Annotated in this window: 46 protein-coding genes, 1 pseudogene and 1 other annotated feature (1 of these 48 only partly in view); of the genes and pseudogenes, 41 read left to right on the forward strand and 6 right to left on the reverse strand. The window is 42.5% G+C overall.

The window, feature by feature from the left end:
* The 4 genes from proB to CSV67_RS10925 form a co-directional block, all read left to right on the forward strand.
* Positions 1-946 carry the 3' portion of a glutamate 5-kinase gene (gene proB, locus CSV67_RS10910; RefSeq protein WP_099631614.1) on the forward strand. Its footprint begins 146 nt before the window's first position, so 946 of the gene's 1,092 nt are visible here — the last part of the coding sequence; its start codon lies off the left edge, out of view; the stop codon is at positions 944-946.
* A gap of 19 nt (positions 947-965) precedes the next feature.
* Complete coding sequence (locus tag CSV67_RS10915; protein ID WP_099631615.1) at positions 966-2,210, forward strand: glutamate-5-semialdehyde dehydrogenase; 1,245 nt, start codon at positions 966-968, stop codon at positions 2,208-2,210.
* A gap of 19 nt (positions 2,211-2,229) precedes the next feature.
* Positions 2,230-3,309, forward strand: a complete 1,080-nt coding sequence (locus CSV67_RS10920) for a branched-chain amino acid aminotransferase (protein WP_099631616.1) — start codon at positions 2,230-2,232, stop codon at positions 3,307-3,309.
* 90 nt (positions 3,310-3,399) lie between these two features.
* Positions 3,400-4,200 (forward strand): DUF6612 family protein, encoded by an 801-nt coding sequence (locus CSV67_RS10925; protein WP_099631617.1) that lies wholly within the window; start codon positions 3,400-3,402, stop codon positions 4,198-4,200.
* A 65-nt stretch (positions 4,201-4,265) separates the two neighbouring features.
* Here CSV67_RS10925 and CSV67_RS10930 read toward each other — a convergent pair whose 3' ends face one another.
* The gene (locus CSV67_RS10930; RefSeq protein ID WP_099631618.1) at positions 4,266-5,561 is read right to left on the reverse strand and encodes a replication-associated recombination protein A; all 1,296 of its coding nucleotides are present in this window, start codon (positions 5,559-5,561) and stop codon (positions 4,266-4,268) included.
* A gap of 126 nt (positions 5,562-5,687) precedes the next feature.
* On the opposite strand from CSV67_RS10930, the gene cymR reads away from it, so the two are divergent.
* The 15 genes from cymR to mtnN all read left to right on the forward strand — a co-directional run bounded on the left by cymR (position 5,688) and on the right by mtnN (position 20,500).
* Positions 5,688-6,107, forward strand: coding sequence for a cysteine metabolism transcriptional regulator CymR (gene cymR / locus CSV67_RS10935; protein WP_099631619.1), 420 nt, complete (start codon positions 5,688-5,690; stop codon positions 6,105-6,107).
* A 12-nt stretch (positions 6,108-6,119) separates the two neighbouring features.
* Positions 6,120-7,268, forward strand: a complete 1,149-nt coding sequence (locus CSV67_RS10940) for a cysteine desulfurase family protein (protein WP_099631620.1) — start codon at positions 6,120-6,122, stop codon at positions 7,266-7,268.
* Between the two features lie 21 nt (positions 7,269-7,289).
* Complete coding sequence (gene mnmA / locus CSV67_RS10945) at positions 7,290-8,408, forward strand: tRNA 2-thiouridine(34) synthase MnmA (RefSeq protein WP_099631621.1); 1,119 nt, start codon at positions 7,290-7,292, stop codon at positions 8,406-8,408.
* Positions 8,409-8,420: 12 nt separating this feature from the next.
* Positions 8,421-9,086: a tetratricopeptide repeat protein gene (locus CSV67_RS10950; protein ID WP_099631622.1), complete on the forward strand. Its 666-nt coding sequence runs from the start codon at positions 8,421-8,423 to the stop codon at positions 9,084-9,086.
* Positions 9,087-9,117: 31 nt separating this feature from the next.
* Complete coding sequence (recD2, locus tag CSV67_RS10955; RefSeq protein ID WP_099631623.1) at positions 9,118-11,544, forward strand: SF1B family DNA helicase RecD2; 2,427 nt, start codon at positions 9,118-9,120, stop codon at positions 11,542-11,544.
* A 39-nt stretch (positions 11,545-11,583) separates the two neighbouring features.
* Positions 11,584-11,790, forward strand: a binding site (T-box leader).
* A gap of 42 nt (positions 11,791-11,832) precedes the next feature.
* Entirely contained in the window at positions 11,833-14,466 is a 2,634-nt protein-coding gene (alaS, locus tag CSV67_RS10960) for an alanine--tRNA ligase (RefSeq protein ID WP_099631624.1), read from the forward strand.
* A 199-nt stretch (positions 14,467-14,665) separates the two neighbouring features.
* Complete coding sequence (locus CSV67_RS10965; protein ID WP_099631625.1) at positions 14,666-14,938, forward strand: IreB family regulatory phosphoprotein; 273 nt, start codon at positions 14,666-14,668, stop codon at positions 14,936-14,938.
* A complete protein-coding gene (gene ruvX / locus CSV67_RS10970; RefSeq protein ID WP_099631626.1) occupies positions 14,935-15,354 on the forward strand; it encodes a Holliday junction resolvase RuvX in 420 nt (139 codons plus the stop codon). The genes CSV67_RS10965 and ruvX overlap by 4 nt, the downstream gene beginning before the upstream one ends.
* A 13-nt stretch (positions 15,355-15,367) precedes the next feature.
* Positions 15,368-15,658, forward strand: a complete 291-nt coding sequence (locus tag CSV67_RS10975; RefSeq protein WP_099631627.1) for a DUF1292 domain-containing protein — start codon at positions 15,368-15,370, stop codon at positions 15,656-15,658.
* A gap of 51 nt (positions 15,659-15,709) precedes the next feature.
* Positions 15,710-16,888, forward strand: coding sequence for an endolytic transglycosylase MltG (gene mltG / locus CSV67_RS10980; RefSeq protein ID WP_099631628.1), 1,179 nt, complete (start codon positions 15,710-15,712; stop codon positions 16,886-16,888).
* Positions 16,889-16,911: 23 nt separating this feature from the next.
* Positions 16,912-17,547: an O-methyltransferase gene (locus tag CSV67_RS10985; RefSeq protein ID WP_099631629.1), complete on the forward strand. Its 636-nt coding sequence runs from the start codon at positions 16,912-16,914 to the stop codon at positions 17,545-17,547.
* 30 nt (positions 17,548-17,577) lie between these two features.
* Entirely contained in the window at positions 17,578-18,213 is a 636-nt protein-coding gene (gene udk, locus CSV67_RS10990; RefSeq protein ID WP_099631630.1) for a uridine kinase, read from the forward strand.
* Between the two features lie 218 nt (positions 18,214-18,431).
* The gene (greA, locus tag CSV67_RS10995) at positions 18,432-18,908 is read left to right on the forward strand and encodes a transcription elongation factor GreA (protein WP_099631631.1); all 477 of its coding nucleotides are present in this window, start codon (positions 18,432-18,434) and stop codon (positions 18,906-18,908) included.
* A 98-nt stretch (positions 18,909-19,006) separates the two neighbouring features.
* Positions 19,007-19,735, forward strand: a complete 729-nt coding sequence (locus tag CSV67_RS11000; protein WP_158232926.1) for a DUF1510 family protein — start codon at positions 19,007-19,009, stop codon at positions 19,733-19,735.
* A 72-nt stretch (positions 19,736-19,807) separates the two neighbouring features.
* Positions 19,808-20,500 carry a 5'-methylthioadenosine/S-adenosylhomocysteine nucleosidase gene (gene mtnN, locus CSV67_RS11005; RefSeq protein WP_099631633.1) on the forward strand — a complete coding sequence of 231 codons (693 nt, stop codon included), beginning with the start codon at positions 19,808-19,810 and terminating at the stop codon, positions 20,498-20,500.
* 220 nt (positions 20,501-20,720) lie between these two features.
* Here the strand turns inward: mtnN and sigK are convergent, their stop codons facing one another.
* Positions 20,721-21,419, reverse strand: a complete 699-nt coding sequence (sigK, locus tag CSV67_RS11010) for an RNA polymerase sporulation sigma factor SigK (protein ID WP_085133471.1) — start codon at positions 21,417-21,419, stop codon at positions 20,721-20,723.
* Between the two features lie 155 nt (positions 21,420-21,574).
* Here sigK and CSV67_RS11015 point away from each other — a divergent pair, with 155 nt between their 5' ends.
* From CSV67_RS11015 to CSV67_RS11065, 11 genes are all read left to right on the forward strand, one after another.
* The gene (locus CSV67_RS11015; protein WP_099631634.1) at positions 21,575-22,090 is read left to right on the forward strand and encodes a YqeG family HAD IIIA-type phosphatase; all 516 of its coding nucleotides are present in this window, start codon (positions 21,575-21,577) and stop codon (positions 22,088-22,090) included.
* A 2-nt stretch (positions 22,091-22,092) separates the two neighbouring features.
* Complete coding sequence (gene yqeH / locus CSV67_RS11020) at positions 22,093-23,193, forward strand: ribosome biogenesis GTPase YqeH (protein ID WP_199171301.1); 1,101 nt, start codon at positions 22,093-22,095, stop codon at positions 23,191-23,193.
* 21 nt (positions 23,194-23,214) lie between these two features.
* Positions 23,215-24,036, forward strand: a complete 822-nt coding sequence (aroE, locus tag CSV67_RS11025; protein WP_099631636.1) for a shikimate dehydrogenase — start codon at positions 23,215-23,217, stop codon at positions 24,034-24,036.
* 2 nt (positions 24,037-24,038) lie between these two features.
* A complete protein-coding gene (gene yhbY / locus CSV67_RS11030; RefSeq protein WP_099631637.1) occupies positions 24,039-24,329 on the forward strand; it encodes a ribosome assembly RNA-binding protein YhbY in 291 nt (96 codons plus the stop codon).
* A gap of 10 nt (positions 24,330-24,339) precedes the next feature.
* Positions 24,340-24,924 (forward strand): nicotinate-nucleotide adenylyltransferase, encoded by a 585-nt coding sequence (locus tag CSV67_RS11035; protein WP_099631638.1) that lies wholly within the window; start codon positions 24,340-24,342, stop codon positions 24,922-24,924.
* The gene (gene yqeK, locus CSV67_RS11040; protein WP_099631639.1) at positions 24,899-25,471 is read left to right on the forward strand and encodes a bis(5'-nucleosyl)-tetraphosphatase (symmetrical) YqeK; all 573 of its coding nucleotides are present in this window, start codon (positions 24,899-24,901) and stop codon (positions 25,469-25,471) included. Before CSV67_RS11035 ends, yqeK begins: the two co-directional genes overlap by 26 nt.
* Before the next feature lie 3 nt (positions 25,472-25,474).
* The gene (gene rsfS, locus CSV67_RS11045; RefSeq protein WP_099631640.1) at positions 25,475-25,819 is read left to right on the forward strand and encodes a ribosome silencing factor; all 345 of its coding nucleotides are present in this window, start codon (positions 25,475-25,477) and stop codon (positions 25,817-25,819) included.
* Positions 25,816-26,556, forward strand: coding sequence for a class I SAM-dependent DNA methyltransferase (locus CSV67_RS11050; RefSeq protein ID WP_099631641.1), 741 nt, complete (start codon positions 25,816-25,818; stop codon positions 26,554-26,556). The genes rsfS and CSV67_RS11050 overlap by 4 nt, the downstream gene beginning before the upstream one ends.
* A gap of 68 nt (positions 26,557-26,624) precedes the next feature.
* Entirely contained in the window at positions 26,625-27,284 is a 660-nt protein-coding gene (locus tag CSV67_RS11055) for a helix-hairpin-helix domain-containing protein (protein WP_233192598.1), read from the forward strand.
* A gap of 13 nt (positions 27,285-27,297) precedes the next feature.
* Positions 27,298-27,861, forward strand: a complete 564-nt coding sequence (locus tag CSV67_RS11060) for a ComE operon protein 2 (RefSeq protein WP_099631642.1) — start codon at positions 27,298-27,300, stop codon at positions 27,859-27,861.
* A 308-nt stretch (positions 27,862-28,169) separates the two neighbouring features.
* Positions 28,170-30,203, forward strand: a complete 2,034-nt coding sequence (locus tag CSV67_RS11065; RefSeq protein WP_233192600.1) for a DNA internalization-related competence protein ComEC/Rec2 — start codon at positions 28,170-28,172, stop codon at positions 30,201-30,203.
* Here the strand turns inward: CSV67_RS11065 and CSV67_RS11070 are convergent.
* The 3 genes and pseudogenes from CSV67_RS11070 to CSV67_RS16680 all read right to left on the reverse strand — a co-directional run.
* Positions 30,135-30,281 (reverse strand): annotated as a pseudogene (locus CSV67_RS11070) (transposase); the annotation flags it as partial. The gene CSV67_RS11065 and the pseudogene CSV67_RS11070 sit on opposite strands and share 69 nt — an antisense overlap.
* A 202-nt stretch (positions 30,282-30,483) precedes the next feature.
* Positions 30,484-30,618, reverse strand: coding sequence for a YqzM family protein (locus CSV67_RS11075; RefSeq protein ID WP_029054667.1), 135 nt, complete (start codon positions 30,616-30,618; stop codon positions 30,484-30,486).
* 174 nt (positions 30,619-30,792) lie between these two features.
* Complete coding sequence (locus CSV67_RS16680) at positions 30,793-30,957, reverse strand: hypothetical protein (protein ID WP_158232928.1); 165 nt, start codon at positions 30,955-30,957, stop codon at positions 30,793-30,795.
* A 102-nt stretch (positions 30,958-31,059) separates the two neighbouring features.
* Here CSV67_RS16680 and holA point away from each other — a divergent pair, with 102 nt between their 5' ends.
* Positions 31,060-32,067, forward strand: coding sequence for a DNA polymerase III subunit delta (gene holA / locus CSV67_RS11080; RefSeq protein WP_099631644.1), 1,008 nt, complete (start codon positions 31,060-31,062; stop codon positions 32,065-32,067).
* A 50-nt stretch (positions 32,068-32,117) separates the two neighbouring features.
* Here holA and rpsT read toward each other — a convergent pair whose 3' ends face one another.
* Positions 32,118-32,369, reverse strand: coding sequence for a 30S ribosomal protein S20 (gene rpsT, locus CSV67_RS11085; protein ID WP_099631645.1), 252 nt, complete (start codon positions 32,367-32,369; stop codon positions 32,118-32,120).
* A 194-nt stretch (positions 32,370-32,563) separates the two neighbouring features.
* Between rpsT and gpr the strand changes: the two genes are divergently transcribed.
* The 10 genes from gpr to CSV67_RS11135 all read left to right on the forward strand — a co-directional run bounded on the left by gpr (position 32,564) and on the right by CSV67_RS11135 (position 44,133).
* Entirely contained in the window at positions 32,564-33,601 is a 1,038-nt protein-coding gene (gpr, locus tag CSV67_RS11090; protein ID WP_099631646.1) for a GPR endopeptidase, read from the forward strand.
* 53 nt (positions 33,602-33,654) lie between these two features.
* Positions 33,655-34,455, forward strand: coding sequence for a stage II sporulation protein P (spoIIP, locus tag CSV67_RS11095; RefSeq protein WP_233192599.1), 801 nt, complete (start codon positions 33,655-33,657; stop codon positions 34,453-34,455).
* Between the two features lie 83 nt (positions 34,456-34,538).
* The gene (lepA, locus tag CSV67_RS11100) at positions 34,539-36,362 is read left to right on the forward strand and encodes a translation elongation factor 4 (RefSeq protein WP_099631647.1); all 1,824 of its coding nucleotides are present in this window, start codon (positions 34,539-34,541) and stop codon (positions 36,360-36,362) included.
* A 72-nt stretch (positions 36,363-36,434) separates the two neighbouring features.
* Complete coding sequence (hemW, locus tag CSV67_RS11105; protein ID WP_099631648.1) at positions 36,435-37,574, forward strand: radical SAM family heme chaperone HemW; 1,140 nt, start codon at positions 36,435-36,437, stop codon at positions 37,572-37,574.
* A gap of 90 nt (positions 37,575-37,664) precedes the next feature.
* On the forward strand, positions 37,665-38,720 hold the full coding sequence (gene hrcA, locus CSV67_RS11110) for a heat-inducible transcriptional repressor HrcA (protein WP_099631649.1): 1,056 nt from the start codon (positions 37,665-37,667) through the stop codon (positions 38,718-38,720).
* Positions 38,717-39,298 carry a nucleotide exchange factor GrpE gene (gene grpE, locus CSV67_RS11115; protein WP_099631650.1) on the forward strand — a complete coding sequence of 194 codons (582 nt, stop codon included), beginning with the start codon at positions 38,717-38,719 and terminating at the stop codon, positions 39,296-39,298. The genes hrcA and grpE overlap by 4 nt, the downstream gene beginning before the upstream one ends.
* Before the next feature lie 38 nt (positions 39,299-39,336).
* Entirely contained in the window at positions 39,337-41,172 is a 1,836-nt protein-coding gene (gene dnaK / locus CSV67_RS11120) for a molecular chaperone DnaK (protein WP_099631651.1), read from the forward strand.
* A 136-nt stretch (positions 41,173-41,308) separates the two neighbouring features.
* The gene (gene dnaJ, locus CSV67_RS11125) at positions 41,309-42,430 is read left to right on the forward strand and encodes a molecular chaperone DnaJ (RefSeq protein ID WP_099631652.1); all 1,122 of its coding nucleotides are present in this window, start codon (positions 41,309-41,311) and stop codon (positions 42,428-42,430) included.
* Between the two features lie 15 nt (positions 42,431-42,445).
* Positions 42,446-43,390 (forward strand): 50S ribosomal protein L11 methyltransferase, encoded by a 945-nt coding sequence (prmA, locus tag CSV67_RS11130; RefSeq protein ID WP_099631653.1) that lies wholly within the window; start codon positions 42,446-42,448, stop codon positions 43,388-43,390.
* Positions 43,391-43,392: 2 nt separating this feature from the next.
* Positions 43,393-44,133 (forward strand): 16S rRNA (uracil(1498)-N(3))-methyltransferase, encoded by a 741-nt coding sequence (locus CSV67_RS11135; RefSeq protein ID WP_099631654.1) that lies wholly within the window; start codon positions 43,393-43,395, stop codon positions 44,131-44,133.
* Positions 44,134-44,405 lie beyond the last annotated feature (272 nt).

Raw genomic sequence — 44,405 nt, forward strand, 5'->3', positions numbered from 1 at the left:
AGGAGCGGTGGCGGCAGGCTTTGCTCGTCTCGGTTATCCTACCCGTCCACAGACCATAAAAGGTAAACAAGCCGCAGCAGCAGTAGGGCAGAGCTTATTGATACAGTCCTATATTGAGAGGTTTAGCGCACATAAAGTCATTCCAGCTCAGATCTTATTGACGCGTCATGACTTTGCCGATCGCGATCGATACCGCAACGCATTTGCAGCGATGTCTGAATTACTTGATCGTGGCATTATGCCGATCATTAACGAAAATGATACAGTATCCATTGACGAGTTAACGTTTGGTGATAATGATATGCTATCCGCATTGGTCAGTGGTTTTCTACATGCGGATCAGTTGATTATCTTAACCGATGTCAACGGGATCTACACAAGTAATCCACGAACAGATCCAGACGCTGTACGATTGACTAAATTGGATGAAATCACGGATGAATTACTGGGTGGCGCTGACGATGTCGGCTCGAAAGTTGGGACAGGAGGCATGCGTTCGAAGATACTAGCTGCAAAAACTGCCCACACGTTGGCAGTTCCGGTCTTCATTGGAACAGGACGCGGTCCATCAAAATTGTTGGATATTTTAAAAGGTCATGGAGACGGCACATATATTTCCAGTCCTGTTGCCAATACGATTAATACGAACCGCCAATGGATTGCCCTTCATTCCGAATCAACTGGACGTCTGTACGTGGATAAAGGGGCTGAAGAAGCCATTATGCATAACGGACGCAGTTTATTACCAGCAGGTGTCTTTAAAGTACAGGGGAATTTTGGTATTGGAGAAGTGGTGGAAGTGTTTGGTTTAGATGGTTTGATCGGTAAAGGTGAAGTCACCTATTCGTCTGAGCAATTAAAGCAAACGATATCCGATAAGGATAAACTGGAAGAATCCAAGCCGATGCTAGAAGTCATTCACCGGGACCGCTGGGTACAAGTATAATCAAAGGAGAGAAAATAGTATGAGTGAGATTAGAGATAAAGGCAAGGCGGCAAAAGAAGCAAGTATTGTGCTAAACGTAGCAACGACAGAAGAGAAAAACGATGCATTGCAGTTAATTGCTGATCAATTAATGAAAGAACAGGATCAATTGCTCGCTGAGAATAAAAAAGATATTGAAGAAGGTCGCGAAAAAGGAATTGACGCAGCTGTTCTCGATCGTATTTTATTGACGCCTGAACGCATTGAAGCTATGGCGGAAGGTGTTCGTCTACTGATTAATTTACAAGATCCAATTGGAGAAACGCTAGAGGAAATCAATAAGGAGAACGGATTACATATTGTCAAGAAGCGCGTGCCCATTGGTGTCATCGCCATGATTTATGAAGCGCGTCCGAATGTTACGATAGATGCTGCATCGTTGGCATTGAAAACAGGGAATGCGGTCGTGTTGCGTGGTAGCTCGTCCGCAAAATATTCTAATTTGGCCCTATGGCGTGTTATTCAATGCGGCCTCGAAAAAAGTTCATTACCCGTCGATTCTGTTCAATTAATTGAAGACACAAGTCGAGAAACAGCAAAAGAATTGTTCACACTCAACGACTATTTAGATGTTTTGATTCCACGTGGCGGTGCGAAGTTAATCCAGACTGTTATCCGTGAATCTACGGTACCGGTGATTGAAACAGGGGCGGGGAACTGTCATGTATTTATTGATGAATCCGCAGATGAGAAAATGGCGATTGATATAGTAGTCAACGCCAAAACACAGCGTCCGTCGGTGTGTAACGCGATCGAAACCGTTCTGATCGATTCCAACTGGTTGTCGCAGTACGGAAAAAATTTGATCAACGCATTACAAGACTATGATGTTCAACTGCAAGGTGACGAGAAACTTCAGGCGTTTGATTCGAATATTGCTGCGGTTGAAGAAAATGATTGGTCAAGTGAATACCTGGACTTGACATTACGCGTAAAAAGCGTGGAAAATGTACAGCAAGCACTCGATCATATTGCAACATACAGCACGAAGCATTCGGAAAGTATTATTACACAGACAGATGCACATGCTGAGCAATTTTTGAATAGCGTCGATGCGGCAGCTGTTTATGTTAATGCTTCCACTCGCTTTACGGATGGCTTTGAATTCGGATATGGTGCAGAAATAGGTATCAGTACACAAAAGCTTCACGCAAGAGGTCCAATGGGATTAGAGGCATTGACTTCTTCAAAATTTGTTATTCGAGGAACCGGTCAAATCAGATAATATGTAGGAGGGTTTATGTATGGCAAATGAAAAACATATTTTACATTTTGAAACTTCCGCACCAAAAGACAAGCCGGCAACGGATGATCCACTTGCTTTCGGAACAATTTTCACTGATCACATGTTTGTGATGGACTATACGGATGGAACGGGATGGCATGATCCACGTATTGAGCAGTATAAGCCGTTTCTTTTGGATCCAGCCGCTATCGTGTTGCATTATGGACAAACTGTTTTCGAAGGTTTGAAAGCTTATTTAAATGAAGACAAAGAAGTAGTCTTGTTCCGTCCGGAGGAAAACATGAAACGGCTAAACCGTTCTAGTGATAGATTATGCATGCCGATGTTCGATGAGAAATTCGTATTAAGTGCACTAAAGGAATTGATTTCTCTTGAAAAAGATTGGATTCCCGATAGAGCAGGGACATCACTTTATGTGCGTCCTTTCATTTTCGCTACACAACCTTATTTAGGTGTAGCCCCTTCTAAAACGTACCGCCTAATGATCATTTTATCGCCGGTAGGTCCGTATTATAAAGAAGGAGTGAATCCTGTCAAAATTGCGGTTGAATCCCAGTATGTCCGTGCCGCAGTAGGTGGTACAGGCTCTGCGAAAACAGCCGGTAACTATGCTGGGGCGATGAAAGCTCAAGAAGTTGCGGAAGCAGAAGGGTATTCGCAAGTTCTATGGCTTGATGCAAAAGAACATCGCTATATTGAAGAAGTAGGTGCGATGAATGTATTCTTCAAAATCAATGGAGAGATTATCACGCCAAGCCTCAATGGTAGTATTTTAGAAGGCATCACGCGCAAATCCGTTATTGAGTTATTGATAGCTTGGGATATTCCCGTAACAGAACGTAAAGTGTCCATCGAGGAAATTATGGAAGCCAATCGCGCAGGCACGTTGGAAGAAGCATTTGGGACAGGAACGGCCGCTGTTATTTCCCCGATAGGCGAACTGTTCTTTGAGGGCGAAAAATGCGAGATCAATCAGAATGAAATCGGTGAGCTTTCATTAAAACTTTATGAGACGATTACAGGCATCCAGACAGGAAAAGTAGAAGATCCATTTAACTGGGTTGTGCCGGTAGACTAATTTCCTTCACAAATAAGGTGGAATGTTCCGTGACAACTGCGGTGCTGTGAAGTACACTGTTAATAGTTTTGATTGAAGGGGAGTTTCCTGATGAACAAAAGTTTGATCGTTCTATTCCTGGCAGTGGTGCTATTTACAGTGACGGGATGCGGAAAAACGTCTTCCGCTCCGTCAAGTGCGGAAGATTTATTGAAAAAAGCGGAACAAGCGATGAATGAATTGGAGTCTGTCCATGCCAATATCGCGTACGACGAAAGTAGCGTTACATCCGATCCTGCAAAACGGACAAGTAAAAATGTACAAGTTCAGGCGGATATTGAACAGAATCCATTGAAAATTTCAGAGGATGTCGTCTGGAAAATTCCAAAACAAGGCGCGAAAAACATTCAACTATTTCGCCAAGGTGATCAATTAGCTATGCAAGAGACAGTTGAAACAGAAAAAAGTGAATGGCAAGAGCTAACAGAAAAGCAACGCACGGAATTGCTTGGTGTGTGGGTGCCGTTTGTTTCGCCAGTAATGGACTTTTCGCTGTTAAAACCTTTCTTGCATGATGCAGAAATAGAAAAGATTGATTATGGCTATGCATTGCAGTTTTCACTATCCCCAGCTGATTATCGACAGTTGATGGAAGTGGTATCAGTGAATAGTCCGCAACCAGAAAAGTTTGTCCATACGCACGGCGGATTCCCTGTAGTGGAGAAACTGGATGTAGAGCTAACGGTAAATGAAAAAACGATGTTTGTGACGGGCATGAAAATGTCAGCGAATGTCACAAGTTATTTCGGCCGGGATTATATTCGATATAAGCAGAAACTCGATGCAAAGTATAGTTATTTTAATGATATCGATGCGATTTCCACACCGAAAGATGCGGAGATGTTTAAGTAATAGAAAAAATCCACACTGACCTACTGAGGGTTGTTGTGGATTTTTTGCTATATCTAGCTAAATCTTTAACGTGGATTCTTTTTACCTTTGAATGACTGAAGCCGTTTGTGAATGGCAGCCATTCTAGTTTCTTCACCAGCTTCTACAGGGGTGTAGAACTTGGAGTTTACTAAGTTGTCAGGCATATATTGTTGGTCTGTCCAACCGCCAAATGTCCCTACTGGCGTTGCATGTGGGTAGACGTAGCCTCCATGACCGAGTGCAGCTGATCCGCTGTAGTGCGTGTCACGTAAATGCATAGGAATTTCACCAGTTGGTTTTTCATGTAAGGTTTTTGTAGCCGCATCGATCGCTTTATAAGCGGAGTTTGATTTAGAGGCTAAACACATTTCTATAATTGCCGTGGCAAGTGGAATGCGGGCTTCTGGCATGCCGAGACGCTGTGCGGCGTCTGTAGCCGCAAGAACTCGGCTCCCTACATCCGGCGCTGCCAATCCGATATCTTCATAACTCATGACGAGTATGCGTCTTGTAACGGCAGTTAGATCCCCAATTTCAAGTAATTGGGCCAAATAATAAAGCGCCGCATCGACATCGCTACCGCGTACACTTTTTTGCAAAGCGGATAATAAATTAAAATGATGTGAGCCCTTTTTGTCGCCTAGTAAACTAATCCTAGTTAATAATTGATCAAGTAATGCATCTTCAATAATAATTTTGCCATCCTCTTCATCACTTGCAGCCAGTAATGATTCAAGGAAAGTTAACGCTTTTCGCGCATCACCATTCACACCTTCTGAGATTTTCTCTAGTTGTTCTGTCGTGATGCCAATCGTTTCCTTACCAAGTCCTTTTTTCTCGTCTGTTAACGTGCGCTCAAGTAATTTGAGTAAGTCTGTTGGTTGCAATCGCTTCAATTGAACGATTTCACCACAACGTGAACGAATAGCGGGATTGACATCGTGGAATGGATTTTCCGTTGTCGCGCCGATCAAGACAATCGAACCGCTTTCTACGTGAGGAAGCAATGTATCTTGTTGCAATTTATTGAAACGATGAATTTCATCTAAGAATAGCAATACTTTACCTGTCATTCGTGCTTCTTTCACTACATCTTCTACATCTTTTTTGCCTGCCACTGTCGCATTCAACGCAATGAAAGGTAGTTTCGACGTACCCGCGATCGCGTAGGCTAGAGACGTTTTTCCAATGCCTGGTTCACCATATAATAAAAGAGATGGGACATGCCCGTTCTTGATCATCCGATATAAGGGAGTACGGTTGCCGATGACGTGGTCTTGTCCGATCACTTCATCAATCGTCTCGGGCCGCATACGAAAAGCCAAAGGTTCATTATGCATGTATATCCTCCTAGCGTACGTTTGTTCTTTCATTATACTGTAAAACATTAGTGAAGTCATTTGCAAGAACCAATGATACAATTATGCTATACTGATTTCAGCAATTTTAGTAAAGGACGATGCCCAATGAAAATATCCACTAAAGGCCGATACGGGCTTACAGTAATAGTAGAATTAGGACGAAAATATGGAGAAGGTCCCGTGCCTTTGCGTAAAATCGCAGAAGAGCAAAATCTCTCCGAAGCATATTTGGAACAACTCATCCCGCCTTTACGCAACAGCGGAATAGTGAAGAGTGTCCGCGGGGCATACGGTGGCTATAAACTCGCCAAAGATCCTTCTGAAATTATGGCAGGCGACATCATCCGTTTGCTTGAAGGACCGATCCAATTAGTCGAAGGATTGGATGACGATGATATTCCGCAACGCGAACTATGGAAACGAATCGGAGATGCAATCCGAGGGGTATTAGATCATACGACGATCAAGGATTTAATTGAATTTGAAGATACGTCCACTATCGACGAATACATGTTCTATATTTAAAGGAGTTTAGCTATGAAACCAGCTATATATTTAGATTATGCTGCAACGACACCGATGCATCCAGTCGTATTGGAGCGATTCAAGACTGCGTTGCAAGATACGTATGGTAATCCTTCAAGTACGCATCAATTGGGTCGTCACGCGAAGAAAGTGCTGGAAGATGCTCGCAAAACGTTAGCATCCTCGATCAATGCGTCACCCAATGAAATCATTCTTACTTCTGGAGGAACAGAAGCGGATAACTTAGCGATTTTTGGGTACGTACGGTCGGTGAAAACAGAAGGCAAACATATTATCACAACGGAAATCGAACATCATGCGGTGTTAAACCCGTGTAAACAACTGGAGTCACAAGGCTATAACGTGACTTATCTATCACCTGACCAGAGTGGGGTCATTACGGCAGAGCAAGTTCAGCACGCGTTAACAGAAGAAACCATTTTAGTCTCTATTATGTACGGAAACAATGAAGTGGGAACGATCCAGCCAATTGCGGAGATCGGTCAGCTACTCTCGACACATCAGTCCGTATTCCACACAGATGCGGTGCAAGCTTACGGAACGTGCCAACTCGATGTTGAAGAGTTGCAAGTCGATTTATTGTCAGTTTCAGCACATAAACTGAACGGACCCAAAGGCATAGGCTTTCTTTATCAGCGAAATGGCAAGGTGCTGTCGAGTCAAGTACTCGGAGGTTCACAAGAGAAGAAACGCCGCGCAGGTACTGAAAATGTACCAGCCGCAGTTGCATTTGCAGAGGCGGTATCCATTGCCGAGCAATCAAAACTAGTTAAACAAGAAAACTATTCTACGTTTAAACAAAAAATGGCGGCAGTCTTTGAGAAACACCAAATCGATTTCCGACCGACCATTCCCCAAGCAGTAGCATCTTTACCGCATATTTATCATGTATCGTTTCCAGGCACCGATGTGGAAACATTTTTGATGAGCTTGGATTTAGAAGGCATAGCTGTATCAAGCGGTTCAGCTTGTACTGCAGGGTCATTTGAACCGTCACATGTCGTAACAGCTATGTTTGGTACAGAATCAGATAAAGCTAGGAACTCAATCCGCATTAGTTTCGGCTATGACTTGGATGAGGCCATTATAGAAGAAGCAGCAAATCGAATCGCAAGTGTAGTCAAACGACTAGTGAAATGAATTAAGTAAAGGATGAACAATATGACAACGAAAAAAGCACCTGCCGATACACGTGTAGTCATTGGAATGTCAGGCGGAGTGGACTCTTCGGTTGCGGCATTACTCTTAAAACAACAAGGTTATGAAGTGATTGGAATCTTCATGAAAAACTGGGATGACACGGACGAATCGGGACATTGTACCGCGACAGAAGATTTCGAAGATGTACGCAGTGTCTGTGATCAGATCGGCATTCCGTATTACTCTGTTAATTTTGAAAAACAATATTGGGATAAAGTATTCACGTATTTTCTTGATGAATATAAAAAAGGCCGCACACCAAATCCTGATGTAATGTGTAATAAAGAAATAAAATTCAAAGCATTCCTCGAACACGCAAAAAGTCTAGGTGCCGATTATTTGGCGACTGGACATTATGCACAAGTCGTAGAACGCGAAAACGGTGTAGCGATGCTCCGTGGTGTAGACAATAATAAAGATCAAACCTACTTCTTAAATCAATTAACACAAGAACAACTTCAGCAAGTACTATTTCCTCTAGGTCATATGGAGAAAAGTGAAGTCCGTGAAATCGCAGAACAAGCAGGTCTCGCAACTGCGAAGAAAAAAGATTCAACTGGCATTTGCTTCATTGGTGAACGCAATTTCAAGGAGTTTCTTGGGGAGTACTTACCTGCACGTCCAGGCGAGATGCAGACAATGGCGGGAGTGAAGATGGGCACGCATGACGGACTCATGTATCACACAATTGGACAGCGTCACGGTCTAGGTATTGGTGGAGCTGGAGAACCTTGGTTTGCGGTTGGTAAAGACTTGGAACGCAATGTGTTGCTAGTTGAACAAGGCTTCTATCACGACACATTATTCTCAACTAGTTTACAAGCAACGGATATGAATATTTGTACACCGAAAGAATTACCGGAGACATTCACGTGTACAGCTAAATTCCGTTATCGTCAGCCGGATACGAAAGTTACTGTGCAGTTAGTTGGTGATGAAGCGATCGTCACGTTCGATGAACCAGTTCGCGCAGTCACGCCAGGACAAGCTGTCGTGTTGTATGACGGTGATGAGTGCCTAGGTGGCGGGACAATCAATGAAGTATATAAAGATGGCAAGAAACTGACGTACGTCGGATAAGGAGGCAACAGCATGTCGATACATCAAGATGCGATTAAAGAAATGCAAGAAGGCAATTATGAAAAAGCGATTGAGCTTTTCATGAAAGCAGTAGAAGAAAATCCGGAAGAGCCTACGGGCTATATCAATATTGGAAACATTTTTGCATCGCTTGGAGACGCCGAGCAGGCGGAACCATTTTTCCAAAAAGCGTTGACGCTTGATGAAAATGCAGGAACCGCTTTTTATGGACTGGCGAATCTGTATTACAATCAAGAGCGCTTTGAAGAAGCAGCAAAATTATATGAAAAAGCCATCAATACAGGATTGGATTCTGCCGATGCCTATTTCATGCTAGGTAAAAGTATAGAACAAACAGGTAATGACCGATTAGCATTGCCTTATTTGCAACGTGCCGTTGAATTAAATCCTGACGATCAGGAAGTGGCATTGTCGTATGGGATTTTACTAGCTAAGCTCGAATTATTTAAAGAAGCTAAGCCCGTATTCGAATCCATTTTGGCAGTGGCTCCTGATCATGCGGATAGCCATTATAATTTGGGCGTTTTATATGCCGTTTCTACAGAAGACAAAACAAGTGCACTATCACACTTAGAGCAAGCCTTCACTGCGGAACCTGACCATACCCAGGCGCGTTATTTATTCGATATGATCAAGCTTGGGGAACAGGGCGAGTAATACAGTAGGTGAAAAGGAGGGAGACCTAGCGATGAGTGAAAACGGACAATATTTAATCGGTAGGCCGGTCGTGACAATTTTTCATAATACGACGAATCTATTTTCCATCGTCAAGTTGAAAGTCACATCCACCAATACCGACTACCGCGACAGTGAAATAGTGATCAAAGGGTCATTCCCTCCTTTAGTTGCGGAAGAAGAGTATAAATTTACGGGTCGACTTGTTACCCATCCGGTACATGGACAGCAGTTCGATGTGCAGACGTTCTCGAAAGAGTTACCTGCAACAGAGGCGGGTTTGATTCATTACCTTTCCGGTGATTTATTTCCTGGAATTGGGAAGAAAACAGCTAGTGATATTGTCAAGACACTTGGCAACAACGTCATTCAGAAAGTTCTTGAAGACCGCAGTGTCCTTGATCAAATCCCGCGTTTAAGTGACGAGCGGAAAGATACGCTCGTTTCCGTGTTGCAGGAGAATCTAGGTCTTGAACGGACGATGGTGCAACTGAATGAATGGGGCTTCGGTCCACAAGTGGCCATGCGGATCTATCAAGCGTATCAAGATGATGCCATCACGATTCTGACAGAAAATCCATACCGTTTAATTCAGGAAATCGAAGGAATCGGTTTTCAACGTGCAGACGATCTAGCGAAGCAACTGGGGCTCGTCGGGGATCATCCTGCGCGTATTAAGGCAGCAGTTTATTACAGTGTACATAGTGAAGTACAGTCAGCAGGACATGTCTACGTAGAGTCTGAGGTGATCTTACCACAAGCGAAGCAGTTGCTTGAATCGAGTCAGGCGCATATAATTTCCTACGAATCGATTACCCAAGCAGTGATTGAACTAGTCGAAGAAGGCGCATTGTCTGCTGAAATGCAACGTCTCTACTTACCATCTCTTTATTTTTCAGAAATTGGTATTGCTGCTAAAGTAAATAAAATTCTTGAAAATGAAGTCGCTGAACAATTTCCTGCTTCAGAAATTAGAAAAGCTATAGGTGAAATTGAAGAACGCTTGGAAGTGCAATATGCTGAAACGCAAGTCGAAGCCATCGAGCGCGCCCTTCATTCTTCACTGCTCGTGTTAACGGGGGGACCAGGGACAGGGAAGACAACGGTAATTAGAGGATTGGTTGAGGCGTATGCAGAACTGCATGGCATCTCACTCGACCTCGACGAGTATGCACGAAAAAAAGAACCGTTCCCGATCATTTTGGCAGCACCTACTGGACGCGCTGCCAAACGCATGTCCGAATCGACGGGACTACCTGCTATGACGATTCATCGTCTACTCGGATTTACGGGTCAAGACGACGAAGAAGAGACAGAACGCGAAGTGGATGGCAATCTCATCATCATTGATGAAACATCCATGGTAGATACTTGGCTCATGCATCAGCTGTTAAAAGCTGTCCGCAACGATGCACAGTTATTATTCGTTGGAGACCAGGATCAACTGCCTTCCGTTGGACCTGGACAAGTGTTGCGTGATTTCATGCAGTCAGGAAAAATTCCAGTTGTTGAACTGACGGATATTTTTCGACAAAGTGAAGGCTCGACCATCATTGAAATGGCGCATATGATCAAGCAAAAGGAATGGACGATGGACGTCACAAAGAAGACATCGGACCGTTCATTTATCAAAGCTTCGAGTGATCAAATTTTGCCTGCAGTCAAACAAATTGTCCAAAATGCAACATCAAAAGGACATTCTATTAAAGACATTCAAGTATTGGCACCGATGTATAAAGGTCCAGCAGGCATAGACGGTTTGAATAAAATGATTCAAGAAGTCACGAATCCGCCTGCAGAAGGAAGAAAAGAAATGGTTTTCGGTGAAACGACCTATCGCGTCGGAGATAAAGTACTGCAACTTGTCAACCAACCGGAAAGTAATGTCTTTAACGGAGATATGGGCGAAGTCGTTGCGATCATGTTAGCGAAAGAAACTACTGACAAGAAAGCGATCATGGTGGTCTCCTATGACGGCAATGAAGTGCAGTACGAGCGAAGTGATTTGAATCAGCTGACACTTGCGTATTGTTGTTCTATCCATAAATCTCAAGGAAGTGAATTTCCGATTGTTGTCATGCCGATCGTGAGAAGTCAGCGGAAAATGTTGCGACGTAATTTACTTTACACAGGGATTACGCGCGCAAAGAACTTCTTAATACTGTGCGGTGAAGCGGAAGAATTTAAAGCGGGTATTGCACGTACTGACGAAACGGAACGGCAGACGACGCTAAAAGAACGTATTTCGGGTGAAACACAAGAAAATCAGACAACACCACGCGAGGAAACCATTGTTCTCGATGCAACACCTACGAAAGTGACAGTTGAACCGCAAGATTCATCGCAAGCAAAGCTAACAATGGACAATTTTACTGGCATCGACCCGCTCATTGGCATGAACAATGTGTCGCCATTTGACTTTCTTGAAGTGACTGATTGACAAAGCGAGAGAACTTTCCTATAATTCGTTTAGAAATAATCAAAAACGTTGAAGGAACAAGTACCTGTTTATTCTGTGTCATAGAAAAGAGCTTCTTGGCTGAAAAAGCTCTCTCAGATCTACAGCGAACGCTATTCCGAAGTTGCAGGCTAATCCCTGCCGTCTTGCCGCGTTAAGGCAACTCGAGATACCGCGTCATGCGGTAATTAGGGTGGTACCGCGATCAATGAAACCTTCGCCCCTTTATACAAGGGGTGGAGTTTTTTTAATTTTAGGAGGAGCAAAACGATGAGAAAACTTACGGCATCCGAAATTCGCCAAATGTTTTTAGACTATTTTAAAGAGCATGGGCATACTGTAGAACCATCAGCTGCATTAGTGCCAGTTGATGATGCATCACTATTATGGATCAACAGTGGAGTCGCTACATTGAAGAAATATTTTGATGGACGAGTGATTCCTGAAAACCCGCGGATTGCGAATGCACAAAAATCAATCCGCACAAACGATATTGAAAATGTCGGCTATACAGCGCGTCATCATACGTTCTTTGAAATGCTTGGCAACTTTTCTATTGGTGATTATTTCAAAGAAGAAGCAATTATTCGTGCGTGGGACTTTCTGACAAATGAACAATGGATCGGCTTTGATCCAGAACGCCTGTCCATTACTATTCATCCGGAAGATGAAGAAGCGTACACCATTTGGAAAGATCAGATTGGTATTCCAGTAGAGCGTATCATTCGACTTGAAGGAAACTTCTGGGATATCGGTGAAGGCCCAAGTGGTCCAAACTCCGAAATCTTCTACGATCGCGGACCAAGTTACGGTGACGACTTCTCCGATCCTGAATTGTATCCAGGTGGAGAAAACGAACGTTATTTGGAAATTTGGAACTTAGTATTCTCTGAGTTCAATCATAATCCTGATAACACATACACACCGCTTCCAAAGAAAAACATTGATACAGGAATGGGTCTTGAGCGCATGGCATCTGTGATCCAGGACGTGCCTACAAACTTCGATACGGACTTGTTTTTACCAATCATTGAAGCTGTAGAAAATGTATCAGGCAGAAAATACGGCCAAACTACGCAAGCAGACACGGCGTTTAAGGTGATTTCAGATCATATCCGCACTGTAGCATTCGCTATTGGGGACGGAGCACTTCCTTCCAATGAAGGCCGTGGCTATGTTCTGCGTCGTCTATTAAGAAGAGCCGTTCGTTTTGCAAAACAATTAGGTATTGATAAGCCATTTATGTACATGCTGGTGCCTATTGTTGGGGATATCATGAAAGACTTCTATCCTGAAGTCCACGATAAACAAGCGTTCATTATGAAAGTCGTGAAAAACGAAGAAGACCGTTTCCACGAAACATTGCATGACGGTATGGCGATCCTATCGACGATCATTGAGAAGGCCAAAGCTTCAGGCTTGCCAATCGTCTCAGGCAGTGATGCGTTCAAGCTTTATGACACATATGGTTTCCCGTTTGAATTAACGGAGGAATTTGCCCTTGAGGAAGATGTAGCAGTTGACCGTATCGGATTTGACGAAGAAATGGCTGCACAACGAAACCGTGCACGTGCTGCGCGTGCTACATCAGACTCCATGCATATTCAATCAGGTGTTCTCGGTGAAGTGCATGAAGCAAGTGAATTCATTGGCTATGGTCAACTAGAAACCACTGCGATCGTCAGTGTTCTGGTTCAAGATGGTCAACGCATTACACATGCATCTGAAGGGGAAACGGTACAAATCATTTTGGATCGGACTCCGTTCTATGCAGAAAGTGGCGGTCAAGTAGCTGATAAAGGAACGATCTCAAATGAATCATTCACAGCGGAAGTTCGCGACGTAAAAAAAGCGCCTAATGGACAGAACTTGCACACAGTCTTCATCAGTTCAGGCGAATTGAATGAAGGTGTATCAGTTCATACAAAAGTGGACGAGTTCTCACGCAATCTGACGGTCAAAAATCACACGGCTACACACTTATTGCACCGCGCATTGAAAGATGTTTTAGGTGAACATGTCAATCAAGCAGGTTCATATGTTGGTCCAGATCGTCTTCGCTTTGACTTCTCTCATTTTGGACAAGTCACGAAAGAAGAACTTGAGCGCATTGAATTCCAGGTCAATGAACAAGTTTGGGCAGGTATTCCCGTCAATACCATCATTTCACCAATTGCAGAAGCAAAAGAAATGGGTGCGATGGCATTGTTCGGTGAAAAATACGGCGATATCGTTCGCGTGGTCAAAGTCGGTGATTACTCTGTCGAGCTGTGTGGAGGATGTCACGTTGTCAACACATCTGACATCAACGTATTCAAAATCGTTTCTGAAAGCGGCATTGGAGCGGGAACACGCCGTATTGAAGCCTTCACGGGTGGACAAGCATTCCGTTCATTTAAAGAAGATCAAGCTGTCATCGATCAAGTAGCATCAACGGCAAAAGCTACCCCGAAAACAGTTGTCACAAAAGTCGAATCGATTCTCGCTGACTTTAAAGAACTTCAACGGGAAAATGAATCATTGCAAGCGAAAATGGGCAACAGTCAATTAGCTAGTATTATGGAAACAGCTCAGCAGATCGAAGACGTCACAGTTATTTCTGCAAATGTAGAAGTGAAAGACAATAACGGTTTACGTCAATTGATCGATGAAATGAAACAAAAAACTTCCAAAGGCGTCATTGTACTGGGTACAGTTACGGACGGGAAAGTGATGCTAGCGGCTGGCGTTACGGATGATCTAAAAGGCGGAAACTACCACGCGGGTAAAATCGTCAACCATGTTGCGTCACTTTGTGGCGGAAAAGGTGGCGGGCGTCCGGATATGGCAATGGCAGGGGCGAAAGATGCGTCAAAACTTGATGATGCGCTTCAATCCGTGTATGATTATGTAAAATCTGTTTAACCATTTTGAAGAGCGATTCATCATAAAATATAGATACATGTTACTAGTTACATTTCATTGGGGTGGCTAAAGTGTCTACCCCGATGATTGAACTGGAATGAATACGAACGGTGGTTAATCCACAAATCTATTTACTATATATATTATGACGGTAGATCGTTATACACATAAATGGAAATCGGAAAGCGGGGTGTCGAGTATGAATTCGTCCGATGAAACGATGAAGTTTAACTTTCCTGAAGAATCGATGGAGGAAGAAGTCAAAACAGTCATGCTCCACGTTTACAAATCATTAGAAGAAAAAGGTTATAATCCAATTAACCAGATGGTTGGCTATTTACTATCTGGAGATCCAGCCTATATTCCGCGCCACGAAGACGCTCGTAGTTTGATAAGGAAACTGGAACGAGACGAAATTCTAGAGGAATTGGTTAAGTTCTATATCCGAGAAAACAGAGGTAAAGCAGAATGAGAACTATGGGATTGGACGTTGGCACAAAAACCGTTGGCATTGCGATAAGCGATAGTCTCGGTTGGACAGCCCAAGGAATCGAAACCATCAAAATTGATGAAGCGGTAGGTTCCCTCGGGATGAAACGAGTCAAACAATTGACAGAAGAATACGAAGTGACGGAGTTTGTCGTCGGGTATCCTAAGAATATGAATAATACAATAGGGCCCCGTGGAGAAGCATCTGAACAGTACGCTGAGAAGTTACGCGAGAAGTTCGGTTTGCCTGTCATTTTGTGGGATGAACGATTAACTACCATGGCTGCTGAACGCGTTTTGATTGAAGCGGATGTCAGCCGTAAAAAGCGTAAATCGGTCATTGATAAAATGGCAGCTGTCATGATTTTACAAGGTTATTTGGATTCACAAAAAAACTAGAGGTGATTAAACAATGGAACACGGACAAGAAACAATGACAATAGTAGATGAGAACGGCGAAGAGCACGTATGTGAAGTGATTTTAACATTTGATTCAAAAGAATATGAAAGATCGTATGTACTTTACCACATTTTGGATGGCGAAGAGACAGATGATGACGAGGAAGTGGAAATTCATGCATCCGCATTTATCCCGACTGAAGAGGGAGAAGATGGCGGAGCACTACTTGAAATCGAATCCGATGAAGAATGGGATATGATCGAAGAAGTATTGAACACATTCCTTGATGAAGAAGAAGAGTAAGCGATAATCTCATGTGACGGGCGGAATGGTGCTGACCGTTCCGTCTTTTTAATGGAATTATCTATTGCGAAAGAAGAGGTGAGGCTTGTGGGAAAAGAGCCCCAAAGAAAAAAAGAAGTCATGTTTGAACGTATGTTAGAACAGAAGGAAGAAGTGAGAACCGTCAGAAAAATAGTGCTTTGGATTGTGGCAGTCGTATTGGTTGTAGGGATAGTTGGAGGATTTTCAGTCTATACATACATAAAAAGTGCCTTGGAGCCTGTTGATCCGGATTCGGAAAAGATCGTAGAAGTAGAAATTCCGATCGGTTCAGGTTTGGATGTAATTTCAGAAAAACTGGAAGAGTCGGGTATCATTAAAAATGCGCGGGTATTCAAATACTATGCAAAAGTAAACAATGAAGCAGATTTCCAGGCTGGCACGTATGGATTAACACAGTCCATGACGCCAGATGAATTGATTAAGAGTCTGAAAACAGGTGTAGTCTATCGCACACCAGTATTTACATTAACGATTCCAGAGGGATTAACGATTGATCAAATTGCAGATAGAACAAGCAAAAAAACAACGATTACCAAAGAGCAGTTTATGGAGTATGTGACGAATGAACAAGTCATTCAAGAATATATGGCCAAGTATCCAGATGTTATAACAAAGGAAGTTCTCAATGAGAATATACGCTATGCACTGGAAGGTTATTTATTCCCAGCTACGTATCCGTTCTACGAGGAAAAGCCTACTGTCAAAGAAGTGGTTGATACGATGGTGGATGCCACTGTGCAAAACGTCATACCGTATAAAGCGTATTGGGCGGAGGAAGGCAAAAATCGTTCTGTTCATAAAATGCTAACATTTGCCTCTTTGCTAGAAAAAGAAGCAACGGGACAAGCAGATCGTGAAACCATTGCGAGTGTCTTCAATAATCGTATTGAACAGGGTATGCCGCTGCAAACAGATCCGACGGTTTTATATGCATTAGGAGAACATAAAGCCCGCGTCATGAATGAAGATTTGAAAGTAGATAATGTCTATAATACGTACAAAAATAAAGGGTTACCGCCAGGGCCTATTTCGAATGCCGGAACTGCTTCTCTCCAAGCAACTGTAGAACCTTCCAAGACAGGCTACTTGTTCTTCTTGGCAGATAAAGATGGCGTGAATCATTTTGCTAAAACATATGAAGCCCATTTGAAAAATAAAGCAAAGTATATCGACAGCCAACATAAATAACACGTCGTAAAGGGGAAGTAGATATGACGGATTACAACACGTACATTAGCCGCTTTGTAGAAGTAAAAGAGCCGCTCATCCTAGAGATGGAGCGCTACGCTGCTGAGCACCGTGTGCCCATCATGGATGATACAGGCTTGTATACGTTAATCGGACTGCTACAAATACAGCAGCCGAAACGTATTCTAGAAATTGGAAGCGCAATCGGCTATTCGGCTATTCGATTGGCGAAAGCTTTTCCTGACGCTGTCATTTATACAGTCGAGCGCGATACAGAGCGATATGAGAAGGCGGTCGAGTATATTGAGCGCAGTGGACTACAGGAGCGTATTATCATTATTCATGATGATGCGCTCGAGTTAGATAAAACCAAGTTACCACAAGAATCATTTGATGCACTGTTCATCGACGCAGCAAAAGGGCAATATCGAAAGTTTTTCGACAAATATAGCCCGCTCGTCGGTCTTGCAGGTGTAATCTATTGTGATAATATGTTCATGCATGGTATGGTGCTGTTGGAAGATGCAGACATACCAAAACGCAACCGCACCATGATACGTAATTTGCAACAATTCACGAGCTGGGCGATGCAGAACGATCACTATGACACGTCTCTAGTTCCAATAGGAGATGGCATTTTAATCGCTGTGAAAAAGTAGTAAACAGTAGGCCACAAAAGGGGAATCACTGTGAAGAAAAAACCTGTCGTGATTGGTATTACCGGTGGCTCTGGCTCCGGTAAGACAAGTGTCACAAAGAAGATACATGAAGTATTCCAAGGTCATTCAGTCGTCGTCATTGAACAAGACGATTATTATAAAGACCAATCACATCTAGTATTTGAAGAAAGATTAACAACGAATTATGATCATCCATTAGCATTCGATACCGACCTTCTGATCCAACATATTCATCAGCTGATTAACAGACAGGCAATCGAAAAGCCCACGTATGATTACACATTGCATACACGTTCTACTGAAAAAGTGACTGTGGATTCACAAGACGTCATCATTCTTGAAGGAATCTTAGTGTTGGAAGATGAACGATTGCGAGATCTCATGGATATCAAGCTGTTTGTTGATACGGATTCTGATATTCGCATTATTCGTCGTATTTTACGTGATATTCACGACCGTGGACGTACGGTAGATTCAGTCGTCGAGCAATACGTAAACGTTGTGCGTCCGATGCATAATCAGTTTATTGAACCGACAAAAAAGTATGCTGATATAATCATTCCGGAAGGCGGCGAAAACGCGGTCGCAATCGATTTGATGGTAACGAAGATAAAAACAATTCTTGCTTCTGTTGACGAAGTATAATATGATGATGACATAATTTTAAATTAATTCAGCATCCGCAAGAGTTTTTATAGAAAAACTAGGATGCATGCAAGGCTAGCAAGAGTTTGTTTCATCTAGATCAGAATACGAAACAGAAAAAAAGTATAGTCAAAACTAAAATAGTTCCGCTATGTCACATAATTGAAGTTAGTGTGACATAGTATTTTTATGAACAGACATTTAAGGAGTGTTATTACATGGTTTCAGAAAAGAAATTTCCAATGACGGCCGCAGGTAAAGCGAAGTTAGAAGAAGAACTAGAGCATTTGAAAACGGTTAAACGTGTGGAAGTAGTAGAACGCATCAAAATTGCCCGTAGCTACGGTGATTTATCGGAAAACTCCGAGTACGACTCAGCGAAAGAAGATCAAGCATTTGTCGAAGGGAAAATTTCTTCTATTGAAGGAATGATTCGTAATGCGGTCATTATTACTGAAGATGAATTGAATACCGATGAAGTCCAATTAGGTAAGACAGTTACATTTAAAGAAATTCCTGATGGTGAAAAAGAGACCTATACGATTGTTGGTTCAGCTGAAGCTAATCCACTAGAAGGTTTGATCTCAAACGACTCGCCAATTGCGAAAGCGTTAATTGGTCGAAAAAAAGATGACAAAGTAAAGATCCAGACTCCCGGCGGTGAAATGTCAGTAGAAATACTTGAGATAAAATGATACACGTACCGTCTTCTGGCTAACAGAAGACGGTATTGCTAATTTTTATTCCCATCGCGGTATACGTTTTTCATTTCATAGTGAAGGAGATGTCTGAAATGGCAGATCAAGATCCAAAATATTCGAGAATGTCAAGAAAACAAGGCAATAAAGCGAGCAAAGTGAATAAAGCATTGAATATTTCAATTGGTGTAGTAGTTTTCCTCATTGCGGTCGTTGCCATAATTTTCATCAACGGTAATGACGATCAACAAGAAATGGCGATTGATGAGCCCAAGCAATCCACACAGTCCGAAACAGCTCCAATTGAACCTATCGTTTTAGACGATGAGGACGAGTTGGACAAGCCTGAAGCAAAAGAGCCGAATGAGGCAGAGGAACCAGAAGCTCAGACCCAAGAAGAAAACGAAGTGATAAATGAAGTGGTTGAAGAACCGGAAGCGCCAGTAGTTGAAGCGCCTAAAGTAGAAGAACCGAAAAAGGTAGAACCTAAAAAGGAAAAACCGAAGAGAGAAACTTCATCGGATTCGGTCAAGAAAGTTGTTGTGAATCCTGACTGGAAACCTATTGGAACAAAACAAACAGGCGAGCATGTCTCGAAATACGATGGTCAGTCCGATGACTGGTTTGAGAAAAAGAAAGCCATAGCCTATGCAACCGGCATGTCTGAAGATCAAATGTATTTTGAGCGTATTCAAAATGGTGGTAGTCCTCAAAAATCAGAAGGTATTGTAAGAAGCAAGGACAATTCCAAAAAATACAAAGTATATCTTGAATGGGTTGATGGGCAAGGTTGGAAACCTGTGAGAATGGAAATATTGAAGTAAGTTTATCGAACTATCAATGTGCTGCCTTCTGTGCAGCACATTCTAGTAAGTAGAAAAGAGGAGAGGACATAAATGAAAATAGCAATCGTTGGTGCGATGGAGGAAGAAGTCGAAATCCTACGCAGAGAAATTGGACTTGGAAAAATCACGACTATTGGAAACTGTGAGTTTATCGAAGGGAAAGTAGGCAAGCATCAAGTGATTGTGACGAAGAGTGGTATCGGAAAAGTAAACGCTGCCATGGCAACCGCAATCCTTTTGCAAAACTTTAAACCTGACATAGTGTTGAATACAGGTTCTGCGGGTGGAACTAATCCTGAACTTGAAGTAGGAACGATTGTAATATCTGATTATGTCCTACATCATGATGTTGATGTAACTGCATTCGGCTATGAGCTTGGCCAAGTACCTCAACTTCCGGCAAGCTTTCCTTCAGATCCTAAACTAATCGAATTTGCTAGAGAAGCTGTTATTGGGTTAGATACATATGAACATGCTGTGGGAACCATCGCTTCAGCTGATACTTTTATGGCCGACGCTGAAAAAGTTCTACAAATTAAAAATAGATTTCCACGCGTAATTGCTGTAGAGATGGAAGCAGCTGCTGTTGCGCAAGTATGTTATCAGTTTAACACGCCATGTGTTGTCATCCGCGCACTTTCTGATATTGCCGGAAAAGAATCAACAGTTAGTTTCGATGAATTTTTACCGCTAGCTGCCAAACACTCGTCACAGATTGTTTTGCGTGTCATCTCGAAACTTTGATCTTTCTATGATAAAATGTCTAAGTAAACAGACTAGCAGTTCATTTGGTTGATAGGAGGGATATTCAATGGGATTCTTAATGGGTGGAGTGTTTATTGTCACAGTATTATTAGCAGCAGTTATTTTACGCGAGGTTAAAGCTGACTGAGAAAAGAAACAAAGCGTTTCCGTTGTGCGGGGGCTGTGGGCCTCTGTTGCACAATCGGAAACGCTTTTTGTATTATTGATACTCATGTTTGAATGATTGATATAATTTGACGATTGCCCGTTTCTCGATACGTGAAACATAGCTCCTGGAAATATTCAGTTGCTCGGCAATTTCTTTTTGTGTCATCGGCTGATCATCCAGCAAGCCATAGCGTCTTTGAATGATTTCCAACTCGCGTGAGTCTAGTTTATCCAAATGACGGTAGAGTCGCTCTTTTTGTTCGTTTTGTTCTACGGTTGTTTGTGGAGGTATGTCGTTTGTTTGAAGGAGGTCCGCAATTTCCAGGGATTGGCCATCTTTATCCATGCCGATTGGTTCGTAGAGGGAAACATCTTTTTGCACCTTTTTCTGTGTTCGTAAATACATAAGAATTTCATTTTCTATACAGCGAGCAGCGTACGTTGCGAGCTTGGTTTTTCGATCTGGTGTAAAGCTGTTGACAGCTTTCATCAGACCGATCGCTCCTATGGAAATATAATCATCAAGAAGTTCATGCTTCGGCTGGAACTTCTTGACGATATGGGCGACCAAACGCATATTGTGTTCAATAAGTTCATTACGTGCACTTTCATCACCTTCAGCTAATCGTCTCAGGCACTCTGCTTCTTCTTTCTTGGACAATGGACGAAGGAAAGCTTGCCCTCTGATATAACCGATTAGCGCGGGGATCTCTAACCATAATTGCATGACGGCCAGGAAAAACCCGCTCATGTGACCACCTCCGATTATTAGTAGTTTACTCTATGCAAACGACGGAAGGTCTATCACTGACAAGAAATGCGATAAAATCAGACATAGTTGTGCGTGCATGCCGCACAACTATGTTATAATCAGACAAGAATTTGTTGTAGGGCGGAGAGGATAATGTGTTAAATCATTTTTTACCGAGTGCTTATGTAAAATCCGTTTTGTTGATTAAACCGGAAGACCTTCTTGAAAAAGGTTTTAAAGGGATCATTACAGATTTAGATAACACACTCGTTGAATGGGATCGTGCGGATGCTACGCAAGATATTATGGCGTGGTTCAAGTCTATGCGCGATGCCGGCTTGCAAATCACAGTTGTTTCCAATAACCATATTGAACGCGTCAGTCACTTTTGTGATCCATTAGGCATTCCGTATATTTGCGAAGCGCGTAAGCCGATGAAAAAATCATTTCATCAGGCACTTGCTACATTGGGCTTGCCCAAAAAAGAAGTCGTCATGATTGGCGATCAATTGTTAACGGATATCTTGGGTGCAAATCGAGCGGGACTGCAGTCGATATTAGTTGTCCCTGTCGCAAGTTCCGATGCGACGATTACGAAGTTCAACCGTGCGATTGAACGACGGATTATGGCAAGGTTTAAAAGAAAAGGATTACTTACGTGGGAGGACTAAATTTGGAATTGATCAAGTGTATTGGATGCGGTATTACGATCCAAACGACGGATAAAACAATGGAAGGCTATGCGCCACCGGCTTCATTGGAAAAAGAAGATGTCATATGCCAACGTTGTTTTAAATTACGAAACTATAACGAATTACAGCCAGTATCCTTATCAGGAGACGACTTTTTAGCGATTTTAAACGGAATCGGTGAAAAACAAGGCTTGATCGTGAAAGTGGTGGATATTTTTGATTTCAACGGTAGTTGGATCAATGGATTACATCGCTTTGTAGGTAAGAAGGATATTTTATTAATTGGCAACAAGGCAGATATCCTACCGAAAGCGATTAATCCGCAACGAGTGAAAAATTGGATGAAGACAGAAGCTGCAAAGTTAGGTCTCAGACCAATTGACGTATTGCTTGTGTCCGCTGTAAAAGGCAACGGCATGAGTGAAGCACTTGACGCGATTGAGAACTATCGTAAGGGTAAGGACGTTTATGTAGTTGGCTGTACGAATGTAGGCAAATCTACTTTTATTAACCGGATCATCAAAGATGCGACAGGCATGGACGATGTAATTACGACGTCTTATTTCCCAGGAACCACTCTGGATGTAGTGGAAATTCCCTTGGATGACGGAAAAATGCTGATGGATACACCGGGTATTATCAATGATCATCAAATGGCCCATCACTTGGATCCTCATGATTTGAAGTTGATTACGCCGAAGAAAGAACTCAAACCGAAAGTCTATCAGCTGAATGCTGAACAAACATTATTCATTGGCGGACTTGCACGTTTTGACTTCATTCAAGGTGGTCGCTCTTCTTTCAACATTTATGCAGCAAACAGTTTGCCAATTCACCGGACGAAGTTGGAAAATGCTGATGAATTGTACAAAAACCATCTCGGTGACATGCTATCTCCACCAGGACCTGCATCACTTGAGAAGTTGCCGTCACTTGTACGTCATGAATTTTCGATTAAGGAAGCGAAGACGGACCTAGTGATTTCAGGCCTTGGCTGGATTACGATTCAGCACGCTGATGTAAAAGTGGCTGTACACGCACCAAAAGGTGTGAATGTTGAAATCAGACCTTCATTGATTTAAGAGGGACAGGAGGAAGACCAGATGAAAAAATGGTATGCGGTTATAGGCGATCCAATCGCGCAATCGATGTCACCGGTCATGCATGATCAGTGGTTTAAAGAAAACGCCTTGGACGCAACGTATATACCGATTCATGCAACAGCGGGAAGCCTAGAGCAAACGATAAACAGCTTGCGTTCACTTGGATGCAGTGGCTTCAATGTGACAGTACCCCATAAGCAGGCGATTCTCCCTTTCCTTGACGAAGTGGACGAATCGGCAATGGTCATGAATGCGGTCAACACAGTATATCAAACAGATGATGGTAAACTAATCGGTGCCAATACGGACGGAGCGGGGTTCGTGAAGTCGCTAGAAGAGTTTTCAGATTCGGTAAAAGGCCCGGCATTACTTATTGGAGCTGGCGGCGCGGCTAGAGGTATCGCCTTTGCGTTGCAATCAGCTGGCTACGGACCTCTTTATTTCACGAATCGTACCGCTTTACGAGCTGCGGAACTAGCGGCAGATATGAATGATGGTCATGCGCTTTCCATAGAAGACGCCAGAGATCGTCTCGGCGAGTTTGGACTTGTAGTGCAAACGACATCCGTCGGTATGAACTTTGCACAAGAAGGACTACCGCTCGATCCAAAGAATGTTGCAAACGGTGCAATAGTAGCGGACATCATTTACAATCCGCTTGAAACAGAATTTTTACGACAAGCAAAACAAGCAGGTGCGAAGACGATGAACGGTATAGGAATGTTCGTTCATCAAGGCGCTCTTGCCTTTGAAAAGTGGACAGGCGTCTATCCTGACACGAAAAAGATGAACGATATGATTACAATGAAAGTTGGCGGGTAAACATGTTAACAGGTAAACAAAAAAGATTTTTACGTAGCGAAGCACATCATTTGGACGCATTATTCCAAATTGGGAAAAGTGGTTTGACTGACGCAATCCTCTTGCAAATCGACGAAGCACTCGAAGCACGTGAATTACTAAAAGTGAGTGTCCTTCAAAATTGCGAGGAAGATAAAAAGGAAATTGCCGAAAAGATTGGCGCGTACAAAGGTATCCACGTAGTCCAAATCATCGGTAACACCATTGTTTTATACAGAGAATCGACAGAGAAGAAGCGCATACAATTACCGTAAGGAGAATCGGATGAAACAAATCGGCATTTTGGGCGGAACTTTCAATCCGCCACACACTGGACATTTATTAATTGCCAATGAAGTGCGCTATGCACTACAGTTAGATGAAGTTTGGTTGATGCCTACTGCAGTCCCGCCTCATAAGATTGCGACAGGCGATGCGTCAGCTGAACAGCGCTTGCAAATGGTGAAACTGGCGGTAGATGAAGTGGAAGGCTTGCGTGCGTCATCATTTGAAATTGAGCGCGGTGGAGTATCTTTTACGTATGATACGATGTCGCAGTTACTACAAGATGAAACAAATGTTCATTTTCATTTCATTATTGGCGGAGATATGATTGATCAGTTACCGACATGGTACCGAATTGAGGATTTACTCGAAATGGTTACGTTTATCGGTGTAAAACGTCCAGGTGCTGATAATACTTCTGCAATCCCGGTACAATTGGTAGAAACACCACAACTTGATTTGTCATCCACATTGATCCGCCAACGTTTTGTAGAAGGTGGAACCGTGCAACTTTTGATTCCCCCGGCTGTCGAAGCTTACATTCGAGAGGAGAGATTATATGGATCTTCAACAAGTTCGAAATGACTTAGAACAACGCTTACCTAAAGCGCGGTATGAACACGTACTGCGAGTCACGGAAACCGCAATGAAATTAGCTGAAGAAGTGGGTGTATCAGTAGAAAAGGCTGAAATTGCTGGCCTATTTCATGATTATGCCAAATTTATGGATAAAGATGAATTACTCGAATTACTGAAACGAGATGAAGAGTATGAACTCTATGCACAATATCACTCCGAATTATGGCATGCGCCGGTTGGAGCTATGCTTGCGAAAGAGCGTTATGGTGTAGAAGACCAAGATATCTTGCAGGCTATTCGTTTTCATACGACGGGACGTGCAGAAATGAGTGAGCTAGAGAAAGTGATCTATATCGCTGATTTAATCGAACCAGGAAGAAAGTTTCCGGGTATCGAAGAGCTACGCCAACGTATAGACGGAGAACCGCTGGAAGATCAAATGACAGAATGCATCCAGCACACATTTAAATTTTTAGTTCAGCGTTACGCAGTCATTTTTCCACATTCATTTGATTGCTATAATGAACAGGTACGTAGAAGAAAGGAACAGTGAAATATGCCAACATTATTGGAATTAGCTTATGAAGCAGTAGATAGTAAGAAAGCAGAAGACATCGTAGTATTAAACATGGAGGGCATTTCACTAATTGCTGATCAATTCATCATTTGTCATGCTAACTCTGAAAGACAAGTACAAGCCATCGCGCGCGAAGTAGCGGATGCGGCTTCAAAAGAAGGTTACACAGTGAAACGTTTGGAAGGATTCGATGCGGGTCGTTGGATTCTAGTCGATCTTCTCGATGTAGTCGTGCATGTATTCCATAGAGATGAACGCGGATTCTATAACTTGGAAAAGCTATGGGGAGACGCACAGCTACTAAACGTTGAGGATGAAGTATGAGTTCTTCCTATTCAGCGTTCGCATCAATTTATGACGAACTAATGAATGATATCCCGTATGACGCCTATGTCGAGTTACTCGATTTGGCGTCTGCTGGCGTTTTCGGGAAAAAAGTATTGGATATAGGGTGCGGTACGGGTGTACTTTCTGCGAAACTTGCAAAAAAAGGGGCATACGTAACAGGTATTGATCTCTCCGCTGATATGCTCGGGGTCGCTTCACAACGTGCGCAGTCACTTTCACTAGATATTCAGTTTATCGAACAACCTATGCAGCGACTAGAGGTGGAAGATACATTTGATGCTGCTATCATCTCGATCGATTCCTTGAATTATATCATCCAGCAGCAAGATGTCGTGGAAACGTTTCGCCGAATTTATGGTGCGCTTGCTACAGGTGGAGTGTTGCTGTTTGATGTGCATTCATTATATAAAATGGATGAGATTTTCCTTGAAGGACCGTTTGTTTATGATAATCAACGTATTGCATATATTTGGCAAACTACCTCGGGAGAAGAGAATCACTCGATTTATTCTGAACTGGCGTTTTTCGTAAAACAAGAAGATGATTCCTATCAGCGTTTTGACGAAGTACATATGCAACGAACGTTCGCGGTGCCGGAATACGTTCGAATGCTTGAAGAAGTTGGATTTCGTATTGAACGGGTTTTTGCGGATTGGGAAGATGAAGCACCTGAAGAGGAGAGCGAAAGAATATTCTTCCAAGTTCGAAAATAGGACTACCATAGTATTTCGGAATCAGGTATAGTTAATAAGACTCCATACGGTGCTGAAAGAAAGGATGGTTGCTTATCCGTTCATTCCTTACCGAAAAATGGCGTACATTGATCATTCCTATTGCAGCATTCGCTGTACTTTCCACTGTTTTGTTCTTTCCCCGAGAACAGCCGGATCAACTTTCCGAAGAACATGGACAACCCCTATTTGAACCAATCGAAACTATGGAAACTACTGTGCAAAATAAAGAACTGGAAGCGCCTATTGAATTAGTCGCGGAAGCTGTCTCTGTTGCGATTCTGGTAGATGTTAAAGGTGCTGTAAAACATCCCGGACTTTATTCGATGCAAGACGGTGACCGATTACTTGATGCGGTCGATAAAGCAGGAGGCTACACAGAGGCCGCTGACACTAGGTTGTTGAATCACGCCCAAAGATTGCAGGATGAATCTGTCATCTATGTGCCAATCGCGGGAGAAGAGCCACCTGTATACGAGCAACCGGCGTCATCTTCCTCAACGGACAGTTCCACAGCAAAAGTAAATATCAATACCGCAAATGAAAGCGATTTTCAGACGCTTCCTGGCATCGGTCCAGCCAAAGCTATGGCGATTGTCCAATATCGCGAAGAACATGGACCTTTTTCGCAATTGGACGGAATGAAAAGCGTTTCAGGTATTGGTGACAAGACATTTGAAAAATTAGAACCACTTATTATTCTTAATTGATGGAGGCAACCGTATGGAGCGAATTACTTGGGATCAGTTCTTCATGGCGCAAAGTCATTTGCTGGCGATGCGCAGCACGTGCACGCGACTCTCGGTAGGATCCATTTTAGTACGCGATCAACGCATTATTGCTGGCGGCTACAATGGCTCGATATCGGGCGGAGATCACTGTATTGAACACGGCTGTTACGTCGTAGATAATCATTGTGTTCGAACGATACACTCGGAAATGAATGCATTACTACAATGTGCTAAATATGGTATACCGGTTGCAATGGCGACCATTTATGTCACTCACTTCCCGTGTTTACAATGTAGTAAAGCATTGATTCAAGCGGGTATTGAACGCGTTAAATATGCCGCAGATTATCGAAACAGTGAGTATGCACTTGAGCTATTTGCGCAAGCGGGTGTGGAGATTGAAAAAGTGCCGTTTGACGAGCGTTCTATTGACTTCGCCAGTGAAGAGAAATTTTCATTATTCAACGAAATGTTGACGAAAATGCAGGAACTTGGCGCTGAACCTGAAGAACTGGATACCCTTTTGCAAAGGGTGAATCATTTATTTGGCAATTAATCCGATCGATACGATGGATGTATATAGCGATTCCTATTGCGATATCTGCGTTTGCAGCTGAGCTTTCAGGATCGCTTTTATTTTTGAATGTAGTATTCCTCATACCGTTCTACTTTTTACGCAAAGATTATCTACACCTTCTTCTTTGCTCACTTATTGCAAGTCTCTCCTTTTTCTATTTCTCAAGTCAATTTACATCACTTCCTGAGGACTCAGTCGTGACCTTTCATTGGAAAGATCAAGTGAAAATCGATGGCGCTAAAGTGAAAGGTTTCGCTATTCTGACTGATGGCACGGTCGTCTATATGATGTATTCATTGGCTTCCGAACTACAAAAAAGTCAATTTCAGTCTGCGCGATTAGCAACATATCAGTTCACGGCTGAAGTGGAGCCGAAAGAACTGGAACCAGCGGCCCATGACTATTCATTCGATATGGCACGCTATTTACGAATGAATGGCGCGGCGGGAATTCTAGAAGCCACCCGGATCACGTCGAGCGTACCCCTCACAACACTGCGTTCGCGACTCTCTCACTATCGTTCTGCGATCAAACAACATATTCATGATCAATTTCCACCTTCACTTGTTACAGAAGCTGAAGCATTATTGATTGGTGACCGTTCGGGAATGGATCGTATCTTGCAAAAAGAGTATCAGACGCTTGGTATTACGCATCTCTTTGCGATATCGGGGTTGCATGTCGGTCTATTGACGTTTTTCATTCGCGCGATTTTGTTGCGTATCGGTTTTCGCAAAGAGTGGGTGACTTACGGATTACTCATGTTCTTACCAATCTACGCATGTCTTGCGGGCGGAGCGCCGTCTGTCTGGCGTGCATCAACGGTGACAATGATTGTATTGCTTGCTGTTTCAGGCAATTTTAAATTGCGCCTGGACGATGCTCTTGCTTTGAGCGCGTTACTTTTTATCGTCATGCAACCTTATATCGTCTTTCAACCGGGATTTCAGCTCTCGTATTTAGCTGCGTTTTCTTTATTGTATTCGTCAGCTATTCTTAGCCAAGCGAAAAATGGAATGGTCGTTTCGTTTTTTGTTACGGTCATTACGCAAGTCGCGCTTTATCCCATTTTGCTGTATCACTTCTACGAGTTATCAATTTCTTCTTTTATTGCGAATTTGTTCTATGTTCCTTTGTATTCTATATGTATTTTGCCAGCTAATTTACTATTGCTGATCTGCACGTTTGTCGCACCACCGCTGGCAACACTCCTTTTTATAATCTATGAGCCTGTGAGGCAGTGCATTGGTAGTATGACAACTTGGTTTGCTTCCTTCCCCTACCAAATGTGGACGCCCGGACAACCGGATGGTGTGGGCTCAGCACTTGCCGTTCTGGGTATTCTCATTTTTCTAGTCTGTCTGGAAAGAAAGAAGTTCGTCATGGTCGGCCTTATTTGCTTACTACTCCCAGCACTCTACATGGAAATTAAGCCGATGCTTCACCGTGATGCGATCATTTCCTATGTAGACGTAGGGCAAGGTGACAGCACGATAATCGAAATGCCCTATCGGAAAGCAGTGTATGTGATAGATACAGGTGGAGTGGTTCGTTTTGGCGAAACAGATTGGAAGACACCGGAGCAGCCTTTTGAAATTGGACGAAATATCGTTGTGCCGTACTTAAAAGCGAAAGGGATCACGAAAATCGACCGGCTGATCATATCCCATGCTGATCTAGATCATATGGAAGGTGCCGATGAAGTATTGGAAGAGTTAAAAGTAAAGGTAATTCATTTGCCGCCTGGGAGTGAACAGGAGAATGTGATGGATGAAGTGTTGAGATTGGCAAAAAAACAGAACATTCCAGTGCAATTAGTTAGGGATGGGGTTAATTGGAAAGAGGAAGGCTATCAATTCCAATATGTAGCACCTGAAGAGCGAATATATGACGGTAATGATAGTTCACTAGTACTTGTAATGAAGCAAAAAGATCTTCATTTTATCTTTCCAGGAGATCTAGAAAAAGAGGGGGAGCAGCGGTTTTTGCAACAATATAGTTTTGCTGATTTTCAACGTGTCGTATTGAAAGCCGGCCATCATGGAAGCAAGACGTCAAGCACAGAGGCGTTTATCAACTTTCTTCAACCTGAGTTTATTATTGTATCGGCAGGGAGAAATAGTCGCTATGGACACCCACATGAAGAGGTAATCGACCGCTTCCGTGAACATGGTATTCCTTTTTGGTCAACAGCTGAGCAGGGAACTATTGAAGTGCGCGTGAAAGACGGAGTGTATTCCGCCACTTCGAGTAGAATACAAATTCTCGACGAGGGGATAGATAAAAGAAAAGTCGATCACCGCGTCCAGTTTCCGTACTAAATGATCTTGTGGCACCAACTGCTTGATAGTGGGCAACTCCAACTGTTCGCGTTCATTATTCTGATTTTTCGTCATCATATCTATCCCCTCAATAAGTGTTTAACAGGAATCAAGTTGATTGGAGCGAAGGAAGGCGCTGAGGCCGTGCCCGCGGAAAGCGTCCATCCGTAGCGGAAATCAACTTTTCCATACGTTTACTTTATTGTAAATGAAAAAAGACAGTAGACAAATAGACACATCCCCCAAGTTGGTGGATGTGTCTATTTTATACAACAGTTGATTAGAGTGCGACGATATCGATGATCGTAGCAACAACAAAAATTGCAGAAAAACCGATAAACGCTACTATAAAGCCGATGCCGCTGTCAATCGCATCATTACGTTTGGATTGGACATCATGTTCAAATTCATTCATTGCTACACCTCCTAATTCCATACTAAGTATAGATGAAAGTGAAAGAAAAATCCATTAAAATTGCAGTTTTTAGGAGTTGCAACGTACGTTGACACAAATTGTTCATAGAGTAAGTAAATTATTCGTTACAAGAGCGGAGTTGCTTATAGCAAATTCCGCTCTGTCTCTTTAGAATCAATAATATTTATCCTTTTCTGCTGTCTCCCGATGGTTCGGAGTCATCGGTTCCTGTTTCGGTGCTAAATGTTCGAGCTCTGTTAACTCTAGGGATATTTCTTCTTTCACTACAGGCTTCGAATGTTTACGGGAATTTACTTGTGGACGGTTAGACTTTTTCATCAAAAAACCTCCTTTACATGCTAGTATGGAGAAATGATTGATTTTCATGTATAGTTATCACAGGTTTTTAATAGCAAGCAATCGGTAATTGAGGTGAAGAAAGTGGTTACAAAAATTTGGAGTCAAATTGAAAAAGGCGATGTGCAGCCAGTTTATCTTCTGACAGGCACCGAGCAACACTTACTGGACGAAACAATTAAGAGGTTAATTAAGGCAGTGCCTGGTATGACATCATCTGATGTGAATCGATTTGATTTAGAAGAGATTCCAATTCAGGCTGTGCTCGAAGTGGCGGATGAATTTCCGTTTTTAGTCGACCATAAATTGATCGTCGCAAAAAACTGTTCATTCTTAAAAGCGACGGATCATTCGAAGGAAAAGCAAAATCATCAACTTGAACTGTTGGAAAAGTGGCTAGAAAATCCATCTCCTACGGCTACAGTAGTGTTTGTCGCACCTTATGAAAAGCTTGATGCACGAAAGAAAATCACGAAAAAAATAAAGAAACATGCTGTTGTCGTAGAAGCGGTTGCGTTACAAGGGCAAGATGTATCTACGTGGATTATGCAGCAAGGTAAAGATAAAGGTATTGAATTCGATAAAAGAACAGCTGAATTTCTTATGGAAATGTCTGGAACCGACTTACTGACATTGTCAACTGAAATCGATAAGCTAGCTGGCTACTTAGCGTTTAAGGGCACGGTGGATATCAATACAATTGAGCAACTAGTAACTAGGACACCTGAGATGGACGTATTTCGCCTAACGGATTTATTTGTCAATAATAAACGGGCAGAATCCATCGCTGTCTATCATGACTTAATACGTAATGGGGAAGAGCCGATCATGCTGGCGTCACTCGTTGCGAGTCAAGTGCGTTTAATGATTCATGTGTCAAATTTACGGAAAAAAGGTTATCAACAACAACAAATCGCTACAACGCTTCGGATCCATCCATATCGTGTTAAATTGATGATGCAACGAAAGCTACCCTCTTTGGAAGTGTTGCTTAAAGCATTGGATAATTTGGCGACTATTGATCTGCAACTTAAAACGACGGGTGGTAATCGTCAGCGTAAATTGGAATTATTTTTAATGAATGGACTATAAGAACGCAAAAAAAGACTGCCGTCACGATGAGGCAGTCTTTTAACATATCATTATTGAGCTTTTTTAGTTAGACGTGATTTTTGACGAGCAGCAGTGTTTCTTGGGATAAGACCTTTACGGGCAGCAGTATCCAATTGTTTCACAGCATCTCTCAAAAGTTCTTCAGCGTTCTCTTCTTTATTAGTAAGAGCCGCATCCGCTTTACGGATTGCAGTACGCATAGAAGCTTTTACGTGAGAGTTTTGCTCGTTAGCAGCAGCACTTTGCTTCACGCGTTTAATAGCACCTTTAATGTTTGGCATTTCATTCACCTCCAGCTTTCAGGTAAGGCAAGAGTGTTTCCACAATCATCCGGATATCTCTTTACAACAAGCATAATTTTATCAAAGCTACCGACAGATTGCAAGAAAAAAAGTAAAGCGATTCAACTTTACAGTAATCTATTCGAGAATAAACGCCGGTAAATTGCACAAACTTGTTAGTAGAGGTGAAGAAAATGAGTGAAATCAATTACTACCGTACGGATTTAATTGATGAAAGTGATGAGTTTGTCAGACATCAGACCGAGCAAGAGGAAAAAAAAATAAAGGAAATGTCCGGAATACATGTCGAAGAACAAACAATCGGTCGAATTAAGGCGACTACTGTAAAAGTGACAGCGGAAGGGGAAGAAGAAATCGGGAAAGCGAAAGGTACATATATTACGCTGACGATTCCAACACTTGCTGTTCACGAAATCGAGGAGCTTCAAGTATTATGTAAACTTGTGGTAGAAAAAATGGACAAATTGATTAAAGAAAAGTTACCGGGCGGCGTAAAAAAAGTGTTGTGTGTTGGTCTTGGCAACCGAGAAATTACGCCAGACGCTGTGGGACCCGCAGTTATGGATTATGTGAAGGAAGTTATTCCAGATTATTACGAAGCAGATGAGAGTGGTGTCATGGTGTATGCGCCGGGTGTAACCATTCAGACTGGTTTGGAAACTGCTTCTTTTGTTAAAGCGATTGTAGATCACAGTAAGCCGGATCTATTGCTTGTCGTTGATGCGCTTGCTGCAAGGAGTAGCGCAAGGCTTTGCCGCACGGTTCAGCTGACGGATACCGGTATTCATCCGGGCTCGGGTGTAGGTAATAGCCGCAAAGAGTTATCGGAAAAAAGTCTCGGCATCCCTGTGATTGCCATAGGTGTACCGACAGTGGTGGATGGACCTGTACTAGTGGCGGATGCTATTGATACAATGTTCGGCTATATCGCAGCGAAAATAGAAGAAGATGGCATGCCTTCGTCAAAACTTTCAACAGGTCGGTTCCCCCAACGTTCAACAAAAGATGCGGATCGTACAGCGCTTGGCCCCATATTTGGTGATTGGTCATCGTGGACGCATGAAGAACGAATCCAATTATTTGAAGAAGTGCTGACAAATCAGGAATTGGCGACATTTATTTCACCAAAAGAAATTGATTCATGGGTCGCAAATTACGCCATTGCATTATCTTCTTCATTAATTACCTGGATTCACAAAGTAAATGAATGAACTAGTCATTGACCTTTTTTCTTCCGCATAGTGTGGAAGATGGAGGGATTACTATGAAAAAAACTTTGCAAATCTGGATGAGCGTTATTTTTGTATTGTTCATCTTTCCTGTCGTCTTGCAGTACATTCCCAAACAGCCAACCATTTCCACTGCCCTCTCGTTAAAGGAACCGAGCACAATTGTCTATGCATCCAATGTATTGGAGGAAGATATTCGACCGAAGATAGAAGGGAATGTGTTGATTTATTCGACCCACTCACATGAAGCGTATGAACCTATTACGCAAGCAGCGAACGGAAAAGTGGCGGTATCCCATCATTCAGAGAATATTTTAAAAGTGGGCGAGCGGCTAAAAGAAAATTTAATTTCACATGGCCTAGCAGCAGAACAGCTCGATATCGATATTGTGAAAATCATGCAACAAGAGAAGATACCGTATCACCGTTCGTATGCTGCGATTAGACCCTATGTGGAAAAGAAGGTTAACGAGCAATCTTATGATTTAGTCATTGATATGCACAGAGATTCGCTCGGCCCTTCAAAAACGACGATCACACATGCCGGTCAACGCTATGCAAAAGTGGCATTTGTCATTGGTAGAGACCATCCGTATTACGAACGGAACTTGGCCAAAGCGAAGCAATTGAAAAATGAGATGGAAAAATTAGTGCCTGGCATTACGCGGGAAATCATTATTAAAGGTGGCCGTGGAGTAGATGGTAAATACAATCAAGATCTAAATACCAGCATTATATTAATCGAAATGGGCGGTGTGGGTAATACGGAAATGGAGCTCAATCAAACGATCTCTGTCGTTGGTGAATCTATTTCCGCTATGATGATTGTGCAATAATCTTTCAAATATTGAAGTCTGAACCGTTCACTGCTATAATTCAAGTAGCTTAAATAGGTACGTACATGTAGGAGTGAACAGTGATGAATCAAGAGCAGAGAGCAATACGTCAAAAAAACATTCGAAATTTTTCTATCATTGCCCATATCGACCACGGGAAATCAACGCTGGCGGATCGGATACTAGAAAAAACAGAAATAGTGAAAACACGTAACATGAAGGCCCAATCATTGGATTCGATGGATCTAGAACGTGAGCGCGGTATCACCATTAAATTGAATGCCGTTCAGTTAGTCTATACAGCAAAGAATGGTGAAGACTATACATTCCACTTGATCGATACACCAGGACACGTCGACTTCACATATGAAGTTTCAAGAAGTTTAGCTGCTTGTGAAGGCGCTATTCTTGTAGTAGATTCTGCGCAAGGCATCGAAGCGCAAACATTGGCGAACGTTTATCTAGCGCTAGACAATGATTTGGAAATATTACCTGTTATTAATAAAATCGACCTACCGGCGGCTGATCCAGACCGTGTGAAAAAAGAAATTGAAGATGTGATTGGATTAGACGCATCCGAAGCAGTTTTAGCTTCCGCGAAAGCCGGAATTGGGATTGATGAAATCCTGGAACAGATCGTAGAAAAAGTTCCAGCACCACAGGGAGATCCGGATGCGCCACTAAAAGCGTTGATCTTTGACTCTCACTATGATCAATATAAAGGTGTTATCGTCAATATTCGTATCGTAGAAGGAAAAGTAAAGCCTGGCGATATGATTCGCATGATGGCAACGGGTAAAGAATTTGAAGTACTAGAACTAGGTGTCTTCACTCCAGGTATTTCTCCACGTGATGAATTGACTGTAGGAGATGTAGGATTCTTATCTGCCTCCATTAAAACAGTAGGCGATACACAAGTAGGGGATACGATTACACTTGTCGATGATCCTGCCGAGGAAGCATTGCCAGGTTACCGTCGTATGAATCCGATGGTGTTCTGCGGACTGTATCCAATCGATACATCCAAATACAACGATTTGCGTGAAGCGCTTGAAAAGCTCGAACTAAATGACTCTGCGCTTGAATATGAGCCAGAGACATCACAAGCGCTAGGCTTCGGTTATCGTTGTGGTTTCCTAGGACTGTTACACATGGAGATCATTCAGGAGCGAATCGAACGTGAATTCAAGATCGATTTGATCACGACAGCACCTAGCGTTATTTATAAAGTAAACTTAACGGACGGCTCGACGATGAACGTCGATAACCCATCGATGATGCCTAGTGCACAAAAAGTAGACTTTGTCGAAGAACCATATGTTAAAGCTTCCATTATGGTACCGAATGATTACGTAGGGTCTGTAATGGAGCTCTGTCAGCGTAAACGTGGGGATTTCTTGACGATGGATTATATGGACGCATCCCGTGTCAATATTATCTATGAACTGCCATTAGCTGAGATTGTTTATGACTTCTTTGACCAATTAAAGTCTAGTACAAAAGGGTACGCATCACTGGATTATGAATTGATTGGCTATAAACGATCGAAACTCGTTAAAATGGATATTTTGTTAAATGGTGAAACTGTTGATGCGTTAAGCTTTATCGTGCACAGTGACTTTAGCTACGAACGTGGGAAGGCGATTGTTGAGAAACTGAAGTCGTTAATTCCAAGGCAACAGTTTGAAGTGCCTGTCCAAGCGGCAATCGGGCAGAAAATCGTTGCACGTTCAACCATTAAATCTATGGGTAAAAACGTCTTAGCAAAATGTTACGGTGGAGATATTTCTCGTAAACGTAAATTGCTCGAGAAACAAAAAGAAGGTAAGAAAAAGATGAAGCAAGTTGGCTCTGTGGAAGTTCCACAAGAAGCGTTCATGGCTGTTCTTAAGATGGATGAAGAATAATTAAATTCAGCGAAAAGGGGGCAAACCGCCCTCTTTTTGCTGTTTACATACTCAAACAAAGGATGTGACAGCATGCGGGGAGTGTATATCCATATACCGTTTTGCCAGCAAATTTGTCATTATTGCGATTTCAATAAAGTATTTCTAAAAAATCAACCCGTCGATCAATACATCGAATCAATTGGCAAAGAATTTTATTATATGAAAGAAGCCGGCTTTTCATTTCAAGAAGTGGAAACTGTCTTTTTAGGCGGTGGCACACCGACGGCACTCAACGTTCCTCAGCTCGATCGGTTACTGACAATTGTTTCACAGTATATCGACGTCACGGCATTGAAAGAATTCACAACAGAAGCAAACCCTGATGATTTATCGGAAGGACAACTTTCTATACTGAAGGAAAGTGGCGTAAATCGCTTGTCGATCGGCGTGCAAACTTTTAATGAACGATTACTGAAACAAATTGGGCGAACACATTCTAATGAGGACGTGGAGAACGTTATTCAGGCCGCGCGTAAAGTCGGTTTCGAAAACATTAGCATTGATTTAATGTACAGCCTACCGACTCAAACACTGAAAGAATGGGAAGAGACAATTGATCGTGCATTAGGGCTAGATCTGCCTCATTACTCTGCCTATTCATTGATCGTAGAACCGAAAACCGTCTTTTATAATCGAATGGTCAAAGGGAAGTTGCCATTGCCAGGAGAAGACATGGAAGCAGAGATGTTCTCCATGGTGATGGATCGCATGCATACAGCAGGTCGCGATCAATATGAAATCAGTAATTTTGCTAAACCTGAACATCCTTCGTTTCATAACCTGATTTATTGGGAAAACTCCAACTATGCAGGTATTGGTGCAGGCGCCCATGGTTATATTGGCAACGAGCGTTATGCGAACGTCGGACCGTTGACGCATTACATTAATCTATTGGAGGAAGGAAATTTACCTCGTAAAGATGTGCATGAAGTAACTCTTGCCGAATCGATGGAGGAAGAAATGTTTCTTGGTCTACGAATTATTGAAGGAGTATCGATGCAAGAATTCGAGCAGAAATTCCAGCGTCCTATTCATCAAGTATTCGGTAAACCGATAGAAAAAATGCAACAACAAGGACTTTTAGAAATCGATGGAGACCATCTCCGCTTAACTAAAAAAGGTGTTTTTCAAGGGAATTCGGTATTTCAGGAATTTTTATTGGGAGATTGAGTTTGATTCGTTGACATATAAAATAGAATTTGATAAATTATGAGTAGTATTAGCACTCGAGGTTAATGAGTGCTAACAGGAGTGATGATCATGTTGACAAACAGACAATTGCTCATACTACAATTGACAGTGAAAGATTTTATCGAGTCTGCTCAACCGGTTGGTTCGAGACAACTGTCGAAAAAGCCGGAAGCGCCATTTAGTTCGGCAACGATTCGGAATGACATGGCGGATCTGGAGGATATGGGTTATTTAGAGAAGACTCACACATCATCTGGAAGAGTGCCTTCCGAAAAAGGCTATCGGTTCTTTGTGGACCATTTATTGCAACCACAAGCTTTAGCCCTGGAAGACAGCTTGCAGTTACGTACGATGTTTCAGGAGAAAGTCGGAGAATCAGAAGAATTAATTCGGAAATCCGCAACCATTCTATCTGACTTAACGAATTATACGTCCATCCTACTTGGACCTGATACCTCTACGCATGCCGTCAAGAAATTCTCTATTGTTCCACTAGATCAACAACGGGCAGTGGCGATTATCGTAACGGATAACGGACATGTGGAAAATCGGATCTTTGATGTGCCGCCTGGTCTTACTGCTACGGAAATTGAGAAGACGGTAAATATTTTAAATGAACGCCTAATCGGCACATCGCTAGTGCAGTTGCAGCAAAAATTGCAACTCGAAGCGAAGCATGTATTTGAACAGCATATTCACCAAGCTGAACAACTATTCAGCTCATTGCAGCAAGCAATGGCAGTGGAGCCGGAAGAACGATTGTATTTTGGCGGAAAGTTGAATATGTGGAAACAACCGGAATTTCACGACTTCCAGAAGATGCAGGCATTTTTCGAACTAATAGAGAAAGGTAATCCTGCCATGGGGCTTTTCCAAAAAAACGAACAAGGGATCCAAGTTCGTATTGGTTCTGAAAATAATGTGATTGAAATGGAAGACTACAGCGTGATTACTTCCACGTACTCGGCAGGAGAGAATATGGAAGGTTCCATCGCAATTATCGGTCCGAAGCGGATGGATTACGGAAGAGTTATTACATTGCTCGATATACTAAGCAGTGATTTATCTTCCGCTCTTCATCAGTTAACAATCGGAAAAGACGGAAACGGGAGGCAAGACACGTGAAAGAAAATCAAGAGTTTGAAGAGCAACTAGATGAAAATCTTTCCGAAGATGAGCAAGAGCAAACTAAAGCGACAGAACAGCAAGATGTTGAAGAAATCGTCGAAGAGCTTACTTTAGAACAAGAGCTTGAGAAAAAGATCGATGAGTTAACAAAGGCTCTTGAAGATGAAGAAGGTAAGAAATTACGCGTAATGGCAGATATGGAAAACGTTAAGAGACGAGCTTCACTCGACTATCAAACGTTGCAAACATACCGTTCACAAAATGTAATGGTTAATGTTCTGCCTGTACTTGATAACTTCGAACGTGCACTTTCTGTTGAAGCAAAAGAGGAAGAGACGAAGGCCCTCTTAACAGGGATGGAAATGGTTTATCGTTCATTACTAGAAGCTTTAAAGTCTGACGGCCTGGAAGAAATCGAAGCGCTTGATCAAGAGTTTGATCCAAACTCCCATCAAGCAGTAATGACAGGCAATGAAGAAGGAAAAGATTCTGGAATTGTTTTGGAAGAACTGCAAAAAGGATATAAACTGAAAGAACGTGTACTACGACCATCCATGGTTAAAGTAAACGAATAAAAAATTACAGCATTCACATTATAGGAGGAAAATTACACATGAGCAAAATTATCGGTATTGATTTAGGTACAACAAACTCAGTAGTAGCAGTATATGAAGGCGGAGAAGCGAAAGTAATTCCGAATCCTGAAGGCAACAGAACATCACCGTCCGTAGTTGCATTCAAAAACGGCGAACGTCAAGTAGGGGAAGTAGCAAAACGTCAATCGATCACAAACCCTAACACGATCATGTCTGTTAAAAGACATATGGGTACGGACTACAAAGTAGAAGTGGATGGCCAGGAATATTCTCCACAAGAAGTTTCTGCTATGATTCTTCAATACATGAAGGGTTATGCTGAAGAATACTTGGGCGAAAAAGTAACGAAGGCTGTTGTTACAGTTCCTGCGTACTTTAACGATGCACAGCGTCAAGCAACAAAAGATGCTGGTACAATCGCTGGTCTTGAAGTAGAGCGTATCATCAACGAGCCAACAGCAGCAGCACTAGCTTATGGTATGGATAAAACGGATGAAGATCAAACCATTCTAGTATATGACCTAGGTGGCGGTACATTTGACGTATCCATTCTAGAACTTGGCGACGGAGTATTCCAAGTACGTTCAACAGCAGGTGACAATAAACTTGGTGGAGACGACTTTGACGACATTATCATTGATTACTTGGTACAAGAATTCCGTAAAGAAAACTCCATTGATCTTTCGAAAGATAAAATGGCTATGCAACGTCTAAAAGATGCAGCTGAAAAAGCGAAGAAAGATTTGTCTGGTGTAACATCCACTTCCATCTCTCTTCCGTTCATCACGGCTGGAGAAGCAGGACCACTACACTTGGAAATCACATTGACTCGCGCTAAATTCGATGAGTTAACAGCAAGCCTTGTAGAACGTTCTATGATTCCAACTCGTCAAGCACTAAAAGACGCAGATCTAACAGCTTCTGACATCGACCGTGTCATCTTAGTTGGTGGTTCTACACGTATTCCAGCAGTACAAGAAGCAATCAAAAATGTAACGGGCAAAGAGCCGTTCAAAGGCGTAAACCCAGACGAAGTAGTAGCGATGGGTGCGGCAGTTCAAGGTTCAATCTTAACTGGAGACGTAAAAGACGTTGTACTTCTTGACGTAACACCTCTATCATTAGGTATTGAAACAATGGGCTCTGTTTTCACAAAACTAATTGACCGCAACACGACAATCCCTACGAGCAAGTCGCAAGTGTTCTCTACAGCAGCTGACAACCAGCCGGCAGTAGACATCCATGTATTGCAAGGTGAGCGTCCGATGGCAACTGACAATAAAACATTAGGCCGTTTCCAATTGACGGACATTCCACCAGCACCACGTGGCGTTCCTCAAATCGAAGTAACATTCGACATCGACAAAAACGGTATCGTCAATGTTAAAGCGAAAGATATGGGTACACAAAAAGAACAGAACATCACGATCCAATCTAGTTCAGGTCTTTCCGATGAAGAAATTGATCAAATGGTAAAAGATGCGGAAGCACACGCTGAAGAAGATAAAAAGCGTAAAGAAGAAGCAGAACTTCGCAACGAAGCGGATCAGTTAGTATTTATGGCTGAAAAGACACTTAAAGATATAGAAGGCAAAGTGGACGAAGCGGAAGTTAAAGAAGCAGAAGCGGCGTTGGAAGAATTGAAAGCTGCTAATGAATCTGGAGACCTTGAGGAAATTCGTTCGAAGAAAGAAAAACTTGACGAATTGGTACAAGCTCTATCTGTAAAACTATATGAGCAAGCTGCTGCAGAAGCGCAAGCGGCTCAAGGCGATGCACAACCTGGTCAAGAAGACGACAGTGTAGTGGACGCAGATTTCGAAGAAGTAGAAGATGACAAAGATAATAAATAAGTAAATTAAAATAGCTATTGACGGAAAAGTCAAAGTCCGAAATTCCGGCTTTGACTTTTTCGTTTGTTAACTTAACAAAATTCGATATTAACGTGTTACAATGAACAACAGGTAAAATGCGATGAGGGGTGCAATGATGAGTAAACGAGATTACTATGAGGTGCTGGGCGTTTCTAAATCCGCTACGAAGGAAGAGATCCGCAAAGCATACCGTACACTTTCTAAAAAGTACCATCCGGACTTGAACAAAGAAGCGGATGCGGAAGTAAAATTTAAAGAAGTAACAGAAGCATTTGAAGTGTTGAGCGATGAGAACAAAAGGGCCGAATATGATCAATATGGTCACAATGGGCCAGGTGCAGGCTTCGGTGGATTTGGCGGCGGAGGTGCAGATGGCTTTGGCTTTGAGGATATTTTCAGCACGTTCTTCGGTGGAAGTGCAAGGAGAAGAGATCCAAATGCTCCACAAAAAGGTAATGACTTGCAATATACAATGACAGTCGACTTTATGGATGCCATTTTCGGTAAAGAAACAGAAATAGATATTCCTCGCGAAGAAGAATGTGATACATGTGACGGCACAGGTGCTAAAAAAGGCACAAGCGTTAAAACATGTACGGAATGTAATGGTTCAGGTGAGGTTTCATTCGCTCAAAACACACCATTTGGTCAAGTTGTGAACCGCAGAACATGCCCTACATGTCAGGGTACAGGAAAAATTATTCCTGAAAAATGTGAAGCATGTCGTGGTAAAGGTCGCGTAACGAAAAACAAAGTCATCAAAATTACGATTCCGGCTGGAGTAGACCAAGGACAACGTCTACGGGTAGGTGGACAAGGTGAAGCAGGAATTAATGGAGGACCTCCTGGAGACTTGTACATCGTCTTTAATGTCCGTCCACATAAACGTTTCATTCGTGAAGAGGATGATATTATACTGGAATTGAACTTGACGTTCCCGCAAGCATCATTAGGAGACGAACTCGAAGTGCAAACGGTGCATGGCAAAGTGAAGTTGAAGATTCCAGCCGGTACACAAAACGGTACTACTTTCCGCCTTCGTGGCAAAGGGGTTCCAAACGTACATGGTCATGGAACAGGCGACCAACATGTGATCGTCAAAGTGACGACTCCGAAAAAAATGACGGAGCGACAAAAAGAATTATTGCGTGAGTTTGCATCAATTGAAGGGGAATCACCTGATGAGTATTCCAGCTCATTCTTCGATAAAATCAAACGCACTTTTAAAGGTGAATGAAAGGATTGACTAACTGTGAAATGGTCTGAAGTTTCCGTGCACACGACACATGAAGCAACCGAGGCAGTAGCGAACATCTTGCATGAAGCTGGCGCGAGCGGAGTCGTAATTGAAGATTCCGAAGAACCTGGAAAAGAACGAGTAGACCAATACGGTGAAATATATGCTTTAGATAGAGATGACTTCCCAATCGAGGGGGTCATTATAAAAGCTTATTTGCCTGTCACTAGTTTCATCAATGAAACAGTTGAAAATCTTGAATTAGAAATTGAAAGCCTTCGTCAGTTTTCATTAAATCCTGGACGCTTTACTATAGGCATTACAGAAGTGGATGAAGAAGATTGGGCTAACTCGTGGAAACAATACTTCCATCCGGTAAAGATCTCAAAGCGTTTCACCATTGTTCCTACATGGGAAGAGTATACACCAGTGGAATCTGATGAATTGATCATCGAATTGGATCCAGGGATGGCATTCGGTACGGGCACACATCCTACGACAGTCCTCTGTTTACAAGCGTTGGAAAAATACCTTCAACCTGATCAAATGATTGTGGATGTAGGAACAGGTTCTGGAGTCCTAGCAATCGGCGCTGCTTTACTTGGGGCAAAACATATTACCGCACTTGACTTGGATGAAGTCGCTGTACGCGCTGCACAGGAAAATGTGACGTATAACGATGCAGATGATCGCATTACCGTCTTAAAAGGTAATCTTCTCGATTCGATAGAAGAACCGCCCGACATGATTATTGCGAATATATTGGCGGAAGTGATCATGTCGTTTTCCCAAGATGCATATCAACTCGTTAAACCAGGTGGATTATTTATTACATCCGGTATCATCGGTGCGAAACGGGACGAAGTGCGCAACGACTTGATGGCGCAAGGTTTTGAGATTTTGGAAACGGTTCTCATGGAAGATTGGGTAGCGATCATTGCGCGTAAGGGTAGTGAATAATCATGCAACGTTATTTTCTAAATCAACCATTTAATGAGCAGCGTCAAGTAGCAATCGGTGGGGATGATTATAAGCATATCGTCAAAGTAATGCGCATGACGCCAGGTCAGGAAATACTGACTGTCTATGATGGCGTAGCTTCGGTAGCGATGATCGACAGTATTTCTGAAGACATCGTTACCGTTTCTCAGCAGAGACAACTGGACAAAAATAACGAGTTACCGATAGCTGTAACGATTGCCTGCGGATTGCCTAAAGGCGATAAACTGGATTTGATAACGCAAAAAAGTACCGAACTCGGTATGAGTCGATTGATTCCTTTTGCTGCCAGTCGATCCATCGTCAAATGGGATGCTAAAAAAGGCGATAAACGTATCGAACGTTTGCAAAAAATTGCTAAGGAAGCCGCTGAACAAAGTCATCGTAACCAAGTACCCGAGATTTTATCCGTCCAAAGCATCAAGCAACTGATTACGTATACAGATTTCTTTGATGTCAAATTGTTTGCGGATGAAGAGGATGCGAAAAGTGATATCCCGCATAAGATTGCGGACCGTCTGAAAAACGTTTATCATGGACAATCGATAGTAGTTGTTTTTGGACCGGAAGGCGGATTAGCGCGGGAAGAAGCCGCTTTACTTCAAGATGCAGGTTTCCTCCCCGTGTCGTTGGGGCCTAGAATCCTACGCACGGAAACAGCACCTTTATACGTATTGTCCGCTATGTCTTATGAATTTGAATGAAAGAACTGAACAACTTATGTCTTCAGTTGCTATTCATACACTAGGCTGTGGGTTGTACATTTAAATATGATTGCGTCCTTACCCTGTGGCAACGTAGGGTAAGGTGCTTGGCAAAAACCACTTAAAATCACCATTTTAAGTGGTTTTTTCATGTGCGCCCAGCATGGGTGTAGTCTATAGGGTGCAAGTCCCGAACTGTGAAGGCAGAAGTAACAGTTAGCTCAACGCAAGGGTGTCCATGGTGACGTGGAATCTGAAGGAAGCGAGCGGCA

It is taken from the genome of Sporosarcina sp. P2 (assembly GCF_002743255.1).
Classification (GTDB): Bacteria; Bacillota; Bacilli; order Bacillales_A; family Planococcaceae; genus Sporosarcina.

What these genes read in the sequence shown, in the direction of transcription:
- CSV67_RS10915 (WP_099631615.1), top strand. Translation starts at nt 966, where the DNA reads ATGAGTGAGATTAGAGATAAAGGCAAGGCGGCAAAAGAAGCAAGTATT.
- CSV67_RS10920 (WP_099631616.1), top strand. Translation starts at nt 2,230, where the DNA reads ATGGCAAATGAAAAACATATTTTACATTTTGAAACTTCCGCACCAAAA.
- CSV67_RS10925 (WP_099631617.1), top strand. Translation starts at nt 3,400, where the DNA reads ATGAACAAAAGTTTGATCGTTCTATTCCTGGCAGTGGTGCTATTTACA.
- CSV67_RS10930 (WP_099631618.1), bottom strand. Translation starts at nt 5,561, where the DNA reads ATGCATAATGAACCTTTGGCTTTTCGTATGCGGCCCGAGACGATTGAT.
- cymR (WP_099631619.1), top strand. Translation starts at nt 5,688, where the DNA reads ATGAAAATATCCACTAAAGGCCGATACGGGCTTACAGTAATAGTAGAA.
- CSV67_RS10940 (WP_099631620.1), top strand. Translation starts at nt 6,120, where the DNA reads ATGAAACCAGCTATATATTTAGATTATGCTGCAACGACACCGATGCAT.
- mnmA (WP_099631621.1), top strand. Translation starts at nt 7,290, where the DNA reads ATGACAACGAAAAAAGCACCTGCCGATACACGTGTAGTCATTGGAATG.
- CSV67_RS10950 (WP_099631622.1), top strand. Translation starts at nt 8,421, where the DNA reads ATGTCGATACATCAAGATGCGATTAAAGAAATGCAAGAAGGCAATTAT.
- recD2 (WP_099631623.1), top strand. Translation starts at nt 9,118, where the DNA reads ATGAGTGAAAACGGACAATATTTAATCGGTAGGCCGGTCGTGACAATT.
- alaS (WP_099631624.1), top strand. Translation starts at nt 11,833, where the DNA reads ATGAGAAAACTTACGGCATCCGAAATTCGCCAAATGTTTTTAGACTAT.
- CSV67_RS10965 (WP_099631625.1), top strand. Translation starts at nt 14,666, where the DNA reads ATGAATTCGTCCGATGAAACGATGAAGTTTAACTTTCCTGAAGAATCG.
- ruvX (WP_099631626.1), top strand. Translation starts at nt 14,935, where the DNA reads ATGAGAACTATGGGATTGGACGTTGGCACAAAAACCGTTGGCATTGCG.
- CSV67_RS10975 (WP_099631627.1), top strand. Translation starts at nt 15,368, where the DNA reads ATGGAACACGGACAAGAAACAATGACAATAGTAGATGAGAACGGCGAA.
- mltG (WP_099631628.1), top strand. Translation starts at nt 15,710, where the DNA reads ATGGAATTATCTATTGCGAAAGAAGAGGTGAGGCTTGTGGGAAAAGAG.
- CSV67_RS10985 (WP_099631629.1), top strand. Translation starts at nt 16,912, where the DNA reads ATGACGGATTACAACACGTACATTAGCCGCTTTGTAGAAGTAAAAGAG.
- greA (WP_099631631.1), top strand. Translation starts at nt 18,432, where the DNA reads ATGGTTTCAGAAAAGAAATTTCCAATGACGGCCGCAGGTAAAGCGAAG.
- CSV67_RS11000 (WP_158232926.1), top strand. Translation starts at nt 19,007, where the DNA reads ATGGCAGATCAAGATCCAAAATATTCGAGAATGTCAAGAAAACAAGGC.
- mtnN (WP_099631633.1), top strand. Translation starts at nt 19,808, where the DNA reads ATGAAAATAGCAATCGTTGGTGCGATGGAGGAAGAAGTCGAAATCCTA.
- sigK (WP_085133471.1), bottom strand. Translation starts at nt 21,419, where the DNA reads ATGAGCGGGTTTTTCCTGGCCGTCATGCAATTATGGTTAGAGATCCCC.
- aroE (WP_099631636.1), top strand. Translation starts at nt 23,215, where the DNA reads ATGAAAAAATGGTATGCGGTTATAGGCGATCCAATCGCGCAATCGATG.
- yhbY (WP_099631637.1), top strand. Translation starts at nt 24,039, where the DNA reads ATGTTAACAGGTAAACAAAAAAGATTTTTACGTAGCGAAGCACATCAT.
- CSV67_RS11035 (WP_099631638.1), top strand. Translation starts at nt 24,340, where the DNA reads ATGAAACAAATCGGCATTTTGGGCGGAACTTTCAATCCGCCACACACT.
- yqeK (WP_099631639.1), top strand. Translation starts at nt 24,899, where the DNA reads ATGGATCTTCAACAAGTTCGAAATGACTTAGAACAACGCTTACCTAAA.
- rsfS (WP_099631640.1), top strand. Translation starts at nt 25,475, where the DNA reads ATGCCAACATTATTGGAATTAGCTTATGAAGCAGTAGATAGTAAGAAA.
- CSV67_RS11050 (WP_099631641.1), top strand. Translation starts at nt 25,816, where the DNA reads ATGAGTTCTTCCTATTCAGCGTTCGCATCAATTTATGACGAACTAATG.
- CSV67_RS11060 (WP_099631642.1), top strand. Translation starts at nt 27,298, where the DNA reads ATGGAGCGAATTACTTGGGATCAGTTCTTCATGGCGCAAAGTCATTTG.
- CSV67_RS11065 (WP_233192600.1), top strand. Translation starts at nt 28,170, where the DNA reads ATGTATTCATTGGCTTCCGAACTACAAAAAAGTCAATTTCAGTCTGCG.
- CSV67_RS11075 (WP_029054667.1), bottom strand. Translation starts at nt 30,618, where the DNA reads ATGAATGAATTTGAACATGATGTCCAATCCAAACGTAATGATGCGATT.
- CSV67_RS16680 (WP_158232928.1), bottom strand. Translation starts at nt 30,957, where the DNA reads ATGAAAAAGTCTAACCGTCCACAAGTAAATTCCCGTAAACATTCGAAG.
- rpsT (WP_099631645.1), bottom strand. Translation starts at nt 32,369, where the DNA reads ATGCCAAACATTAAAGGTGCTATTAAACGCGTGAAGCAAAGTGCTGCT.
- gpr (WP_099631646.1), top strand. Translation starts at nt 32,564, where the DNA reads ATGAGTGAAATCAATTACTACCGTACGGATTTAATTGATGAAAGTGAT.
- spoIIP (WP_233192599.1), top strand. Translation starts at nt 33,655, where the DNA reads ATGAAAAAAACTTTGCAAATCTGGATGAGCGTTATTTTTGTATTGTTC.
- lepA (WP_099631647.1), top strand. Translation starts at nt 34,539, where the DNA reads ATGAATCAAGAGCAGAGAGCAATACGTCAAAAAAACATTCGAAATTTT.
- hemW (WP_099631648.1), top strand. Translation starts at nt 36,435, where the DNA reads ATGCGGGGAGTGTATATCCATATACCGTTTTGCCAGCAAATTTGTCAT.
- hrcA (WP_099631649.1), top strand. Translation starts at nt 37,665, where the DNA reads ATGTTGACAAACAGACAATTGCTCATACTACAATTGACAGTGAAAGAT.
- dnaK (WP_099631651.1), top strand. Translation starts at nt 39,337, where the DNA reads ATGAGCAAAATTATCGGTATTGATTTAGGTACAACAAACTCAGTAGTA.
- dnaJ (WP_099631652.1), top strand. Translation starts at nt 41,309, where the DNA reads ATGAGTAAACGAGATTACTATGAGGTGCTGGGCGTTTCTAAATCCGCT.
- CSV67_RS11135 (WP_099631654.1), top strand. Translation starts at nt 43,393, where the DNA reads ATGCAACGTTATTTTCTAAATCAACCATTTAATGAGCAGCGTCAAGTA.